The sequence below is a fragment of the Veillonella sp. CAG:933 genome (assembly GCF_000431435.1).
In the GTDB taxonomy this organism is placed as follows: Bacteria; Bacillota; Negativicutes; order Veillonellales; family Veillonellaceae; genus Veillonella_A.
Map to the genome: position 1 here is coordinate 1 of NZ_HF986214.1, position 41,634 is coordinate 41,634.

General features: G+C 43.0%; 41 protein-coding genes, 1 pseudogene and 1 other annotated feature. Of the genes and pseudogenes, 2 read left to right on the forward strand and 40 right to left on the reverse strand.

The window, feature by feature from the left end:
* Together QZL64_RS09120 and QZL64_RS09125 are read right to left on the reverse strand one after the other, a co-directional pair.
* Positions 1–540 (reverse strand): annotated as a pseudogene (locus tag QZL64_RS09120) (acetate kinase); the annotation flags it as partial.
* A 3-nt stretch (positions 541–543) separates the two neighbouring features.
* Positions 544–1,104 carry a hypothetical protein gene (locus tag QZL64_RS09125; RefSeq protein ID WP_021841687.1) on the reverse strand — a complete coding sequence of 187 codons (561 nt, stop codon included), beginning with the start codon at positions 1,102–1,104 and terminating at the stop codon, positions 544–546.
* 249 nt (positions 1,105–1,353) lie between these two features.
* On the opposite strand from QZL64_RS09125, the gene QZL64_RS09130 reads away from it, so the two are divergent.
* Positions 1,354–2,580 (forward strand): tRNA(Met) cytidine acetate ligase, encoded by a 1,227-nt coding sequence (locus QZL64_RS09130; RefSeq protein WP_021841688.1) that lies wholly within the window; start codon positions 1,354–1,356, stop codon positions 2,578–2,580.
* A 130-nt stretch (positions 2,581–2,710) separates the two neighbouring features.
* On the opposite strand, the gene pyrR is transcribed toward QZL64_RS09130, so the two are convergent.
* The 35 genes from pyrR to QZL64_RS09305 form a co-directional block, all read right to left on the reverse strand.
* Positions 2,711–3,229 carry a bifunctional pyr operon transcriptional regulator/uracil phosphoribosyltransferase PyrR gene (pyrR, locus tag QZL64_RS09135; RefSeq protein WP_021841689.1) on the reverse strand — a complete coding sequence of 173 codons (519 nt, stop codon included), beginning with the start codon at positions 3,227–3,229 and terminating at the stop codon, positions 2,711–2,713.
* Between the two features lie 10 nt (positions 3,230–3,239).
* Positions 3,240–4,187: an RluA family pseudouridine synthase gene (locus QZL64_RS09140; protein WP_156704671.1), complete on the reverse strand. Its 948-nt coding sequence runs from the start codon at positions 4,185–4,187 to the stop codon at positions 3,240–3,242.
* Between the two features lie 65 nt (positions 4,188–4,252).
* Positions 4,253–4,696: a signal peptidase II gene (lspA, locus tag QZL64_RS09145; RefSeq protein WP_021841691.1), complete on the reverse strand. Its 444-nt coding sequence runs from the start codon at positions 4,694–4,696 to the stop codon at positions 4,253–4,255.
* 179 nt (positions 4,697–4,875) lie between these two features.
* On the reverse strand, positions 4,876–5,043 hold the full coding sequence (locus tag QZL64_RS09150; protein WP_021841692.1) for a DUF362 domain-containing protein: 168 nt from the start codon (positions 5,041–5,043) through the stop codon (positions 4,876–4,878).
* 304 nt (positions 5,044–5,347) lie between these two features.
* Positions 5,348–5,749 carry a hypothetical protein gene (locus tag QZL64_RS09155; protein ID WP_021841693.1) on the reverse strand — a complete coding sequence of 134 codons (402 nt, stop codon included), beginning with the start codon at positions 5,747–5,749 and terminating at the stop codon, positions 5,348–5,350.
* A gap of 1 nt (position 5,750) precedes the next feature.
* The gene (locus QZL64_RS09160) at positions 5,751–6,395 is read right to left on the reverse strand and encodes a hypothetical protein (protein WP_021841694.1); all 645 of its coding nucleotides are present in this window, start codon (positions 6,393–6,395) and stop codon (positions 5,751–5,753) included.
* A 135-nt stretch (positions 6,396–6,530) separates the two neighbouring features.
* Complete coding sequence (locus QZL64_RS09165) at positions 6,531–7,829, reverse strand: SLC13 family permease (RefSeq protein WP_021841695.1); 1,299 nt, start codon at positions 7,827–7,829, stop codon at positions 6,531–6,533.
* 145 nt (positions 7,830–7,974) lie between these two features.
* Complete coding sequence (locus QZL64_RS09170; protein WP_021841696.1) at positions 7,975–8,232, reverse strand: hypothetical protein; 258 nt, start codon at positions 8,230–8,232, stop codon at positions 7,975–7,977.
* 186 nt (positions 8,233–8,418) lie between these two features.
* Positions 8,419–9,540: a methylmalonyl-CoA decarboxylase subunit beta gene (mmdB, locus tag QZL64_RS09175; protein ID WP_021841697.1), complete on the reverse strand. Its 1,122-nt coding sequence runs from the start codon at positions 9,538–9,540 to the stop codon at positions 8,419–8,421.
* 65 nt (positions 9,541–9,605) lie between these two features.
* The gene (gene mmdC / locus QZL64_RS09180; protein ID WP_021841698.1) at positions 9,606–9,992 is read right to left on the reverse strand and encodes a methylmalonyl-CoA decarboxylase subunit gamma; all 387 of its coding nucleotides are present in this window, start codon (positions 9,990–9,992) and stop codon (positions 9,606–9,608) included.
* A 64-nt stretch (positions 9,993–10,056) separates the two neighbouring features.
* The gene (mmdE, locus tag QZL64_RS09185) at positions 10,057–10,230 is read right to left on the reverse strand and encodes a methylmalonyl-CoA decarboxylase subunit epsilon (protein WP_021841699.1); all 174 of its coding nucleotides are present in this window, start codon (positions 10,228–10,230) and stop codon (positions 10,057–10,059) included.
* A 26-nt stretch (positions 10,231–10,256) separates the two neighbouring features.
* Positions 10,257–10,595: a methylmalonyl-CoA decarboxylase subunit delta gene (gene mmdD / locus QZL64_RS09190; RefSeq protein ID WP_021841700.1), complete on the reverse strand. Its 339-nt coding sequence runs from the start codon at positions 10,593–10,595 to the stop codon at positions 10,257–10,259.
* Positions 10,596–10,676: 81 nt separating this feature from the next.
* Complete coding sequence (gene mmdA, locus QZL64_RS09195) at positions 10,677–12,206, reverse strand: methylmalonyl-CoA decarboxylase subunit alpha (protein WP_021841701.1); 1,530 nt, start codon at positions 12,204–12,206, stop codon at positions 10,677–10,679.
* Between the two features lie 47 nt (positions 12,207–12,253).
* On the reverse strand, positions 12,254–12,676 hold the full coding sequence (mce, locus tag QZL64_RS09200) for a methylmalonyl-CoA epimerase (protein ID WP_021841702.1): 423 nt from the start codon (positions 12,674–12,676) through the stop codon (positions 12,254–12,256).
* 47 nt (positions 12,677–12,723) lie between these two features.
* Positions 12,724–13,665, reverse strand: a complete 942-nt coding sequence (gene meaB, locus QZL64_RS09205) for a methylmalonyl Co-A mutase-associated GTPase MeaB (protein WP_021841703.1) — start codon at positions 13,663–13,665, stop codon at positions 12,724–12,726.
* A 72-nt stretch (positions 13,666–13,737) separates the two neighbouring features.
* Positions 13,738–14,133: a cobalamin B12-binding domain-containing protein gene (locus QZL64_RS09210; protein ID WP_021841704.1), complete on the reverse strand. Its 396-nt coding sequence runs from the start codon at positions 14,131–14,133 to the stop codon at positions 13,738–13,740.
* A 46-nt stretch (positions 14,134–14,179) separates the two neighbouring features.
* On the reverse strand, positions 14,180–15,826 hold the full coding sequence (locus QZL64_RS09215; protein ID WP_021841705.1) for an acyl-CoA mutase large subunit family protein: 1,647 nt from the start codon (positions 15,824–15,826) through the stop codon (positions 14,180–14,182).
* Positions 15,827–15,854: 28 nt separating this feature from the next.
* A complete protein-coding gene (locus tag QZL64_RS09220) occupies positions 15,855–17,357 on the reverse strand; it encodes an acetyl-CoA hydrolase/transferase family protein (protein ID WP_021841706.1) in 1,503 nt (500 codons plus the stop codon).
* A gap of 478 nt (positions 17,358–17,835) precedes the next feature.
* A complete protein-coding gene (locus QZL64_RS09225) occupies positions 17,836–19,110 on the reverse strand; it encodes an O-antigen ligase family protein (protein WP_021841707.1) in 1,275 nt (424 codons plus the stop codon).
* Positions 19,111–19,121: 11 nt separating this feature from the next.
* The gene (locus QZL64_RS09230) at positions 19,122–20,405 is read right to left on the reverse strand and encodes a bifunctional folylpolyglutamate synthase/dihydrofolate synthase (RefSeq protein WP_021841708.1); all 1,284 of its coding nucleotides are present in this window, start codon (positions 20,403–20,405) and stop codon (positions 19,122–19,124) included.
* A gap of 9 nt (positions 20,406–20,414) precedes the next feature.
* Complete coding sequence (locus QZL64_RS09235) at positions 20,415–23,072, reverse strand: valine--tRNA ligase (RefSeq protein ID WP_021841709.1); 2,658 nt, start codon at positions 23,070–23,072, stop codon at positions 20,415–20,417.
* Positions 23,073–23,113: 41 nt separating this feature from the next.
* Positions 23,114–23,337, reverse strand: a binding site (T-box leader).
* Positions 23,338–23,460: 123 nt separating this feature from the next.
* Positions 23,461–24,384: a twin-arginine translocase subunit TatC gene (tatC, locus tag QZL64_RS09240; RefSeq protein ID WP_021841710.1), complete on the reverse strand. Its 924-nt coding sequence runs from the start codon at positions 24,382–24,384 to the stop codon at positions 23,461–23,463.
* 3 nt (positions 24,385–24,387) lie between these two features.
* Positions 24,388–25,359: a polyprenyl synthetase family protein gene (locus QZL64_RS09245; protein ID WP_021841711.1), complete on the reverse strand. Its 972-nt coding sequence runs from the start codon at positions 25,357–25,359 to the stop codon at positions 24,388–24,390.
* Positions 25,356–26,051: a ribosome biogenesis GTP-binding protein YihA/YsxC gene (gene yihA / locus QZL64_RS09250; protein WP_296309512.1), complete on the reverse strand. Its 696-nt coding sequence runs from the start codon at positions 26,049–26,051 to the stop codon at positions 25,356–25,358. Before yihA ends, QZL64_RS09245 begins: the two co-directional genes overlap by 4 nt.
* Complete coding sequence (gene lon, locus QZL64_RS09255; RefSeq protein ID WP_021841713.1) at positions 26,048–28,360, reverse strand: endopeptidase La; 2,313 nt, start codon at positions 28,358–28,360, stop codon at positions 26,048–26,050. The genes yihA and lon overlap by 4 nt, the downstream gene beginning before the upstream one ends.
* Positions 28,361–28,433: 73 nt before the next feature.
* Positions 28,434–29,684: an ATP-dependent Clp protease ATP-binding subunit ClpX gene (gene clpX / locus QZL64_RS09260; protein ID WP_021841714.1), complete on the reverse strand. Its 1,251-nt coding sequence runs from the start codon at positions 29,682–29,684 to the stop codon at positions 28,434–28,436.
* Between the two features lie 15 nt (positions 29,685–29,699).
* Positions 29,700–30,293, reverse strand: coding sequence for an ATP-dependent Clp endopeptidase proteolytic subunit ClpP (gene clpP, locus QZL64_RS09265; RefSeq protein ID WP_021841715.1), 594 nt, complete (start codon positions 30,291–30,293; stop codon positions 29,700–29,702).
* A 43-nt stretch (positions 30,294–30,336) separates the two neighbouring features.
* Positions 30,337–31,644: a trigger factor gene (gene tig / locus QZL64_RS09270; protein ID WP_021841716.1), complete on the reverse strand. Its 1,308-nt coding sequence runs from the start codon at positions 31,642–31,644 to the stop codon at positions 30,337–30,339.
* Positions 31,645–31,765: 121 nt separating this feature from the next.
* The gene (locus QZL64_RS09275) at positions 31,766–32,221 is read right to left on the reverse strand and encodes a CBS domain-containing protein (protein ID WP_021841717.1); all 456 of its coding nucleotides are present in this window, start codon (positions 32,219–32,221) and stop codon (positions 31,766–31,768) included.
* 234 nt (positions 32,222–32,455) lie between these two features.
* Entirely contained in the window at positions 32,456–33,385 is a 930-nt protein-coding gene (locus QZL64_RS09280; RefSeq protein ID WP_021841718.1) for a hypothetical protein, read from the reverse strand.
* A gap of 22 nt (positions 33,386–33,407) precedes the next feature.
* Positions 33,408–33,884, reverse strand: a complete 477-nt coding sequence (gene rlmH / locus QZL64_RS09285; RefSeq protein WP_021841719.1) for a 23S rRNA (pseudouridine(1915)-N(3))-methyltransferase RlmH — start codon at positions 33,882–33,884, stop codon at positions 33,408–33,410.
* A gap of 33 nt (positions 33,885–33,917) precedes the next feature.
* Complete coding sequence (locus tag QZL64_RS09290) at positions 33,918–35,039, reverse strand: S1C family serine protease (protein ID WP_021841720.1); 1,122 nt, start codon at positions 35,037–35,039, stop codon at positions 33,918–33,920.
* A gap of 26 nt (positions 35,040–35,065) precedes the next feature.
* On the reverse strand, positions 35,066–35,935 hold the full coding sequence (locus QZL64_RS09295) for an MBL fold metallo-hydrolase (RefSeq protein WP_021841721.1): 870 nt from the start codon (positions 35,933–35,935) through the stop codon (positions 35,066–35,068).
* 92 nt (positions 35,936–36,027) lie between these two features.
* Positions 36,028–36,861 (reverse strand): ATP-dependent sacrificial sulfur transferase LarE, encoded by an 834-nt coding sequence (gene larE, locus QZL64_RS09300; protein WP_021841722.1) that lies wholly within the window; start codon positions 36,859–36,861, stop codon positions 36,028–36,030.
* 99 nt (positions 36,862–36,960) lie between these two features.
* Positions 36,961–38,088 (reverse strand): RuBisCO large subunit C-terminal-like domain-containing protein, encoded by a 1,128-nt coding sequence (locus QZL64_RS09305; RefSeq protein WP_156704673.1) that lies wholly within the window; start codon positions 38,086–38,088, stop codon positions 36,961–36,963.
* A 245-nt stretch (positions 38,089–38,333) separates the two neighbouring features.
* Between QZL64_RS09305 and QZL64_RS09310 the strand changes: the two genes are divergently transcribed.
* Positions 38,334–39,500, forward strand: coding sequence for a pyridoxal phosphate-dependent aminotransferase (locus tag QZL64_RS09310; protein ID WP_021841724.1), 1,167 nt, complete (start codon positions 38,334–38,336; stop codon positions 39,498–39,500).
* A gap of 366 nt (positions 39,501–39,866) precedes the next feature.
* On the opposite strand, the gene QZL64_RS09315 is transcribed toward QZL64_RS09310, so the two are convergent.
* The 3 genes from QZL64_RS09315 to QZL64_RS09325 form a co-directional block, all read right to left on the reverse strand.
* A complete protein-coding gene (locus tag QZL64_RS09315; protein ID WP_021841725.1) occupies positions 39,867–40,286 on the reverse strand; it encodes a flavodoxin in 420 nt (139 codons plus the stop codon).
* A gap of 14 nt (positions 40,287–40,300) precedes the next feature.
* Positions 40,301–40,870 (reverse strand): DUF3793 family protein, encoded by a 570-nt coding sequence (locus QZL64_RS09320; protein WP_021841726.1) that lies wholly within the window; start codon positions 40,868–40,870, stop codon positions 40,301–40,303.
* A gap of 522 nt (positions 40,871–41,392) precedes the next feature.
* Positions 41,393–41,634, reverse strand: a 242-nt coding sequence (locus QZL64_RS09325) for a thioesterase family protein (protein ID WP_369665158.1), incomplete at its 5' end; no start/stop codon positions are given.

A 41,634-nucleotide genomic window follows, 5' to 3' on the forward strand; every position in this document is an offset into this window, starting at 1 on the left:
GTGGAAGCCGTAACGACGAACACCGAGTTCAGTGTATGCTTCGTATGGCAAACCGTAAAGGAATGCTTCAGCAGGCATAGTCTGATGGAAAGCCGTATCAAATACAGCTACCTGAGGTACTTTTGGCATGATAGCTTCGCAAGCTTCGATACCTTGGATGTTTGGTGGGTTATGAAGCGGTGCAATTTTAGCACATTCTTCTAAAGCTTCCATAACGGCCGGTGTAATCAACACGGAGTCAGCAAACTTTTCAGCACCATGAACCACACGATGACCAACTGCATCAATTTCATCCATGGAAGAAATTACGCCGAATTCTGCATCAATCAAGATGTCGAGCAAAATTTTAAGCGCTTGTTTGTGGTCCAAAATTGGTTCTACGCGTTCCAACTTTTCAGCATCCGGACGTTTGTGAGTGAAGATAGCATCTTCCGCACCGATTTTTTCAAATTGTCCTTTAGCTAATACCGCTTCATTGTCCATGTCAATGAGTTGGTATTTTAAAGAAGAACTACCACAGTTTACTACTAAAACATTCATTACTTATCCCTCTTTCTTAGTAATTTGAATTTTTCCTACCACAAGGTCAGAAATCTGAGCTCCCATTGTGCTGTCAACAGGATACTGATAGGTTATATTCCACAATACACCTTTATCGGCAAATGTGTATTGAAAGAAACGAATTTGGATTTTGTTAGCTACCAGTGTAGCTGACGAGATAAAGGCTTGAACACCGTCTACCGTTTTCATCTCATCCGACCATGTCAAATTGTTGCCGAAGCTTTTTTCATAAAAAGCTTTAGATTCAGCACCATAAGCCGCTGCTGTCGGCAAAGGTTGACCCGCTTTCGGGGAGATGGCTTCAATGGAAACCAGGAAGTTTTTATCGGCCCCTAAATACGTCGTTACAGGATACCCCAACGCATTTTTGGTCGTATTAGGCTGAACACCTATATCGTAAGGCAAGGCAACGGTAATTTCCGAGTTGCCGCTCTTAATTACTTTATGACCGAAACTATAAGAATCCAATGCATTATCACTGCCACAGCCGCTAATCGCAAGCATCAGCAAAGCCATGCAAAAAACAGTGAACCATTTCTTCATAATATCCCTCGATTCAAAACGTCTGTACAAGTAAAGCGTACGTTTAAATTATACCATTCTTTGCAATTACTTGCACGCCTCTTTTTAGACATATTCACTATTATTTTTATTCATATGTATATTTACTGTAATTTTATTGTAAAAATTAAGTTTTTTCAAAAAAATTGCCTCTCTACAACTGAAAATACGCCCTCTCATTCTGTGCTATAATGAAATAAATAACACGTAAATTTTCAAAGGAGTAACATTATGAATTGTATCGGAATCATTGCCGAATATAACCCCTTTCACAAAGGGCACGAACATCAACTGAAAGAATTGGCAAAACGCTATCCCGATGCACTGCGTCTTGTTGTTATGAGCGGTTCCTTCGTGCAACGCGGCGAACCGGCTCTTTTTGATAAATTCACCAGGGCCCGTTGGGCTCTATTAAACGGCGCTCACGCTGTCATCGAACTTCCTACGGTGTACGCTACGGCCAACGCCGAACGGTTTGCCGCCGGCGGGGTCAGATTATTGCACCGATTAGGAGCTCGCGCCCTCGCTTTCGGCACCGAAACGGAAGATGCCTCTTTATTACAAAAAATCGCCCGCCTTAGCCTGAGCAGTACCGTACAAACGGCCTGCCGTGAAGCGCTGAAAAAGGGTGAATTTTACGGTACCGCTTTACGCCAAGCTATTATTACTGAATGTCCGGATGCGGCGGCTATCGTCAATCAACCAAACGCCTTGCTTGGTCTCGAATATACCAAAGCCATTCATCAATATGGCTTAGCGATGAATATCATCCCCATTTTGCGGGAAGGTGAACATCATAGTGACAAACTCGCAAGTAACTGGCCATCCGGCACAGCCTTGCGCCGCCAAATCAGAAATCTCGACGCGCTCACCGATTTTCCTTCAACGGATAACGTATCCCCCTATATTTCAGCTAATTTACAAGGCGAATATAAAGAGTCTGTCGAATCGGGCGCTTATTCTGATTTAGCCAGATACTATGACCTCGTGCTCTATGAAAGCCGAAAACAAGGGGCCGCTCAATTAGAGGCATTAGCCGATTTTAAAGAAGGTCTCCACCAAATTTGGACTTCGGTCAGTCAAAAAGCATCTTGGCCGGAAGCGCGTGAGCAATTAAAATCGAAGCGTTATTCCTATGCCCGCCTTGATCGCATGGCTTCTTATACGGTCCTTGGCATTACTAGGGAATTACAAAATGAAGCTCACACAGAAGGGCCGCAATATGCACGCCTCCTTGGTTTTACCGATGAAGCCAGACCTTGGCTGCAACGTAAAGAGTTTACGGTGCCCCTCATCCAGAAGTGGGCTCCTTTTATAAATACGGCCTCCGGCCTCACCGCTGAATTAGCTGCACTGGACCAACGAGCTACAGATATTCAAAAGCTGTGCCTAACCAATCCAATCAAACGACAAGGCGGCGAAGATTTCTACTTTACGCCTTGGTATATAAAAAAATAAGTGTTTCATAGTTCTATATTGCTGCTATGACGTTAAGAAATATACATACCAAAAGGACATTGCCAAAATAAGGCAATGTCCTTTTATTTGCCATCAACCGAAGCTTCCTGCTATTATCATATTTTCAATCTTACGAAATAGTAACGCTATCTTCCCCGTCCTGCTCTTTAACATTTACGCGCACGGTTTCCATATGAGATGTAGGAATATTTTTCCCCACATAATCGGCGCGAATCGGCAATTCGCGGTGTCCTCGGTCAACGAGTACGGCTAATTGAATAGCCCGCGGTCTGCCCACTTCCATTAAGGCATTAAGGGCGGAACGAATGGTTCGCCCCGTATAGAGAACATCATCTACCAAAATAACCAGTTTCCCCGTCGTATCTAACGTGAACGGCGGCCCTTCTTTGCCCTTGGTCGTTCTGTCATCACGGTACATAGCCACGTTGATAGTTGCCACATCAATATGCACGCCTTCGATAGCTTCAATCTGAGCTTGTAAACGCTCCGCTAAATAAATGCCGCGCCGTTCAATGCCTAAAATGAGTGCATGTTCCAGGCCTTTATTACGTTCTAAAATTTCATGGCTAATGCGGCGAATGGCCCGCATCATAGCCTGTTCATCCATTAGAATTCGTTTTTCCTGCATAGCTGACTCCTTATACATTATGAGTTTTAGCATAGTCTAAGCAAGCTAAAAAGTCCTCCGGTAACGGCGCTTCAAAATACATATCCTGTCCCGAAATAGGGTGTTTCAAGGCTAAACTGAAGGAATGTAAGGCTTGCCCTTCAATAGGAAAATCCATCTTACGATAGCCGTAGAACGGATCGTTGACCACCGGATGGCCGATATGAGCAAAATGAACACGAATCTGATGTGTCCGGCCTGTTTCCAGTACACATTGAACCAAGGTATGTTTGCCGAATCGTTCTACAACCGTGAAATGTGTAATCGCTTCCTTACTGTTTTCAAACACAACGGCCATTTTCATTCTGTCTTTCGGATGACGTCCGATAGGCGCCTTAATCGTGCCTCGTTCTTCCACAATATTGCCGTGTACCAATGCATAATAGGTACGCGTTGCCGAATGGGCTTTTACCTGTTCAGCCAAACCGATGTGAGCCAAATCATTCTTCGCTGCCATCATGACGCCCGATGTATCTTTATCGAGTCGATGAACGATGCCCGGACGAATTTCACCATTAATTCCCGATAAATCCTTACAATGGAATAATAAAGCATTTACCAGTGTGCCCGTATAATTACCTACCGCCGGATGCACTACCATACCACGCGGTTTATTGATGATAATAATATCGTGATCTTCATAGAGGATGTCGAGAGGAATATCTTCCGGTTTTACTTCAACCGCTTGCGGCTTCGGCACGGCCACAAAAATCTTTGAACCGGCCGTAAGCTTTAAATTACTTTTGGCCGCTTTTTGATTAACCGTGACAGCCCCGCTTTTAATCAATTGTTGTACATAACTGCGAGACCCTTCCATAATCGATGTTAAATATACATCTAGTCGTTCCCCTTCTTTATCGTCCGGAACGGTTAAGGTAATCGTCTTATCAATTCCTGCATTACCGTCCACTGCTTCCATCGTATCCAAAGATTCATCCATATATTGCAAAGATTCATCCATAGTATGTAAAGTATCTGATTTCATTACTTACCTCCTTCATGCGGTGTTCGCCAAACATGAATTGCCAATAGCACCACACCGACACAAATCCCGATATCGGCTACATTAAAAATGGGCCATATACGAAAATCAAAGAAGTCCACTACGGCGCCCAAGTGATATCGGTCCCAGCCATTGCCCAGAGCACCGCTAACCAATAAGGCGGTCCCCAGTTTTGTAAAAACATCGCCGTTTAAAATATATCGGCGAAAATACCATAACGCACCGAGTAAGACAACGACTATAGCCAAGAAAAAAAGTCGCTGATTCGCCAATATGCCAAAGGCTGCGCCTTTATTTAAAATATATGTCAAATGAAAGACATTAGGTATGACCGGTAGGGATTCCCCCAGCAAGAACGATGCCTGCACCCATTGCTTTGTCAATTGATCTAATACGAACCATGCAATACCAATTATAATATACACTCTATCCATCCTTTATCAGTTTATAGTCTAGCCAGTTTATTCTAAAATGCCTGTATTCCATATCATTAGGGCATTTCCTTTACTATGTATTATGACATAAAACGCTCGGTTTGGTCTACTCTATATAAAAAAGGGCAAGAAAAAAAGCCCTCTATCTAGAGGGCTTTGAGCATCCAAGATTATTCAGCTGGATGAATAGTGCCTACAGGGCATACGGATTCGCAAGAACCGCAGTCGATGCAAGTTTCATTGATTTCGTATTTGAGTTCGCCTTCGCTGATAGCGCCTACTGGGCATACAGAAGCACAAGAACCACATTTAATACATTCGTCACCGATCAATCTCATAGTTGGACACCTCCACATAATATACCGGATAATTTCTGAATTATCATTTCTTTAAGGAACTTACCTTAACTTTATATTCTCATTATGGCACGATTTTTCCTTCTTGTCAAACTTATGGAGAATGATTTCTTATTATTTTTACGCAAGTTAAATTGACTTATTTACATAGTAGGAATGCCACTTTACGGGTTATTGATAGACATTTTCAATATACATTTTTAAGTTTTTGTCCAACCATAGGCCCACAGTGCATTCTCATTTAAGATGTGAACCATGCTCAATTTCAAATGACTAGCATTATCAATTACTTTTTGCGTTTACTGTGATCTTTAGGGAATTTAATTTTAGGATTCGGCAACCCTAATTCTTGTGAAGCATCACGAATTTGTTCATTCAGCTCTTCCACAATGGTACGCAATCTTTGTTTACGTTTAAATCGACCATCTACTGTAATTTTACTATTATAAAAAACAGCCGCCCCTATGAGCATTAATGCTAAGCCACCTAAAAACATCGGTTCATAAATACTTGGATGTTCCACCAAATATACCATGACGGTACCGGCAGCAATTAAAATAAAACCAATGAGGGAGATAGCCAGCGGAGGCCGATCCTCCAATTGAATTAGCTTACGCCATTCCTCTAAACGGGCGGCTCGTTCATCAATCAGTTCCTTACGTCTTTTGGTTAATTCTTCATGATTCATCTTAGCGACTGCCCTCCTCTTCCGTATGTGCTGTATCAGTCGACTCTTCAGACGCGCCTGATAGTTTCTTAAAATATTCTTCTACCGACTCATCATGCATTACAGCATCACGTCTTGCATAAGAATATAACATGACATCGGCTTGCGGTGCACAGATTCTATTCGGCACAAAGCGATCGAATGCCTCAAAAAAAGCCGGATCGGCTTTTAACAATACACGACCATTTTTAATCTTCTTACCGTTAACAATGGAATATATTAACGCCCAAATAGGACGATTATCTACCGTTGAACATTTCCGATATTTATAACGCAAACGGAATTTGCTGATGAATTCGGTCTTATGAGCATACACCCCATCGATCATATTGTACGGAATTTCCATCTTTTTAGTGTAAAACAGGATTTTCTCGACAATAACCAATTTATCTCCAGTTAATAGATATGTATATTGTGCAACAGCGGACTTTAAAATGACAAATAAAGCCACCACTTCAACAAATAATTCATCTAAGATAATAATGCCCTTGGCAATACTTCTGGATATGGTCCAGCCCATAGCAATCAATAATAAAATACAGAAGAAGGCTATAACAAAAGCAGCCGTTATACTACGTTTTGATTCAGCCTTTCCAAAAATCTTCATAATCATAAACTCCCATAAAAATACCGTTCAATAAAATAAAAAATGTTGAAGCAGCACGTAAAGCGCACCGCCTCAACATTAATTATAAAGTATTTTTTAGTATTATCTCAACTAAAGTTACTTTCTGACCGGTAATTATTTACCAGGGAAGAAAGGCCATACCATTGGAATGATCAAGATACTTACGATGAAGCATACAACGATCAATGGAACACCGGCTTTAACATAGTCCATGAATTTGTATTGACCAGGGCCAAGTACCAATGTGTTTGGAGGCGTACCAACAGGTGTACCAAAAGCACAAGATGCAGCAACGCCGATAGCCATTAATACGGCATGAGGGTCAGCACCCATACCTTTTGCAATTGCGATGCCGATAGGAGCAAGCAATGCACAAGATGCGGTATTGGACATGAACTGAGTCATAACGCAAGATAATAAGAACAATACTGCTGTTGCGAAGTAAGGGCTAGGATCGGAACCCATAACGCCAAGTACTGAGTCAGCGATTAATTGACCGGCACCGGATTTATCCATAGCACCTGCTACAGGCATCATACCTGCGAACAAGAAGATGGTTACCCAGTCAATCGAAGTGTAAGCTTGTTTTTCTTCCAAGCAACCGGTAAGTACACAAGCTAAAGCGCCCATAACGGCTACCAAGCTCAATGGTAAGTTAATACCAATGGATTTCAATGGATCGCCTAAGATCATCAATACGATAACTGTTAAAAGAATTAAACCGGAGTATAATTGTTTCTTAGGATCGTTAGAAATATCTTCAGCAGCTACTTCTTGTTCAACATCACCAACATCGGTAATCTGATGTTTAGGTAAGAAGTGTTTACCGATGAACATCATGAAAGCGATAGTGGCAACAGTCAAAGGAATACCAATCCAAGCAAATTCAAAGAAACCGAATGGTTCAATACCGGCTTTGGATAAGGCACCGTTAACGATAATGTTTGGAGGTGTACCAACCATTGTGATAATACCACCGATACCGCCAGCGAATGCTAATGGCATTAACTGACGGCTGGCAGGAATTTTAGCAACCGCACAGATACCAACTACTACCGGTAATAAAGCAGCAGCTGTACCGGTGTTAGACAAGAATGCGGACATGACGGCTGTAACAGCCATGATTGCGAACATCAAGCCGTTTTCACTGGTACCGGCTTTGGATACTACGGTTTCCCCAATTTTCTGGGCTAAACCGGTGTAGAATAAAGCACCGCCTACAACGAACATACCGGCGAATAATACTACTGTACTATCGGATAAGCCGGAAAAAGCTTCTTTACTACTAATGATACCCATCAATGCTAAAGCAATGGCACCACCCAAGGAGGTAATAGCAAGTGGGATAATTTCAGTTACAAAGAAAACCGCCATAACAGCGAGTACGATCAACGTTTGTACTGCAGCATCCATGTAAAGTCATCTCCTTTTAATACATCAATATTCACTAAACGTATTAATAGGACCCTTATTTCAGGAAGTGAACTTCGATTATTCAATTATATCTTTTCAACTATCCGATTACATATAATCAGAATATCCTACCTCATACTAAGGACTATAAATGATACAGACCAAAGACAACCGCCCCGATGGCAACAGCCATGCCTGTTGTTATAAAAATGCCCTCCTTAGTATTGGGATAGCCAAAAAATAAGAGTTCACTAATAACACCCCGTCGATTAAAGAAGGAATACTTTTTACGACGTTGGAACCATTGAGCTTTACGCTCAGGTCCGATAATTAAGGCTACAACTAAAAAGACAATAAGTGCCCACGCGAAAGAAATTAAAATTTTCAATTCTATGGAGAACAAGTCTAAATCACCTCTACATTAAATTATAAATGCAATACGATTTATCGATACTAATCTGTAATATCCCCAAAGAATACTTCGAGCAGAACCTATTGTCAAAGTATCTCTTCACATTACTGTAAATCGACAAGTAAAAAGCTAACCTTGGGGGGGAGAATCCCCCCAAGCCAGCATTTCAATATTTAATTACTTAGCACCCAACATGGCAAGCATAGTACCGGCTGCAACTGCAGTACCGATAACGCCGGCTACGTTAGGACCCATAGCATGCATCAACAAGAAGTTGGCAGGGTTTGCTTTAGCACCTACTACCTGAGATACACGAGCTGCCATTGGAACCGCGGATACACCGGCGGAACCAATGAGTGGGTTTGTTTTACCGCCATCCAACATGTACATGATTTTACCGAACAATACGCCACCGGCTGTACCGAAGATGAACGCAACTAAACCTAAGATGATAATCTTAATGGTTTCAATTGTTAAGAAGTGTTCAGCATTCATAGTAAGACCGGTACCTGTTGCCAAGAAGATGGTAACGGTATTGATCAAAGCGTTTTGAGAAGTATCGGATAAACGTTCAGTTACACCGGATTCACGGAACAAGTTACCTAACATCAACATACCTAACAAGGAAGTGATGGATGGTAATAACAAGGAAATGAAGATAGTGGAAAGGATTGGGAATGCAATTCTTTCAAAACGAGAAACTTCACGAAGCTGTTCCATAACAACTTCACGTTCCTTCTGCGTTGTTAACAACTTCATTACCGGTGGTTGGATTAATGGTACTAAGGACATATAAGAATAGGCCGCTACGGCGATAGCACCGAGTAATTCTGGTGCCAATTTAGTAGCCAAGTAAATGGATGTAGGACCATCAGCACCACCAATAATACCAATTGCAGCTGCCTGTGGTGCAGTGAAACCAATCACCATAGCACCGGCTAACGCAACGAAAACACCGATTTGAGCTGCTGCCCCTAAGAACAATGTTTTAGGGTTAGCAATTAAAGGACCGAAGTCAGTCATCGCACCTACACCTAAGAAGATAAGTGGAGGGAAGATTTCATTAGCAACCCCGGCGCTGATAAGGGCCATAACCCCTTCTTCAAAACCATTGCGAGGAATGTTGGCGAGTATACAACCAAATGCGATTGGCGAGAGCAATAATGGTTCAAATTCTTTAGCAAATGCCATGTATAATAATAGTAAACCTACTAAAATCATAACAGCATTACCCCAGTTGAAGTTGACGAACCCACTGTCTGTCCAAACTGAAGAGACCGCTACGATAAATGCATCCATGTGTGATCTCCTTTCTCAGAGAACTTAATTACTGATATAATCAACAATTCACTACAAATATTTTATTAGCCTAAAACTACCATGTCTTCGCCGGTAGCTACAGTCTGGTTAGCGGATACGCGAACTTCAGATACAGTAGCGTCCTGTGGAGCGTAGATTTCGTTCTGCATTTTCATAGCTTCAAGAACTAATAAAAGGTCGCCTTTTTTAACTGCTTGGCCAGCTGAAACGGCAACAGATAAAATTTTACCAGGCATTGGAGCTTTAACTGTAGTTGCACCAGCTGCTACAGGAGCTGCTGCTTTAGGAGCTGGAGCTGCTGCAGGTGCTGGAGCCGGAGCTGCTTTAGGTGCAGGAGCTGCTGCTGGAGCTGGAGCTGCGCCGCCAGCTTTTACTTCATTAACTTCAACATCATATACAGTACCATTTACAGTTACGCTAAATTTTTTCATTTTGTTATCCTCCAAACATATAAACTTCAATGCTAATTGCTAATTCTTCATCACAATATTACAATTAACGACTCATGCGCAAACGTCCGTCCAATTTCCAATTATAAATATTTACACTTGGACGAATACTGGCAATCTGATTAACCGAGTAACCCATAGCACTAATAGCGCTGGCAATTACTGCAACTACTTCATCATTGACTTTGTTGCTACCGGTTTTAGATTCCGTCTTGCTCATGTTTACACCTCCTAGATTACGTTTGACTAGTATCTACCACTTAGTCTGCCATCTAGTGTCCAGTTACGGCTGGTTGTAGCCGGACGAATTGATGCAATTTGATCTGACGAGTAACCCATAGCCACGATGGCTCCCGTAATAGCGGCTACTACAGGTTCATCATTAGCTACCACTGGCGCTGCTGCAGTCACAGGAGCAGCTGCTGGCGCTACGCTTTTGGCCGGTTCACTAGGCTTTTTTTTTGTAGGGTCAAGTTTATGAGTAATGACCATGATTGCACCTAATACAGCCAACACGGCAAATACGACAGTCATATTGATTGCCATAAATAGCCACGGGTTCATAGCACTTTCGTTTCCTCCCATAATAAATTCCTCTTTCTATCTAACAATAAAGAATAAGAATTTTGATACTCCAAATCAAAACTAAGTTTTACATTCTAAAAATTACAATGGAATGTTACCATGTTTTTTAGCTGCGCGAGATTCGCTCTTACTTGCAAGCATAGCGAGTGCATTAATAATTGCAGGACGAGTAACCTTAGGTTCGATTACAGCGTCAACGAAACCGCGTTCAGCTGCTTTGTATGGTGTAGCAAATTCTTCAACATATTTGGCAGTTTTTTCATCTTTGTCTGCATCTTTACGGAAGATGATATTAGCTGCACCTGCAGGACCCATAACTGCGATTTCAGATGTAGGCCATGCATATACTTGATCGGCACCGAGGTCTTGAGAACACATAGCGAGATAAGAACCACCGTATGCTTTTCGAGTAATAACTGTAATCTTAGGTACTGTAGCTTCGGAATAAGCGTATAACATTTTCGCACCATGACGAATGATACCGCCCCATTCTTGGTTAGTACCAGGCAAGAAACCAGGAACGTCTACGAAGTTAACGATTGGAATATTGAATGCATCACAGAAGCGGATAAAGCGAGAAGATTTATCGGATGCATTAATATCGAGACAACCTGCCATTACTTTTGGCTGGTTAGCAATAATACCTACGCTTTGGCCGTTGAAACGAGCGAAGCATGTAATAATATTAGTTGCATAGAAAGGTTGAACTTCATAGTATTCACCATTATCTACAACAGCAGAGATTACGTCTAACATATTATAAGGCATATTGCTGTTGTCTGGCAATAATGTGTTAAGTTCTTCAGAAATACGGTTTGGATCATCGCCGGTATCAACGAGCGGTACATCTTCCATATTGTTGCTTGGTAAGAAGCTTAACAAGTAACGAATCTGTTGGATGCAATCATCTTCGTCTTCAGCAGCAAAGTGAGCAACACCGGATACACTGTTGTGTGCCATAGCACCACCAAGTGCTTCTGCCGTTACATCTTCAGCCGTTACCGATTTAATTACAGCCGGGCCGGTGATGAACATTTGGGAAGTGTTCTTAACCATGTAGATGAAGTCAGTCAATGCAGGAGAATAAACTGCACCGCCTGCGCATGGTCCCATGATTACGGAAATCTGAGGGATAACACCGGATGCGTTGGTATTTTCGAAGAAGATTTTACCATAGCCTGCCAATGCGTCAACAGCTTCCTGAATACGAGCTCCGCCGGAATCGTTAATACCGATAATAGGAGCGCCCATTTTCATGGCTAAACGTTGTACTTTAACGATTTTAGCAGCATGCATTTCACCTAAGGAGCCACCTTCTACTGTGAAGTCTTGAGCGAAAGCATACACTAAACGACCGTCGATAGTACCCCAACCGGTTACTACACCTTCACCAGGTAATTCTTTTTTGTCTTGACCGAAGTTTACACAACGATGTTTAACAAATTGATCCAATTCAACGAAGCTACCTTCGTCAAATAACTTAGCGATACGTTCGCGGGCAGTCATTTTGCCTTTGTTGTGCTGGGATTCAATACGTTTTTCCCCGCCGCCAAGTTTCACAACTTCTAACTTTTTGTGTAACAACTCAATCTTTTCTTGGACTGTTGCCATCACTACACCTCCATAGAGTTTTATATAAATAAATTATATATCTTATATTACTTCATTCTCTGGCAAAGTTCAAGAAGAACGCCACCAGTTGCTTTTGGATGAATGAAAGCAATAGCAGATCCGCCTGCACCGTAGCGAGGTTTTTCGTCGATCATGCGAACGCCTTTTTCCATTAAATCAGCGATTGCAGCTTCGATGTTGTCTACACGTAAAGCAACGTGTTGGATACCGTTACGGCCACCATTTTTTTCGATAAATTTGCCAATAGGGCCATCAGGAGTAGTGGATTCCAAGAATTCCAATTCAGCGTCGCCACATGGGAAGAAGCTTACTTTTACTTTTTGTTCTTCTACTACTTCATCTTCAGGAAGATGTTCAATACCTAATGTGTTTTTGTAGAATTCTTTAGTTGCTGCTAAATCACTAACACCAATACCGATGTGATCTACGTTTAATACTTTAAATGCCATGGTTAAAATCTCCTTTGCATTTGATAGGCCTTAGAAGGCTGGTATCATTAAATTTTTAAAACATCTGCCAAGACTTTGTTGACCACTGTATATGGGTCATTTTGACGCTGGTTAACAGCGTCAACTTGGCTATTAAAGTCGTCACTCGCTACCACTACATCGGCAACACGACGTCCGATTTGTTCATTAATCATCGCGATAATTTCATTTCTTGTTCTATCCTGACGGCGAACAGTTAATTCGTCGCTGTCTTCCAAGAATTCAAAATGTTCATCCAACGCTTCGACTAATTCATCAACACCTTCGTCTTTGCTCGCAATGGTACGTTTAATAGGAGGACGCCATTTAACCTCACGGGAGTCTAAGTCGAGCATCATTTCAATTTCAACGTTCAGTTTATCACAGCCATCGCGGTCAGCTTTGTTAATGGCGAATACATCGCCGATTTCCAAAATACCGGCCTTAATAGCTTGGATATCATCACCGAGACCCGGTACAAGTACAACCAAAACGCTATCGGCATTTTTGACGATATCGACTTCTGATTGACCAACACCTACGGTTTCAATAATAACAAGATCCATACCGAACGCATCCATCAGCTTAACTGCATCAGATGTTTTCTTAGATAATCCGCCTAAGCTGCCACGAGTACCCATACTGCGAATGAATACATTTTCGTTTAACGTCAAATCATTCATTCGAATACGGTCACCCAAGATGGCACCACCGGAGAACGGACTGGTCGGATCCACCGCAACGATACCGATTTTTTTACCTTGCTGTAAGTATTGTTTAACAATTTTATCAGTCAAGGTACTCTTACCGGCGCCGGGAGCCCCGGTAACACCTAAAATACGAGCATGACCCGTTTTAGGATAAATCGCTTTCATAATGTCGATTGCTTCATCATATTCACTTTCGACTGCAGTGATGGCTCTCGCCAAGGCCAGTCGGGAACCGTTTAATAGTTCTTTGACTAAATCCATTGGTTGCACCGCCTTCTTATATAGTGACAGGCCCAGACTTGTAAAAATCCGAGCCTGTTACTAAAAAACATCTTATTTTACGTTAGCTTTGATAAATTCGATTACGTCGCCTGTAGGAGTGCCAGGAGTAAATACTGCTGCAACGCCTGCTTCTTTAAGACCAGGGATATCAGCATCAGGAATTACGCCGCCGCCTACTACAAGAACGTCGCCCATACCTTTTTCTTTTAACATTTCAACGATTTTAGGGAATAATGTGTTGTGAGCACCGGAAAGAAGGCTCAATGCAACAACATTAACGTCTTCCTGTTCAGCTGCTGCAACAATTTGTTCCGGCGTCTGACGAAGACCAGTATAAATTACTTCAAAACCAGCATCGCGAAGTGCGCGAGCTACAACTTTAGCACCACGGTCATGACCGTCAAGACCTGGTTTTGCTACTAATACACGAATACGTTTTTCTGCCATGATAGATTACCTCCGAACTAATCGTTACGCTAATTATACTTGAGAATTATAACGTGGAGTGAGCTTGGTATTCGCCGAATACTTCACGTAATACGTTACAAATTTCGCCTAATGTTGCATAAGTACGAACTGCATCAAGAATTAATGGCATAAGGTTAACATTTTCATCTTTTGCCCCTTCTTTAAGTGCTGTCAATGCTTTTTCAACTGCAGCGTTGTCGCGTTCTGCACGAACTTGCTGAGTTTTCTTAGCCTGGTTAACACCTACGGAAGCGTCTACGCGAAGAAGACCTTCAACAGGTTTTTCTTCAACCTGGAATTTGTTAACGCCTACGATAGTGCGGAGACCGGATTCAACTTCCATCTGCCATTTGTAAGCGGATTCCTGAATTTCTTTCTGGATGTAACCTTTTTCAATAGCAACTACAGCGCCGCCCATTTCGTCGATTTTCTTAATGTATTCAGCAGCTTCATCATAAATTGCATTAGTCATAGCTTCTACATAGTAGGAACCGCCCAATGGGTCAATTACGTCAGCTAAGCCGGATTCATAAGCAACGATCTGTTGAGTACGAAGAGCAACCTGTACGGAAGCTTCTGTAGGAAGAGCCAAAGCTTCGTCACGGGAGTTAGTATGTAAGGACTGAGTACCACCCATTACAGCAGCGGCAGTCTGTAAAGCTACACGAACGATGTTGTTATCAACTTGTTGTGCAGTCAACATGGAACCGGCAGTCTGAGTATGTACACGAAGCATCATGGATTTAGCTTTTTTAGCGCCAAAACGTTCTTTCATGATGTGAGCCCATAAACGACGGGACGCACGGAATTTAGCAACTTCTTCAAGTACGTTGTTATGAGCATTCCAGAAGAAGGATAAACGACCAGCGAAAGCATCAACGTCTAAGCCGGCTTTCAAAGCAGCTTCTACGTAAGCAATACCGTCAGCGATTGTGAATGCGATTTCCTGTGCAGCAGTGGAACCGGCTTCACGAATATGGTAACCGGAAATGGAGATTGTGTTCCATTTTGGTACATTCTGAGAGCAATATTCGAAAATATTGGTAATCAAGCGCATGGATGGTTTTGGTGGGAAAATGTAAGTACCACGAGCGGCATATTCTTTAAGAATATCGTTCTGGATAGTACCCATCAAAGCGGATGCAGGTACGCCCTGTTTTTCAGCTACTGCAATGTACATAGCAAGAAGAACGGATGCAGGAGCATTGATTGTCATGGAAGTGGAAACTTTACCGAGGTCAATGCCGTCGAACAAGATTTCCATATCTTTCAAGGAGTCAATTGCTACCCCTACTTTACCAACTTCGCCTTCAGCCATAGCGTCATCGGAGTCATAACCGATCTGAGTTGGCAAGTCAAATGCACAGCTAAGGCCGGTAGCACCGGATTCGATAAGGTAACGATAACGTTTGTTAGATTCTTCAGCAGTTGCGAAACCGGCATACATACGCATTGTCCAGAAACGGCCACGGTACATTGTAGGTTGTACACCACGAGTGTAAGGATATTCACCAGGGAATCCTAAATCTCTTTCGTAGTCGAAACCTTCGATGTCAAGTGGAGTGTATAAACGATTGTACTTCAAGTTTTTACGTTCTGGGAATTTAGCAATCTTTTCTGCAACTTCTGCCTCGTATTTGGCGAGATTAGCTTTTAGAGCTTCGTTAGCCATAATTTTCATCATCCTCCTAAATATACCTTTACTTCTTCATGCTTCCAGTTTCTTGGAAACGTTTATGCCAAGAAAGAGCTTCGTCGAGCAAAATCGGTGTATGGGCGTGTTTTGTCGCTACAATGGCTCTTTCGAGGTAATCTTCTAACATTGGTTTGTAATCCGGATGTGCACAGTTTTTAATGATTAAGCGAGCACGTTCTTCAGGTGACAAACCACGGCAGTCAGCCACACCTTGTTCAGTACAGAATACCATTACATCGTGTTCTGTATGGTCAATGTGCGAGCACATTGGAACAACGGAGCTGATAGCACCATCTTTCGCTACCGAATTAGTACAGAAGATGGAGATATATGCGTTACGAGCGAAGTCGCCGGAACCGCCGATACCGTTCATCATCTTGCTACCCATGATATGAGTGGAGTTTACATTACCAAAAATATCAAATTCAATAGCTGTATTCATAGCAATAACGCCGAGGCGTCGAGCTAATTCAGGACTATTGGAAAGTTCTTGCGGACGAAGAATAATTTTCTTCGAGTACAAATCAACGTTGTCATAGAAACGTTTTAAGCCGTCCGGAGATGGCGATAATGCCGTACCGGAACATACTTCAACTTTACCGGCATCAATAAGGTCAAACATGCCATCTTGAATTACTTCGGTAAAGATTGAAAGGTTAGTGAACGGACCTTGTGCCAAACCACTGATAACAGCATTTGCTACCGAACCTACACCGGATTGTAACGGCAATAAATTCTTAGGTAAACGGCCATGTTTAATTTCATTCTGGAAGAATTCGATTAAATGTTGGCTCATTGCTTTAGCATCATCATCAATAGCTGCCAAAGGACGAGTTTTATCGGTAATATCGCAAGGTACGATAGCTACGATTTTTTCAGGATCACATGGGATATAAGGAGTACCCACACGGTTACCAGGGCCTGTAATAGGCAATGGTTGACGATATGGAGGATCCAATGGTTCGTAGATATCATGCATACCTACTAAACTCATAGGTTGCGATACATTGACTTCAACAATAACTTTCTTAGCTTTATGAATGTAGGTAGGTGTGTTACCAACCGATGTGGAAGGAATAATACCACCGTCTTCACGGATGCATACAGCTTCTACGATGGCTACATCGCAGTCGCCGAAGAAACCATAGCGAACATTCTGAGCTACATGGCTGAGATGCATATCATTATAACGTACTTTCGCAGCGTTCAATGCTTTACGCATATCACCATTTGTCTGGTAAGGGAAACGACGGGCAATCCCATTAACTCGAACTAAAGCACCGTCAGCTTCATCACCAACTGAAGCGCCTGTCCACAAGTCAATTTGAAATGGATCGCTTTCCATTCGTTTAGCTAAGGCCAAAGGAACTGCTTTCGGATAACCGGATGGGGTAAAACCACTAATACCCACATGGTCGCCCGGGTTGATCAACAAAGCTGCTTCTTCAGCTGTAACGATTTTAGCTTGAAGAGCACTGCCTTGTACGCGATCGAGGATGTTAATCATCACTACCATCTCCTTTAAAAAGTTTGAATGACATTAAATTGTACTTCCGCATTCCAACACTAATACATATTCGACAAAAGTTTAAAATATCCTCTTTTTTTGTGAATATTTTTTTATTTTTATTCACAGTTTACCGTATCGAAAATCTTCTCTTTCATCGACATAATTAGATGTTGTTTAAAGAATTATACTTTAAACTATGGCTAAGTTTAGAAGAATTATTTTCCTTTGTCAACCAATATGCATAAATGATATTTCATATACAAAAAAGTATAGGTATGATGAATTAATCTCATCATACCTATACTTTTTCAGGTTTATTGTTAACCAAATATCTAAAATTATCGGTTATCAATAAATTAGATTATCAATTTTTTTAGTCATTTACATCAGAATATTTCAATCCAATATATCAATGTTTGTCTATTAATTACAGCGACTTTAGTAAGTACACGAATTAACTTGCTAATCGAATATATTAATTTTTTATATCTGTTGTCAGTTCATTCTCAAGTGGTTTGTTCCCCCGTTTTTTATAAGTATATAAAACGGATGAAGCCCAACCTAAGAGTTGCCAAAAAATTACCGATACCTGATGACTAAACAAATCATGGTCAAACAAGCCGCTAACCGTTATGCCTACTACAACGGCACCGATACCATACTTCACGATGTTACTTATAGTTGCTTTCGGCAAACGCAAAGCATACACAGCATGGCCATATATTGCGACAAAATAGAAGAGTGCGCCGGGAATTCCTATTTCTGCCAACATATTTAAAAACATGTTATGGGCATGATAAATTATCACATCAGGGGCCTGAATGTAGTAATTATAATGTGGATATTCAAACCAGAAGGCATCCCAACCGATCCCCAGAATCGGATAATCCGCAATCATATAGGTTGTACTGTCCCATAAAGCCCAGCGCAACACAGCGGATGTATCGTTACCGTCGAACAGGGACCAAAGCCTTGATGCCACTTCCCCATGGTAGCCAAAAAGAACAATAGGGATTATTAATAACGATAAAAGCAAGCGCCGATCGATAGTCAGCCCCCAATACACCACAACACAGGCAAAGCTAAGCCATATGCCCCGCGAATAGGTTAGGGTCATACAAATCAGGAAAAACAATGCCATCAGCACCATCCAGGCCAATAAGCGCCAACGTTTTTCTTTAAGGCCTTGAAAAATTCCCGTTCCTACCATGGACAATACAATTAATAAATATTCACCGAATAAATTCGGATTTTGCAATGTAGCAAACATGCGCCGCTTCAAGAGCGGAAAATGCGCCGCATCCACCCACTGTTTTAATAATTCCATGGACGTCGTCATATATTGATAGACGCCAACCAAACAAACAATGAAGGCCGACCACATGAAAATACGCAAGAAAACACGCCACTGCTCGGGCTCGCGCAAATAGCGATAGGTGAGGAAATAAATACCGCCGTACATGCCTACATTATAAAGCCAGCTGGCCGTTGTCCACATCGGCCGAGCTGATCCGAGGGCTGATAATAAACTCCACCCCATAAAGCCCAACACGCACCACTGAAGCCACGATGCGGGTTTTGACAATGGTCTGTAACGCAAGGTATCCCAAACGCTGAGCAAAAGAGCAATAATGACCAGTGCATCCCCGAGCCACGGATGTAAAGGCATAACCAACACCACGGCATACAGGAGTCGTGTAATATAATGTTGCAACGGACGGCCCCCGTCAATAGATACTGCACCTGTCATTACTTCATCCTTTACTGAGCTTTTAACCACTCTTCTGCTTCACCTAAAATATACAAGGAACCGGCTACTACAATAATATCGCCGGCCTGGGTAGCGGCCATGGCTTTTTGCATGCCTTCACTGACAGTTTGAGCCGTCTGAGCTACACCCGGCACAAATTCAGCCAATTCTTCCGGTGTGGATGTGCGCGGCGTCGGAGCCGGCACCGTAATTACAGTATCGTAAGGGTTTACCAAATCCTCTACAACTGTTTTGACTTCTTTATCTTTTAAGACGGACAACACTACCGTTTTCTGTCTGTCTTTAAATACTTCTTCATACGTTAAGCGGAATGCTTCGGCACCGCCCGCATTATGGGCACCATCAAAAATAAAGGTACGGTCTAGTTTTTTGATGATTTCAAAACGGCCGGCCCAATGAGCCCGAGCCAAGCCTTCGCGCAACGTTTCCTCGCTGATTACTTCATCACGTTCCATTAAAACGCGAACGGCACGAAAGGCACAGGCCATATTAACAGCTTGATGAACGCCTACCATTTTGGTAAACAGCATATCTTTATGACCACTCTTATCTTCCAAGGTAATCATCTGACCATCTTCAGTGACAGTGCGACTGCTGATTGAAAAATCTTCGTTAAACACATACGCTTTAGAATTCAATTCTTTGGCTTTATCCTTAATAACAGCCAAGGCTTCCCCTTGAGCCGCCGTCACTACGGGAATTCCCGGTTTAATAATGCCCGCTTTATGGGTAGCAATTTCACGGAGGGTGTTACCGCAATACGCCTGATGGTCCATGGATACATTGGTGATTACGGATACTTCGGGGAAAATCACATTCGTTGAATCCAATAAACCGCCGAGGCCTACTTCGATGACTGCATAGTTAACCTGCTGTTCCATGAAGAACAAGAAAGCAGCTGCCGTCAATACTTCAAACTGAGTCGGTGATTCCGATCCTTTCGCTTCAATTTTAGCTACAGCGTCTTTTACTTTTGCAATCAATTCACCAAACGCTTCTTCGGTAATATTGCGACCATTTACCGCAATGCGTTCCGTATAACTGATTAAATGGGGTGATGTGAAACGACCGGAACGGTGTCCGCTGGTGGTGAGTACCGAATCGATATACACCGTAACGGAACCTTTACCGTTGGTCCCCGTCACATGGACGGTTTTGTAGGCCCGTTCAGGATGCCCCAATTCGTCCAATAACGCATGAATGCGTTCCAAACCGGGTTTGATGCCAAAGGATGCACAACTGTCTAAATAGGCCACTGCCTCTGCGTACGTCATGATTACCTCCTATAAGGTTTTAAGAAATTCTTCACGTTCAATAACAGCTTGTTGTTTTTGCTGATATTCAGCCAATTTGGCTTGTTCTTTTGCAACTACATCTGCCGGAGCCTTGGCCACGAAGCCCGGATTACCTAATTTACCTTCTAAACGAGCAATTTCCTTCTTAAGTGTTTCTTTTTCTTTTGTCAAACGTTCCCGTTCTTTGGTTACGTCGATTAAGTCTTTGAGTAAGAGATATACTTCAAGACCGTTAACTACCGTTACGGTAGCATTTTCAGGTTTCGCATCATCGGCACCCAAAATAGTTACCGATTCAGCCCAGCCCAAAGTCTTAAAGTAATCTTGATGTTCGCTTACCATGGTGCGGAGCGATTCATCAGTGACAGCTAAAATAACAGCGCTGCGTTTACCCATCGGTACATTCATTTCGGCGCGCATGTTACGAATCCCTTTAATGGCATCCATCATGATGTTCATTTGCGCAGCAGCGGTGCTCTGATCAGCGAACGGTAAAGCCGTTGGCCATGGAGCCACTACGATGCTTCCCCCTTCATGAGGGAGATGTTGCCAGATGTGTTCTGTAACAAATGGCATAAACGGATGCAACAATTCGAGCATATGACGCAAAATAGTTACCAATAAGTATTGAACTACCGCACGGTCACGACCGCCTTCTTTATTATAAAGACGCGGCTTAGCCAATTCGATAAACCAATCGCAATAGCTGTTCCAAATAAAGTCATAAACACCGGCAGCTGCTTCACCTAACTCAAATTTATCGAGATTATTGGTGATGGTGGCCACAGCATTATTGTAGGTATCAATAATCCAGCGATCTGCCAACGTAAAGTCTTCTTCACTAGGAACAAACTCAGGATCGTAATTATCTAAGTTCATTATAACAAATTTTGCGGCATTCCAAATCTTATTTGCAAAATTTCGATTAGCTTCTACGCGTTCCATGTAAAAACGCATATCATTCCCCGGTGTATTGCCGGTTACCAACGTAAAGCGAAGTGCATCGGCGCCGTATTCGTTGATTACATCAAGCGGATTAATACCGTTGCCTAAAGATTTACTCATTTTACGACCTTGGCTGTCGCGTACGAGACCATGAATGAATACATGTTTAAACGGAATTTCTTTTTCAAATTCAAGACCCATGAAAATCATGCGGGCTACCCAGAAGAAAATAATGTCATAACCGGTTACCATTACACTAGTCGGATACCAATGAGCCAATTCCTTGGTCTGTTCCGGCCAGCCCATAGTCGCAAACGGCCATAAAGCGGAGCTGAACCAAGTATCCAGTACGTCTTCTTCCTGATGAACATGACCGCCACATTTAGGACATTCCGTAACGTCATCTTTGGATACAATCACTTCACCGCAATCATCGCAATACCAAGCAGGAATGCGGTGACCCCACCATAACTGACGAGAAATACACCAGTCACGGATGTTTTCTAACCAATTAGTGTACGTTTTGGTGAAACGTTCCGGTACGAATTCGATGTCTTTATCTTTAACAACTTTTAAAGCAGGTTCGGCAAGGGGTGCCATTTTTACAAACCACTGTTTCGATACGAGCGGTTCTACGATGGTATTACAACGGGAGCAATGACCTACACTGTGTTCATGGTCTTCGATTTTGGCAAGGAGGCCCTGTTCTTTAAGTTCGGCTACTACTTGTTTACGAGCGGCTTCACGGGTCATGTCTTCAAAATGACCGGCTTCGCTGTTCATCGTCGCATCAAGATTCATAACTACGATAGATTCGAGGTTATGACGTTGACCCATTTCAAAGTCGTTAGGGTCATGAGCCGGTGTAATTTTTACACAGCCCGTACCAAAGCCTGGATCTACATAATCATCGGCAATTACCGGAATTTCACGATTTACGAATGGCAATAACAATGTTTTACCGATAATATCTTTATAACGATCATCTTCAGGGTTAACGGCTACGGCCACGTCACCGAACATAGTTTCCGGACGGGTTGTAGCAACCGTTACGAAGCGACCTTCTTCACCGACTACAGGATATTTGATGAACCATAAATGGCCTGCTTCATCACTGTGCTCAACTTCAATGTCACTAAGAACGGTATGACAACTAGGACACCAGTTGGCAATGCGTTCACCGCGATAAATAAGACCTTTTTCATATAAGCTTACGAATACTTCGCGAACAGCTTTGTAGTAGCCTTCGTCCAAGGTAAAGCGTTCACGGGTCCAGTCACAGGAAGCGCCTAAGCTGCGAATCTGTTTAACAATAGTGCTGCCATATTCTTCTTTCCATTGCCAAACACGTTTAACGAACTCTTCACGGCCAAGATCATAACGAGACTTGCCTTCTGTTTCTTTGAGGTTCTGTTCTACTTTTACCTGCGTAGCAATACCGGCATGGTCGGTACCCGGCATCCAAAGCACATTGTAGCCCTGCATACGTTTGAAGCGAATCAGAATATCCTGCAAGGTATTGTCGAGCGCATGCCCCATATGAAGTTGCCCCGTTACATTAGGCGGTGGCAATACGATACTGAACGGCTTTTTACTTTCATCTACTTCTTCGTGGAAGTATCCCTGTTTTTCCCAAAATTCATACCAATTCTGCTCAATTTCCCCCGGATTATAGGTTGTTAAATTCTTGAACTCACTCATCTCAAGTTCCTCCTCTATGATATAAAAAAAGCCCTCTCGTCCATTAGGACGAAAGGGCTTAACTTCCGCGGTACCACCTAGATTATTGCCGTTGCAATCACTCATTACCTCTAACGGGGTTAACCGGACAAAACTACACACAATCCAAAGATTGCTTCATCAAGTCAGCTCAAAGGCTACCCTCTTCCTTTCACGTACGTTGCTCGCACCTTACCAACGCTCTCTGCCACGCTATGAGAAGATTTTTCCTTATCTCAGCTTTGTTATACAAATATCAATTAATACGGCTGTAATCATACGGTAATCAGGCCCTACCTGATATACGAGAATTTAAACAACTGTATCTATACTCATAATATCTAAAAATGTCCAACCTGTCAATTTTTACTTACCGTTTCATCACCTTGGCTACCATCCAAAGACTTAGTTCATAAAGAATAATCATCGGCATGGCAATCATAGTCTGCGAAAACATATCCGGTGTCGGCGATATGAAGCCCCCTATAACAAAGGACAGGAAGATAAAGATTTTTCGTTTGGAGCGCAAAAAATCCGACGTAATCAGATTCAGTTTGGCCAAAATAATCATAACAATGGGCAATTCGAATATGAATCCGAAAGGTAGCACAAATGCTATGACAAAATCTAAGTATTGCCCGATAGAAAATAGGGGCTGCAATTCATCGGTGGCAAAACCAATGAAAAATTTAATGGCCACCGGTAATACCAAAGCATAAGAAAACACGATGCCAATAGCAAACAGCATAATCGCAAACGGTAAGAACCAATTGGTTAACTTTTTCTCTTGTTGTGTTAGTGCCGGAATAACAAAGACCCATATTTCATAGAGCCACACCGGTGAGGCTGCAATAACGCCGGCCACAAAAGCTACTTTCATATAGGTAAAAAAAGCTTCCGTCGGGCGCATATAGTACAACTTACCGGCCGGCGCCACAATCATGGCCAATATATCATCTACATAATAATAGGCGACACAAAAGCCCACCAAAATAGCGAGGACCGAAATAATTATCCGCTTACGCAGTTCACCCAGGTGACCTACTAAGGACATGGCTTTATTTTCAGCCATAATCTGCTCTTCCAGCGGTGTATACTGCGACTCAGTCGCAGCAAGATCAACAGTCGCTACATCACCGGATACAGCCTTCAACTCCTCAGCCGATGTTTCGTCATTTACTTCACCGCGGCGAATTCGTTCGGCTGCCTTTAGGCGTTCTTTTTGCGCCAAAACACTATTCAAGGAAGGCTTTCGTTTCGGGTCATTAAAATCACGTACCTGAAACGATTCCATATATTACACCTTTCTATCAGCCAATGAATCCAATACTTCATAAAGGACAGCTTTACCGGCAAAATCAGGCAAAGCCTCTAATGCTTCGTGAGCATCACGACGATAATCGGCTTCCAATGCTTCTGCATTGGCCACCCCGCCTTGAGCCGCCACATAAGCAATCAGTTCATCCGGCGCCTGACCGTCGGCAATAGCTTGCACGGCTTTAGTGACTTCCGCTTTATTGGCCTCGTTAATGACAGATAATAACGGATAGGTAATGAGACCTTCACGTAAGTCTTTGCCTACAGGTTTGCCCGTTGTTTCAGCGGTAGCAGCATAATCCATGATATCGTCGGTAATCTGGAATGCCATCCCCAGGCCATGACCGTATTGTTTTAATAAACGAATGTCGGTTTCCGACCATTTACCGAGAATGCCGCCCAATTCCAAACAAGCTTCTATAAAATCAGCCGTTTTCTTTTGGGTCTTCGTCAAATAACGTTCAATGCCCTGATCGAGACGATACACATCTTCCATCTGCATGAATTCCCCTTCCACCAAAGCGGAAATAATAAACAAAAAAACATGCAAACATGCTACCGAACCAATTTGTGCCACCACGTCAAACGCTTTGGCAAATAAGTAGTCACCGCTTAAAATGGCTACCTTATTGCCCTTACTGCAATGAATGGCTGTGGCGCCACGGCGCACGGCAGCCTGATCGAGTACATCATCATGAATCAATGTGGCTAAATGCAGCATTTCTACAGCTGCGGCAATACGGACACGATCCGCTTCCGATGCTTTACCGGCACCGGCTATAAGCAGACATAACCGAGCCCTTAAGCGTTTACCGCCGGCCGCCGAAATGGGGCGAATTAAGCGGTTAAAATCTTCAGAACCGGTTTGCAAGGACTCCGCCAAATAGGCTTCCACTTTTACGAGGTCTGCTTTTACTTGTTCAATTAATGCCAGTTCTTTTTCCAAACTCATTCGTCGACCCCCACAATCACTTGATTAATACGCTTTAACAACAATTCACGGCCCGTATGCTTAAGCGAGCTGTACGGAATAGCCGGTGCTTCACAAGGGAAATTCTCCTTAATAAAGCGCATGTTTTGTTGTCGTTCCTTACTGTTTAATTTATCAACCTTCGTCACCACAATTTGTAACGGTACCCCCGCCTCAAGAAGCCAATTGAAGGCTTCTTGATCGATTGGTAATTCCGGATGACGGCCGTCTACCAACAAACAGAGCAACATCAGTCGTTCTGATTGTAAAATATAATCGGCAATAAAGGAAGACCATATATTTCGATTACTCTTATCAGTTTTTGCGTACCCATAACCCGGCAAATCCACCAAGAACCACTCATAACGGCGTTCTTCGGTTTCACTGATATCCTCTTTGGACGTAATTGTGAAAAAATTTATCGTCTTCGTTTTACCGGGCTGGCCGCTCACCAAGGCAAGGCCTCGGTGATTGCACAGCGAGTTAATCAAAGAAGATTTGCCCACATTGGAGCGCCCCAAGAAGGCCACTTCCACCGTATCCCCTTCCGGATATTGGTCGGGGCGTACGGCAGAAGCCACATATTTGGACGCAATAATACGAGGTCCTTGCGGCTCTTTACGGGTATATACAGGTTTTGGTTGTCTTGGTGTGTTTTTCTTCTGCTTCATCATTTTACAAATGCTCTTGCTAACACTTCATCCATTGTTTTTACCGGCGTAATTTTAAGGCCTTCAATAACAGATGTCGGCATCTCTTCAAGGTCCTTAATATTGCCTTGCGGAATCAATACTTCTTTAATACCGTAGCGTAAAGCTGCCAGTAATTTTTCTTTCAAACCGCCAATCGGCAAGACGCGACCGCGCAAAGTAATTTCGCCGGTCATAGCTAAATCGGAACGAACTTTACGGTTTGTTAAAGCCGATACAATAGCCAATGTCATGGTAATACCGGCCGACGGACCGTCTTTAGGGGTGGCCCCTTCCGGTAAATGTACATGTAAATCCATAGTTTTATGGAAGTCTGCCGGAATATCTAACTCCTTAGCATTATGACGAATGTAGGATAAGGCGGCTTGACCGGATTCCTGCATGACTTTGCCGAGGCTGCCGGTTAAGGACAACTTGCCGCTGCCGGGCATCGTAGTCGCTTCACAAGGAAGTACTACACCGCCCACGGATGTCCAAGCAAGGCCGCAAACGAGACCTACTTGAGCATTCTTCTCCCGTTCCTGTTCCAAATAGATTGGCGCACCCAAATAGTTGGACAAGTTTTTAACAGTTACACGCGGCGTTGCTTCCGAACCGTTGATAATTTCAAAAGCCAATTTGCGGAAAATCTTGGCAATCGTTTTTTCCAAAGTACGAACACCGGCTTCGCGAGTATATTCGGAAATTACTTTACGAAGTACCGCATCGGATAATTTCACATTATGACCGCTTAAACCGTTTTTCTTAATTTGTTTCGGTACCAAATAACGTTTAGCGATTTCCAATTTTTCATCTTCCATGTAGCTGGATAATTCAATCACTTCCATGCGGTCCATCAAAGGTGCCGGAATATTGCCCGGTACATTGGCCGTCGTAATCCAGAATACATCGGAGAAGTCAAACGGAATTTCAATAAAATGATCGCTGAACGTCTTGTTCTGCTCAGGATCGAGCACTTCCAATAATGCGGACGAAGGATCGCCTTTGTAGTCGGATGCCAATTTATCAATTTCATCCAACAAGAATACAGGATTTCTTGTACCGGCATTCTTAAGGCCCTGAATCATACGGCCCGGTAACGCGCCGATGTAGGTACGACGATGACCGCGGATTTCCGCTTCGTCACGAACGCCGCCTAAGGAAGCGCGGATAAATTTACGATTCATAGCTTTAGCAATAGATGTAGCCAAGGATGTTTTACCAACTCCCGGAGGTCCTACCAAGCAAAGAATAGAGCCACTCAAGGAATCGGATAATTTACGAACCGCCAAGAATTCCAAGATACGTTCCTTGACCTTTTTGAGGCCATAGTGATCATGGTCTAAAATTTTAGCCGCTTCGCCGATATCGAGACGGTCTTCGCTTACTTTATCCCAAGGTAGGGACAATACCCAATCGAGGTAATTGCGCAAAATATTCGCTTCCGGCATCATGGATGGCATGCGGCTGTAACGACTGATTTCTTTTTCAATACGTTCACGCACTTCGTCGGACACATTGATTTTCTTAAGCTGTTCACGCAATTCTTCCGCTTCTTCATCAGGATCGGATTTATCACCCAATTCATTGTGAATTACGCGGATTTTTTCACGCAAGAAATATTCTTTCTGCGCTTTTTCCATCTGTTGACGCACTTGGTTATTAATGGAGTTTTCCAAATCAGAGATTTGAAGTTCCATATTTAAGGCGCCTACAACCATATTTAAACGACGTAACACATTGAGTTCGCTCAAAAAGCTTTGACGCGTAACGAGTTCCGTCTGTAAGAATTGTACAATTTGGTCAGCCGTTTCGGATGCGTCGGTGCGCTCCATAACACGACGAATTTCATCTTCCGTAACAAGTTTGGTTTCTTCGGCCCATTTCAAGAAATTGGACTGAGCCAGACGACGATAAGCTTCAATTTCTACATGATCGTCATACTGGGAAACCAATGTTTCCATAGTGGCGCGATAATATACGCCACTTTCATCTATATCAACCACTTTAGCGCGGGCAATACCTTCAACTAAAATGCGAACCAAGCCCCCCGGCAAGCGTAGCATTTGTTTGATTTTGACGATGGTCCCTACTTCGGCAATATCCTTTTGTGTCGGGTTCTCCACTTCGTCATCTAATTGAGCGGATACGGCGAGCAAACGCTCATTAGCCATGGCTTCTTCAACGGCCCGAATGGATTTGTCACGACCGATGTCCAGTCGAACTTCTACTTTTGGGAACACTACCATACCGCGTAACGGTACTAAAGGCAGCGAAAAATTCGTCTCACTCATATAGGCTCCTTTTCAAGTTTATATTTACAAAAAGAAACTCATTCCAAAGGAAATGAGTTTCTTAGACTTACAATTAATTCATGCCCTTTACGGCAGACTCATTCTTGAGTATAGGTTCAGCTGTGCCTTTCACAGCATCACGGGTAATGATACAATCGGTAACACCCTTTTGCGAAGGAATATCATACATAACTTGCTTCATTACTTTCTCAATGATGGATCGTAATCCACGAGCTCCCGTATTACGCTTCATTGCTTCAGCCGCAATTTCCTCTAAAGCATCTTTCTCAAACGTTAAGGATACATCTTCCAAAGAGAGCATCTTTTCGTATTGTTTCGTTAATGCATTGCGAGGCTCTGTTAAAATGCGAATTAAGCCTTCCTTATCTAAAGGATCGAGCGTTACCATAACAGGCAAACGTCCGATAAATTCAGGAATCAGACCAAATTTCTGCAAATCTTCCGGAACAACTTCCTTCAAAATAGCAGATACGTCTTTTTCTTCCTGTTTTTGAATATCGGCACCAAATCCTAATGTCTTCTTAGCCGTGCGTTTAGAAATAACCTTTTCCAGGCCATCAAATGCACCGCCGCAAATGAACAATATATTCGTGGTGTCAATTTGGATTAATTCCTGGTGCGGATGTTTACGCCCACCTTGCGGTGGCACAGATGCAACCGTACCTTCCAATATTTTTAGCAATGCCTGCTGCACACCTTCACCGGATACATCGCGGGTGATGGACGGATTTTCAGATTTACGAGCAATCTTGTCAATCTCATCGATATACACAATGCCGCGCTCTGCTTTGGCCACATCATAATCAGCGGCCTGAATGAGTTTGAGCAAAATGTTCTCTACATCTTCACCTACATAACCGGCTTCGGTTAAGCTGGTAGCGTCAGCAATGGCAAACGGAACTTCCAGCATTTTTGCCAAAGTCTGTGCCAATAACGTCTTACCGCTACCGGTTGGTCCGATAAACAACACGTTGGCTTTCTGTAATTCTACATCATCCACGGTATTATTTACCTGCAACCGTTTATAGTGATTATAAACAGCAACGGCCAAGGAGACTTTAGCAGCCTCCTGACCAATTACATATTCATCCAAATAAGCCTTAATTTCATGAGGCGTAGGTACATGCTTTAATGAAAACCCTGCTTCATCACTATGACCAAGTTCCTCATCAATAATATTCTGACAAACTTCTACGCATTCGTCACAAATATATACATTAGGACCTGCCACTAATTTACGAACTTCGTCGCCGGTGCGCCCGCAGAAGCTACAACGCAACGTTTCTTTTTCGTCTTTTTTCAAGCTGAGTCCTCCTAATTACTTGTCTGTTGCTACAGGACGAGTCAATACCTCATCAATTAAACCGTATTTCACAGCATCTTCGGCACTCATGAAGTTGTCGCGATCCGTATCACGGGCGATAACATCAATCGGCTGCCCACTGTGAGATGCCAATAAGCCATTCAATTCTTCACGCATACGCAAAATTTCACGAGCATGAATTTCAATTTCAGAAGCCTGACCTTGTACGCCGCCAAGCGGTTGGTGAATCATCACGCGGGCATGTGGCAATGCATAACGCTTAGCTTTAGCACCGGCTGTCAATAATACAGCACCCATGCTGGCTGCGGAACCTACACAAATGGTAGATACATCCGGCTTAATATACTGCATTGTATCATAAATCGCCATGCCGGCAGTTACTACACCACCGGGGCTGTTAATGTACAAATGAATGTCTTTATCAGGGTCTTCCGCTTCCAAGAACAGTAATTGTGCAATGACAAGGTTAGCCACATCATCATTGATAGGGCCGCCCAAGAAGACAATTCTGTCTTTTAACAAGCGAGAATAAATATCATAGGAACGTTCGCCACGTCCGCTTTGTTCTACAACGATTGGTACATACATAAAATTTTACCTCATGGGTCCATGTACCTATATAGCCCGTGGATTATTTTTCCTCGGATTCTGCGCCTTTAGCCTGTTCGATAATTAAACGAGCGGCTTTTTTACGAGCTACAGAATTTCTCAACATAGCTACACGGCCTTCTTTAACAATAATATTCATAACTTCTTTAGGATCTGCCCCGAATTGTTGAGCCATCATGTAGATTTCCATGTTCATATCTTCTGGTTTTACTTCTACATTTTCAGCTTTAGCAATGGCTTCCAATACTAAATCGGCGCGAACGTTTTCAGCTGCATTAGCTTTGTATTCTTCGCGAAGGCTTTCCATAGTTTTGTTGGAGAATTTCAAGTAGTCTTCCAATTTCAAGCCACGGCTTTCCAAATTCATAGCCATTTCTTGAATCATCTGTTCAACGCGATCGTCAACCATGATTTCAGGAATATCTACGGATGCGTTTTTAACTGCTTGTTCAATAATAGCAGCATTGTAAGCATCGATAGCACGATGTGCAGCGTCTTCTTCCATGTTTTTGCGAAGATCCGCTTTTAATTCTTCCATAGTTTCATAAGAGCTGGCTTCTTTAGCAAATTCGTCGTTCAATTCAGGTAATTCTTTGCGTTTAATATCGTGAACATGAACTTTGAATACAGCTTCTTTGTTAGCCAATTCTTTTACAAAGTAATCTTCAGGGAAGGTTACCTTAACTTCTACATCATCGCCGGCTGCGTGACCGATCAATTGGTCTTCAAAACCCGGGATGAAGCTGCCGGAACCGATTTGAAGCGGGTAGGATTTACCTTCGCCACCGTCAAAAGGTTTGCCGTCGATAGAACCGGCAAAGTCGATAACAGCAAAGTCATCTTTCTGTAATTTAGCATCTGCATCAGCTACTACCATTTTAGCTTGCTGGTTGCGGATATTATCTAACTGTTCCTGAATCTGTTCATCAGTTACCGTAGCATCCTGTTTTTCAGCTTCAAGGCCTTTGTATTCGCCAAGAGTAACTTCAGGGCGTTTAGTAAGAGTTGCTTTGAATACTAAATCTTTACCTTCTTCAAACGTTACGCGTTCGATTTCAGGTTCACTTACAGGAATGATTTCATTAGCAGTCAAAGCTTCTTGGTAAGCGCGACCGGCAATTACGTCAAAAGCTTCTTCCAAAATAGCTTCTTTGCCGAAGTTCATTTCTAAAATACGGCGAGGTGCTTTACCTTTACGGAAGCCCGGAATATTTACCTGGCCGGCAATGCGTTTTACAGCTTGCTGAATACCTTTGGTTACGTCTTTAGCAGGTACTTCGATTGTTAAGGTTACCTTATGTTGATCAACAGGGGTTACAGTTGCATTCATGAAAATATGTCCTCCTTGAGGGCTAAATGCCCAAAATTTCTGTTTTATAATATTGCATTCCTTATCTTATCATAAAATTTGAATGTATGCAATTTTATGTGATAAAAGTAGCGATTTTATTTTAATTTTCTTTCGCAATCAATTCCATTACATCGCGACGACTGAATACGCCCACTACCGTGTTAGTTTCATCAACTACGGGCACGGTCTTCAAATGTTTTTCCAGCATAGTGGCCACTACACCTTCCACTTCATCTTTTGGCGAGCACGTAATAACTTCGGTAGTCATTAATTCTTCTACATGAGCGGCCAAGAGTTTCTTGAACTGTGCATTGTATTCGCCAATGCCACTGTAATAGATGCTGGCGCCCAAAACATTGACATAGTGCGGTGCATGAGGGCGAATCTTTTTATAAAGTAAATCCCCTTCTGTGATGATGCCGATTAATTTATTATCTTCATCCACTACGGTCAAAGCGGCTACCTGATATTTAACAAGCAACTTAGCTGCTTCATTGATTGACAACTCTTTACTGATTGTTGCGGGATATTTGTTCATAGCTTCAGCGATTAACATAGGATTACCTCCCTCACTATAAAATTTACTATTAGTGCTGAATGTAAAAACATCGAATTCTAAGGCTGATTGTAAAAACTTTAAATCATTTATTCCATAATTCTTAATTCTGCACTAATCGCAATTACAACTTATATATATCTTTGACAATATACTCGTAAAATCCTGCTTTATAATTTATTTTTATCTTTATTTAGTGCAAAACAATTCTTTATTTTAGTACAAAACAACTCTTTATTTTAGTACAAAATAAGCAATCACTGCCAACACAATAACGGCAAATACAATGACAACCTGCCAGCCGCGACGATTGCCACCCTCACCGCCTTCGTCGACGCCGATTAAATTGCCGTCCTCATCATAACGATTGCGGTACTGCCCTTCCAAGTCGTCATAGTCTCTTACATCTTCCACCTGTTTCTTATAGCGTCGCGCCGCAACCTGCCTGGCACGCTCCTGCACATCAAGTTCCATCTGACTTACTTGAAGTGTGGTAAGATCCTTTTTCAAAGACTCCAAAAGGCCGCTGATGAATACGAGACGCCCTTCCAGAATTTTATTTACATCAAAGGATCGTTGGAGCCATGACTGATAAGCTACCTTCAATACCTTATGATTTGCATCGCCCGCCGTACCTTCTGTTTTGATGAGGCTCGCCGTTTTGCTTTCATTTGCCAAGGCGTCCAAAAAGGTCTGTGCATAGCGACTGAACTCGACCAATAACTTCGTCAAATCGCCGCTTTGCATGCCCAACTCTTCTTTGCGATGCATAATGTATTGCGGTGTAAAATTGCCTTTTTCCAACTTTTGAATGGACATAGCCGCATCAGCGTAGGCCCCTAAGGTTGAATTCACTATGCGGGTTGTATTTGCAACCTCTTCCAACGTTTTTTGCAAAAAATCATTCCGTTCTTTCAGCTCCGCCGCAACCGCTACCTGCATATCAAGAGCGGCTACAGCTTCGGCCAATACAGCGGCCTGTTGCTGCAATAAGGCCAAATTATTGTGAATGATTGTCTGCGCCGTCTTAGCGGCCTCAATATAGGTTCTATAAAATCCGTCACTGCCCTCGTTCTGTTGCACCTGCCAGAGCGTTTCCAGACTCGGCATGCCACTGAAATTGGCATTTGCTTCATTATTCGTTGTATCTACTTTATCTGTCACTCTATTACCTCCATCTGCTCCCTTACCAATGATAAGGTTCATGACGATTAATTTTACAAGCGCGGTAAATCTGTTCTACCAATAAGAGCCGCACCATTTGATGGGTGAAGGTCATGGGGCTGAAAGATAATCTTAAATCGGCTCGCGACCTAAGCCCTTCCGACACCCCAAAGGCACCACCGATGATAAAAGTCATCTCACTGATACCTTGCACTTCCAAGTCGGCAATCTTTTCTGCCAAGGCCTCCGACGACATGGTTTTGCCCTTCACGTCCAGTAAAACGACAAAGCTCTTCGGGTTTATTTGTTTGAGCAATCGTTCCCCTTCCTCCGCCACAATAGCCTGACGTTTGCTATCATCGGCACTGGGCAATTTACTCTCGTTCAATTCCGTAATTGTCACACCGCCATATACCGTAAGGCGTTTCACAAATTCGGCCACCCCATCGCGCAGATAAGCGGTTTTAAGCTTGCCTACGGCTAATACGGTAAATTTCATAACTCAGATTCCACCTGCCTCCCCGTAATTTTATTAATTCGTTGAATCCGGCAATGTGCCAAGAGTAATGGACACCGTGTGTTCAGCACCATTGCTGAGCACCGTAAGATCCAACGATTCGCCCGGTTTATGATTATCTAAAATTTGTTTCAACTGCATTAAGTTGGTAATAGATTTCTCACCTACCGCTGTGATGATATCACCTTCATTGATATCGCTGTTAGCGGCCGGTCCGTCGCTATAAACGCGCGCTACCAATAAACCGTCTGTTTTAAGTTGTAAGCCGTATTTCGCCGCATTTTGTTTATCCAAAAGGCCTAACCCCAAATACGCACGAACTACTTTACCTTTTTCAATCAGTTCTTTAACAATCGGTTTTACTTCATTGATAGGAATAGAGAAACCCATGCCTTCAATACCGGTCTGCGAAATTTTAGCACTGTTAATGCCCACAACGTCGCCATCTGCATTAACGAGCACACCGCCGGAATTCCCCGGATTAATCGCCGCATCCGTTTGAATAAGCGGGAATCGTTGCGATTCCATATTGATTGTCCGATGCAAAGCACTGATAACACCGGCCGTAACAGTTCCTTGGAATTCTAAGCCTAACGGATTACCGATGGCGATAGCCGGTTCACCAACCTGCAATTGGTCAGAATCACCCAAAGTAGCTACCGGCATATTTTCGGTCGGGTCAATTTTAACAACCGCTAAGTCGGTCAACGGATCGACACCCACAATGGTACCGGGTTGTGAAGAACCATCACTTAAGGACACAGTAACCTTGCGATTATTCGCCTGCGCCACTACGTGATAATTAGTTACGATGTAGCCCGCTTTATCGATAATAACCCCGGAGCCTACGCCTTCACCAACCAATACTTGTTGGTCAAAAATATTACGATCATACACTTTAGTGGTAATGCCTACCACAGCCGGTCCTGCCTTCTTAACCGCCGACACTATCGCCGTATTGCGGTTATCGGAAAGGGGTACCGATTTTTTAGTACCATCGGCATTGACCGCCGTAGTTTCCTGGGTGATACTCTTAGTGTTACCAAAAAAATTACCCGTCAAATAACCGCCTACAGTACCCGCAATAATGAGCACTACAGCTAACAGAATAAATAAGCCTCTTCTTTTGTTATCCATAATAAACCTCCTGACTTAAGAATCAGCTACGCACGGATCGTTACCATTTCTTTCGGTTGACCGTGAAAAATTGTTATATCCTGCTTCATTATAAGCCCTTCCGCCGTTAATGCCGTGGTCACCGTGTCGGTTACTACAGCTTGTTCATTATTCTTTTCGGAGCGATGAGCCATAACTACTTGCAAATGTTCGGGACGCTTCATCATGAGTAATGCTTGCGCCGCGTGTTCATTACTTAAATGGCCGTAAGGACCGGCTACACGTTTTTTCAAATCAAAAGGATACGGGCCGTACTTGAGCATTTGCGGATCGTAATTTGCTTCTAAAACCAACAAATCACTTTCATCCATGTTTTTTAACATAGTGTCATCCACCAGCCCCGTATCGGTCATAAAGGTCAATTTATGCTTACCGTTATAACAACTGAGCCCCATAGGATCCGCCGCATCATGACTGGTACGGAACGTTTCTATTTGTAAATCACCGATGGTGAAATTATTCTTCGTCAAAACGCAAAAGGCCTTGGTGTCAAGGTTCTTACGATTTACGAGTTCACGCATCGTACCCGCTCTGGTATAGACAGGCACATTGCACTGTTTGAGTAATTGCGGCAGTCCCGCCATATGGTCGGTGTGCTCATGAGTAATGCAGATAGCACTTAATTTATCGAGACCTAAACCTACCGCTTTAAGGCCGTTGGTGATACGCCGGGCACTGATGCCGGCATCTACCAAAATTGTGGTATTTTTGTAGGTTATTAGCGTTGCATTACCTTGACTGCCACTGGCCAACACATGTACGGCAAACGGAGCTTCCGAAGACTCTAAAGTTTCGTAAGCCGCCGCTATAGCACGGGCTCGATCCGTCATTAAATTTGTCACTTCTTTGTCTTCCAAAATAACTCCTTCTTACTTCTTACTTCTTACTTCTTACTTTTCCTTATTTTATATCTTAATTCCCTTACTTTCGCTTTGTTGCTTTGTCGGTATTACTGTTTCACTTCACGATTCAAATTACCGCTCTTGAAGCTTTGTAAATCGACACTCACATAGGTGAAGCCGAATTCTTCTAACGCTTTACGAATCGCTTCACGCCGTTCATCATCGGCAAAAATCTGAAAATCTTCACGACTTACTTCAATGCGTGCCATACCTTCATGGTATCGCACCCGCAAAGGACCGTCAATGAATTGATGCAAATACTTTTCGCCTTTTTCAATCATCGTCAACGCTTCGCCGGTAATCTCATGATTGTAAGGAATACGCGTAGCCAAGCATGGCGAACTTGGTTTATCCCATACTTCTAAGCCCCAAGCCTTCGCTACGGCGCGAATATCATCCTTGGTAAAGCCGTTTTCCAACAAAGGACTGCGAACGGTGCCAAGCTCTTCCAAAACGCGCATACCGGGGCGATAGTCTTTTTTATCATCCAAATTACCACCGTCAAGCACGCCGTTAATCCCCTGTTCTTTAGCCCAGTCGATTAACTTCTGAAAACGATTTTTTTTGCAATAATAACAACGGTCCGGATCGTTGCGCGTAAAATCGGGCATCTCCAATTCGTTAATTTCCACTACCGTATGCTTGATACCTATAGCCTTGGCAAAGCGTTTGGCATCTTCAATTTCTTCCTCCGGTAAGGTTGGCGAACTCACTGTAAACGCCTGTGCGTTATCGCCCAATACTTTATGGGCCACCGCCGCTAAAAAGGTACTGTCTACACCGCCGGAAAACGCCACTACAGCGCTCCCCATACGCTGTAAAGCAGCTTCCAAGGCAGACAGTTTAGTCTGCAATTCAGTATTCAACTCACTTGAACTCATTTTTTGTCTCTCTTTCTCTTTGTATAAAACAGTTGGTGCACGTCATAAACAAACTGTTCTCACACAGTTCAAACTAAGATTCTGCCACCGCCTGTAAATTTAACTGTGCTGAGCTAATAACTCAACAAAAGCCTTCATATTGGCCGCCAAATCGGGACCGCGACGGAACATATCGCCACCGACCAAGAACATCGTATCCGGACCGTAAATATCCAGTAACTCCGGCAAACGTTTTTCCGTAACACCACCGCCCGGTGAAGGACACGTAGCTTTCAAACCTTCAATCGGATTCGTACAGTAGGCGGAAATACGTTGGCATTGCTGCGCCGTAAAGGTAAAACGGCCGCCATAGGACACAAAAATCGACATATCGGAACCAAACAAACGCGGCAATAAGCCCATCCATAAGTAGTCGGCAATACCGGAAATCCCCGGTAATACAAACCCGCCCATCATGGCCGGATGCGTAATAATCGGCAAGCCTAATTCATCATCCGTAGCCAAACGATGGAGCCACCCGTAACCAACTAAAGCCGGTGCCACCATTAACGCCGTAGCGCCCATGGCTTTAGCATAATGAGCTCGCTCCAACACCGCTTCACCGTCGGCCGATACATTGGCGGCATACAGCGTATGCTGCCCGGTTTGCGCATTTGTTTCAGCTACAGCGGCCGCACAACGTTTAATTCGTTCTTCAAACGTACAGAACGGTTGATTCGTAATGCCGTGATCATCTTTAATCACATCGGCTCCACCCTGCACATAGGCTTTACACATGTCCGCCAATTGAGCCGGTGATATTCCCATCGGCTTAATAACCGCTTGTATCATAGCGCGCTTTGGTGTTTTCACCAATTCACGGATACCGTTTAAACCAAATCGTGGTCCTTTAAAGCAATCAATCAGCGATGGCGCAAGGTCAATATCCACCACCCAAATATGAGGCTGCAAAGACGAATTACCAAACACCACATTCAAAAATTGCGTAGCTTCAAAAGCACTGCATTCCACACCATAGGAAATGCGAGCCAAATAATATTTGCCGTCACCGGTAGGTTCCAACGATTCAAGGCGCCCTACTATATCGCGTTTAATATCTTCATTCGTTACAAAATCATAAGGAAATTCAATGGTTTGTTCCACTTGTACACCCCAAGCAACGGCTTTCGCCTCTTCATAGCTCGGCGCTTCTATCTGATAGGTCACCACAAACCGCTCATTACACAAGGTCTCCATTTTTGCCTCCTTTTTACATACATCTCTAATGTATTATTTTACAATAAATCGACCATTTATTATAGATAATAATTCAATAAATTTCTATATACAGCCTTTCAATATGGCTAATCCTTCAACAAATTACTACTTGTTATAAGTATTTTATGATAAACTATAAAAAGAGAAAAGAGAGCCTCAATGTGATACAGAAGATTTGCCTATCATGTTGAGTCGTATTTAAGGAGGAACATACTATGAATTGGAACAATTACATCTCAAAAACAGCACAAGAATTGCCTGCTTCAGGCATTCGTAAAATTTGGGAGATGGCCTTATCCATGGATAATGTGCTGTCATTAGGCGTTGGCGAACCGGACTATGCACCACCGCAGAAAGTACTGGACGCCGCTATCAAAAGCCTTGAAAATAAAGAAACAAGTTATACCAGTAACGCCGGCTTATTACCGCTTCTCACGGCCATTCGAAAATGGTACGGCAAGCGCTATGGCGTTGACTATACCGAAAACGAAATGATGCTCACCGTCGGCGCCAGCGAAGCCATCGATTTAGCTATGCGTGTATTGCTAGATGAAGGGGACGAAGTCCTCATTCCGGATCCATCCTATGTGGCCTATGCAGCGGAAGTCAAACTAAATAAAGGCGTGGCTGTCATGGTGCCGACTCATTTGGAAGAAGGCTTCAAAATTACACCGACTGCCATTGAAAAAGCGGTTACTCCTAAAACTAAAGTGTTACTCATGGGGTACCCAAGTAATCCGACCGGCGCCATTTTAACACGGGAAGAACTGGAAGGCATTGCGGAGGTTGTAAAAAAACATGACCTCATCGTTGTAAGTGATGAGATTTATTCCGAATTAACCTATGGTCGCACTCATACGAGCATTGCCGCCTTACCGGGCATGAAAGAACGCACCCTTATTTTGAACGGTTTCTCCAAAGCTTACGCTATGACCGGTTTACGTATCGGCTTCCTCTTGGCTCCTGCGGAAATTATTGAACAGGCTATCAAAATTCACCAGTACAGCATTGTTGCACCGGCTACCCCGATTCAACATGCCGCCATCGTGGCACTCAACGAATGCGACGACAGCGTAGTTGCTATGCGTGAAGAATACGAAGCACGGCGCGATTTAATTGTTGCAGGCTTCCAAAAGATGGGGCTTCCCATCGCGGTTCCGGAAGGTGCCTTCTATGTATTCCCTGATATTTCAAGTTGCGGCTTAAGTGACTTTGATTTCGCCGTTCAGTTGTTACAACAGGAACACGTAGCCGTAGTACCTGGCTCCGCTTTCGGCGAATGCGGTAAAGGACGCATCCGCTGCTCCTACGCATCATCTCGCGAAACCATTCAGGAAGCGTTGAACCGAATTGAACGATTCATTAACGGTTTGAAAAAATAAAAATAAATTAAAAATGCGGTTGGAAGCAACTTGTCTTCAAACCGCATTTTTATGTCTGAGGATATATTTTATCACAACCCCATTTTAAAATTGTATTATATATCCTTCCATATTTATTTTATTTATTCAAACTATCCTTGAGGGCATCCAATTCTTGGCGTAGCTGAGCAATAATACTATCTTGCGCATTATCTCGCTCTTTTAACGCCTCATTTTCAGCTTTCAAATTCTGCACCGTATCCAGCAGATTAGTATCCTCTTACCTATATATGCTTAGAGGCTGTAATCTTACAATTACAGCCCCCTAATATATTTACACAACAAAACTTTGCTATGTACTATTTTAAGTTATTGCTTATTCTAATTTTATGCGTCAGCCAATGCTTTACCGCGTGCTTCGCAGTCTGCCAAAGCAGCATCATCAGGAGCACCGAAAACAGGCAAGTTATCAGCTACGATTTCAGCACCGGTTGCTTTTACGCGTTCAGCCCAATCTTCGAGCCAAGTACCGCCCCAACCATAGGAGCCGAAAAGAATTACTTTTTTGCCGGATAATTTAGGTTCCAAAGCTGTGTAGAATGGTTCGAATTCCATTTCTTCCAACTGTTCAGCACCCATATCAGCACAACCTAAAGCTAATTTGTCAAAAGCAGCTGCTTCATCAGCGGAAATTTCAGACACGGATTTAACGACTACTTCTTGACCTGCACCGGCAATACCTTTACCGATTGCTTCTGCCATTGCTTGTGTGTTACCTGTACCAGACCAATAAATTACACCAATCATGTGATTACCTCCTACTAGCATGCCGTTACGGCTACCAAAGACTCTAATTGTTTACCATTTAAAAGCTGGGTATGACAGTAATTTCTGCATGCCCGAAAACAGTGAAACGAATGCATGGCGGACATAGGATTGCCATAGACTTTCCATTCGCCGCAAAGCTTATAGCCCGCGCCTTTCATACGAATAAAAGAGCGTACATCGTGGAGTGGATAGCCCAAGAACAGACCGATTTCATGAGGAAAGTCCATCCGTTCTTCCAAACGACCTTTTAAGCGCTCAAACCACGTTTCCAAAGATTCCGTCGGCAAATAGCCGTAGAGTTTTAAAAACGCAGCATGTTCGGGACGACGTAAATATTCCTCTAACATTCGTTTGCGGAACACCAACAATAATCTTCGCCGATCGCAATGACACAGTTCATAAAAGAACAAGCCGCGATCATTAAATTTCTCATTATACGCCGACAAAGCCGTTGTCAAATGCAAATCCATATCTCGTGGAATGGCCACAAGATTCGCCACCTTGATTCCCCGTATTGCCGGCGCACAATGATAACCGATAATAGAATCTATTTCGCTTACCATAGTTCACCCTGCCTCTCAATGTTTTCAGGAGAACACTTGCTCTCAAGGCTGTCATACTAGTAAATCCGGATTTATGAATAGTAGCTTTTACCAAGCTACTATGACTTGGTTTTAAAATAATTAAGCTAACTATCTTCTTAATTCATCATACAATCAAAGCGCTGTTCTGTCAATATAATTGACAGTTATTTTCAATTATGAAATTTAAGCAAAGAACCTATAGCTTTCACTTAAACGATAGTTATCGATGTGCACTAAAAGTCTACAACCTTTGTAAAACAAAGAGGATGGGGTATCTTTATTGTATACCTCATCCTCTTTTAAAACGGTAGCCACAGCTACATTCCAGCTCCATCCGGACATTTTTATTGAGAAAATAATTCAATATTACAGAAATTATGTTTCGTTTCCAACACTAGCGCCATTATGTTTCCAACACTAGCTCCATAATGTTTCCGGCACGGCGCCATTATGTTTCCGGCTCGACGTCATTATGTTTCCGGCACATCACCATTAAACTTCCTATTTTAACTTACTCATGAACTTTTCGTTGTTGATGACAAATCGTTCGTGCGTTCCCTTCCCAATACAAGTATCGCCTTCATAAGCAGCCACTTCATAGCTGATTTTACGGCCATCCACAGCTGATACCTTCGCTTCCGCACGAATCTGAGCACCCATAGCCGATGCCTTATCGTGGGAAATACTGAGGGAAATACCCACCGTACCGTCACCATCCGGTAATCTACCGGCCAAAGCGGCTA

Bases quoted from the DNA above. Each gene is read 5' to 3' on its own strand.
- QZL64_RS09125 (WP_021841687.1), bottom strand. From the start codon at position 1,104: ATGAAGAAATGGTTCACTGTTTTTTGCATGGCTTTGCTGATGCTTGCG.
- QZL64_RS09130 (WP_021841688.1), top strand. From the start codon at position 1,354: ATGAATTGTATCGGAATCATTGCCGAATATAACCCCTTTCACAAAGGG.
- pyrR (WP_021841689.1), bottom strand. From the start codon at position 3,229: ATGCAGGAAAAACGAATTCTAATGGATGAACAGGCTATGATGCGGGCC.
- QZL64_RS09140 (WP_156704671.1), bottom strand. From the start codon at position 4,187: ATGGAAGCAGTGGACGGTAATGCAGGAATTGATAAGACGATTACCTTA.
- QZL64_RS09150 (WP_021841692.1), bottom strand. From the start codon at position 5,043: ATGAGATTGATCGGTGACGAATGTATTAAATGTGGTTCTTGTGCTTCT.
- QZL64_RS09155 (WP_021841693.1), bottom strand. From the start codon at position 5,749: ATGAATCATGAAGAATTAACCAAAAGACGTAAGGAACTGATTGATGAA.
- QZL64_RS09160 (WP_021841694.1), bottom strand. From the start codon at position 6,395: ATGAAGATTTTTGGAAAGGCTGAATCAAAACGTAGTATAACGGCTGCT.
- QZL64_RS09165 (WP_021841695.1), bottom strand. From the start codon at position 7,829: ATGGATGCTGCAGTACAAACGTTGATCGTACTCGCTGTTATGGCGGTT.
- mmdB (WP_021841697.1), bottom strand. From the start codon at position 9,540: ATGGATGCATTTATCGTAGCGGTCTCTTCAGTTTGGACAGACAGTGGG.
- mmdC (WP_021841698.1), bottom strand. From the start codon at position 9,992: ATGAAAAAATTTAGCGTAACTGTAAATGGTACTGTATATGATGTTGAA.
- mmdE (WP_021841699.1), bottom strand. From the start codon at position 10,230: ATGAGCAAGACGGAATCTAAAACCGGTAGCAACAAAGTCAATGATGAA.
- mmdD (WP_021841700.1), bottom strand. From the start codon at position 10,595: ATGGGAGGAAACGAAAGTGCTATGAACCCGTGGCTATTTATGGCAATC.
- mmdA (WP_021841701.1), bottom strand. From the start codon at position 12,206: ATGGCAACAGTCCAAGAAAAGATTGAGTTGTTACACAAAAAGTTAGAA.
- mce (WP_021841702.1), bottom strand. From the start codon at position 12,676: ATGGCATTTAAAGTATTAAACGTAGATCACATCGGTATTGGTGTTAGT.
- meaB (WP_021841703.1), bottom strand. From the start codon at position 13,665: ATGGATTTAGTCAAAGAACTATTAAACGGTTCCCGACTGGCCTTGGCG.
- QZL64_RS09210 (WP_021841704.1), bottom strand. From the start codon at position 14,133: ATGGCAGAAAAACGTATTCGTGTATTAGTAGCAAAACCAGGTCTTGAC.
- QZL64_RS09215 (WP_021841705.1), bottom strand. From the start codon at position 15,826: ATGGCTAACGAAGCTCTAAAAGCTAATCTCGCCAAATACGAGGCAGAA.
- QZL64_RS09220 (WP_021841706.1), bottom strand. From the start codon at position 17,357: ATGATTAACATCCTCGATCGCGTACAAGGCAGTGCTCTTCAAGCTAAA.
- QZL64_RS09225 (WP_021841707.1), bottom strand. From the start codon at position 19,110: ATGACAGGTGCAGTATCTATTGACGGGGGCCGTCCGTTGCAACATTAT.
- QZL64_RS09230 (WP_021841708.1), bottom strand. From the start codon at position 20,405: ATGACGTACGCAGAGGCAGTGGCCTATTTAGACAGTTGTGCATCCTTT.
- QZL64_RS09235 (WP_021841709.1), bottom strand. From the start codon at position 23,072: ATGAGTGAGTTCAAGAATTTAACAACCTATAATCCGGGGGAAATTGAG.
- tatC (WP_021841710.1), bottom strand. From the start codon at position 24,384: ATGGAATCGTTTCAGGTACGTGATTTTAATGACCCGAAACGAAAGCCT.
- QZL64_RS09245 (WP_021841711.1), bottom strand. From the start codon at position 25,359: ATGAGTTTGGAAAAAGAACTGGCATTAATTGAACAAGTAAAAGCAGAC.
- yihA (WP_296309512.1), bottom strand. From the start codon at position 26,051: ATGATGAAGCAGAAGAAAAACACACCAAGACAACCAAAACCTGTATAT.
- lon (WP_021841713.1), bottom strand. From the start codon at position 28,360: ATGAGTGAGACGAATTTTTCGCTGCCTTTAGTACCGTTACGCGGTATG.
- clpP (WP_021841715.1), bottom strand. From the start codon at position 30,293: ATGTATGTACCAATCGTTGTAGAACAAAGCGGACGTGGCGAACGTTCC.
- tig (WP_021841716.1), bottom strand. From the start codon at position 31,644: ATGAATGCAACTGTAACCCCTGTTGATCAACATAAGGTAACCTTAACA.
- QZL64_RS09275 (WP_021841717.1), bottom strand. From the start codon at position 32,221: ATGTTAATCGCTGAAGCTATGAACAAATATCCCGCAACAATCAGTAAA.
- rlmH (WP_021841719.1), bottom strand. From the start codon at position 33,884: ATGAAATTTACCGTATTAGCCGTAGGCAAGCTTAAAACCGCTTATCTG.
- QZL64_RS09290 (WP_021841720.1), bottom strand. From the start codon at position 35,039: ATGGATAACAAAAGAAGAGGCTTATTTATTCTGTTAGCTGTAGTGCTC.
- larE (WP_021841722.1), bottom strand. From the start codon at position 36,861: ATGAGTTCAAGTGAGTTGAATACTGAATTGCAGACTAAACTGTCTGCC.
- QZL64_RS09310 (WP_021841724.1), top strand. From the start codon at position 38,334: ATGAATTGGAACAATTACATCTCAAAAACAGCACAAGAATTGCCTGCT.
- QZL64_RS09315 (WP_021841725.1), bottom strand. From the start codon at position 40,286: ATGATTGGTGTAATTTATTGGTCTGGTACAGGTAACACACAAGCAATG.
- QZL64_RS09320 (WP_021841726.1), bottom strand. From the start codon at position 40,870: ATGGTAAGCGAAATAGATTCTATTATCGGTTATCATTGTGCGCCGGCA.